This is a genomic window from Streptomyces oryzae (genome assembly GCF_017676365.1).
Classification (GTDB): Bacteria; Actinomycetota; Actinomycetes; order Streptomycetales; family Streptomycetaceae; genus Streptomyces; species Streptomyces oryzae.
The window spans coordinates 1-50,358 of record NZ_JADKMA010000026.1; the positions used below are offsets into that span (position 1 = coordinate 1).

Below are 50,358 nucleotides of genomic sequence, written 5' to 3' on the forward strand. Positions count from 1 at the left end.
GGCGGAGGGAGTGCGGGGTGAGGTGACTGGACGTCAGGCTGTTTTCGGGTGGCCATAGGGCAGCGGTGGGAGAATTTCGGCCTCGGCTCCGAGAGCTTTCAGGGGATATGTGATTCACTTTGAATAGGAGATAGGCTCTGGACTCGGGTAGCAGCACCATTGAGGGAGCGGGACCGGTTTCCGATCACCCCCCCCCCCCCCCCCCCCCGGTTATTGGTCCGGGGGGTGTGGCCGGTTCCGGCGAGGTTCGCCGTAGCTGATCGCATGCCCCTTTACGTGCAGGTTTCTCGTTTCCTGGCGCAGGATGGCCCATGCAGGACCTGTGGGAGAAGGCAGATTGGAATGGCAGTGAAGGAGCTTCGTCCCCACCAGCGTGAGGCCGTGGACGCGGCGCTGCGGGTGCTCGAGTTGCCTGCACGCTCTGCTGTGCCCGGGCGGGGGCTCCGCACTCAGGTGATCATGGCGACCGGAACGGGCAAGACGCTCGTGGCCACCCGCAGCGCTGAGGAGCTCCGCGCGGGGCGTGTGCTGGTGCTCGTTCCCTCCCTGGACCTGCTTGCCCAGACCGAGGCCGCGTGGCGCGAGGGGGGCCGTACAGGGCCGATGGTCGGGGTGTCCTCGCTGCGGGGTGAGGAGGTGTCCTTCCCCAACACCACTGATGTGGAGGAGCTTGTCGACTGGGTGCGGCCGTTCGGCAAGGTCACGGTGTTTGCCACGTACGCTTCGCTGGGGCTGGGCACGCTGGAGCGGGCACACCAGGCCGGCCTTCCGGGGTGGGACCTGATCGTGGTCGATGAGGCGCACCGGACCTCGGGGCAGATCGGGAAGCCCTGGGCGGTAGTCCACGACAACACCCGCATCCCCGCCCTGCGCCGCCTCTACATGACCGCCACGCCCCGGCTGTGGCAGCTGGACGAGGACACCGAGCAGGGCGCGCCGGGCGAGCTGGTGGCCTCGATGGAGGACGATCCGCAGGGGCCGTTCGGGGCCCGCTGCTACACACTGACGCTGTCCGAGGCGATCGACCGCGGGATCTGCGCCCCCTACCAGGTGGTGTGCGTGGACATCACCGACACCCAGCTCCAGGCCGCCCAACTGCTGGGCGCTGAGGGGCGCTCGAACGAGGTCCGCGGGGCCCGGCTCGCCGCGCTCCAGACCGCGCTGCTCAAGGCGTCGGCCGAGGAGGGCTTCGGGCGCACGCTCGTCTTCCACCACGTCGTCAAAGAGGCCGAAGCCTTCGCGGCCGGGCTCCTTGACGTCGCCGCCCAGCTGCACGACACCGACCCCGAGCTCTACCCGCGCACGGTCTGGGCCAACTGGCTGTGCGGCGACCACAAACCGGACCACCGGCAACAAATCCTGGCCGAGTTCACCGACGGGACCGCCACAGACGGCACCCTCGTGGAGAAGAGCTTCCTCAGCTCGGTGAAGGTGCTCGGCGAAGGGGTGGACACCCGGAATTGTGACTCTGTGTACTTCGCGGACGTGCGCGGCTCCATGCCCGACCTGGTCCAGGCCGTCGGGCGGGCGCTGCGGATGCAGCCAGGAGAGGGCAAGACGGCCCGCCTCGTGGTGCCCGTGCTGCTGGAGCCCGGGGAGACAGCGGACAACATGCTCACCAGCCGGGCATTCGACGGGCTCGCGAAACTCCTGGAAGCCCTCAGAGCACACGACACCCGGATAGTGGAGGCCTTGGCGCCCCAGCAGGCGCAAAGCCGCGTCAGAGGCGTCCAGACCCGCAGCGGGGGCCCCGAGGGCCCAGGCGAGGAGACCGCGGCTGGTGGCCCGTCGGCGCCCGCGCGGCAGCTGCTGAAATTCTCCACACCCCGCGACCCCGCACAGCTGGCCGCGTTCATCAACCTGCGCGTCCTCAACCCCGAACACCAACACTGGCGGCGCGGTGTAGAAGCCGCCGCCCTCTACGCCCGCGAGCACGGCCACCTCAAGGTGCCCTTCACCTACCGCGTGCCCAGTGGGGAGGACCAGGACGCGGAGACCGAGGAGTGGCCGGCCTCCCTCGCAGGCTTCCCCCTCGGCCAGTGGATCGCCGACGCCCGAAGGTTCTACGCCCGCGGGGACATGGACATCGACCGCGTCCAGCAGCTGGAGAAGCTCGGCATGGTGTGGTCGCACTTCGACGTCGCATGGGAAGAGGGCCTGGCCGCCGCGCGCGGATGGGCCGCCGAGCACGGGCACCTCCTGGCGCCGCTGGACGCCACCTACCAGGGCTACCGGGTGGGCATCTGGCTGAAGAACGCGCGGGCCGCCGCCCGGAAGACCCAACAGATCGAACAGCGGCGCGCCGAAGGCCTGCCCGTGAAGTCAGCGGCTGGCGCCATGCCGGAGGAGCGGCGCGAGCAGCTGGAAGACATCGACCCGGCCTGGTGCCCCACCTGGCCAGTCGAATGGCAACGCGCCTTCCACCTCGTCCGGCTCCACCTCGAGGCCGGCCGCACACTGCCCACGTCGCCGGGCGACGTCGTACACCAAGGCGAAGACCTCGGACGCTGGGTCCGCTCAGTCCGCCACGGCTGGGACAACCTCACCACCGTCCAGCAATGGATGTGCCAGCACATCCTCGACATCCAACCCGCGACCGACGACGAGAAACCCAAACCGCGCCGAAGCCAGGCCGACAAATGGGCCCTCAACTACGCCGCCGCCCGACAGTTCTACCAACGCGAAGGACACCTACGCGTACCGCGCAAGCACGTAGAGCGGATCGTCGTCGGTGGTGGCGACGGCGAGGACCAGGAAGAGCACCAACTCCGGCTCGGGGCATGGATCAACAACCAACGCAACAGAGCCACCACCCTGTCCCCGGAACGGACCCAGAAACTCTCCGCCATCGCCATGCACTGGACATAGCCGCGTACGGACCGACAGCGGGGTCAATCGAAGTCGAGTGTCCCCTGTGCCGGGGCGGCAGGACCCCGCGACCCACAGCCCAGCACCACACCCTCACCCCAACCCACACCAGAGACCCGATACTTGCCGGACTGGTCAAACTCGGGAGCACGTTGCCTGGCTGCTGTACGAGGGCTGCCGGGCGCTCAACACGCGCTGGTGCAAGCGCGGCTACTTCAAGCCCTGGTCATGAACGGTTGGGTCAGGTGGTGTTGCGCGTTCGCGGTAGACGGCTTCAGCGGCTTGATTTCGATCACTCGTTTGGGTGATACCTGTGATCCTGGGGATTTCCTCGGCTCCCTCGGGCAGCCACTGCACGAGTTGACTCGCCGTCACAGAGGAAGCGGCCTACGGAAGTGGCCCAGCACGCGGAGGTGTTCATGGCACTGCCGAAGATAGGCAACATCTACACATTCAGGACGCAGCAAGAAGAGACCGCGAAATACTGGTACGGAAACTACTGGGACACAGACTCGGAACTATCCGGAAAGTATGTCATCCACTGGGCTGATGAGGCTGATTCTTGTCTCATCCTCGCCTCCGTGCGGCCTGTCGGGGGTGGCGGTAACTTTGGTTCTCTCCCCGGTCATGTCCTGTGGGCCGACGTCGACAATGAGCAGGTCCAGGACGTCCCCGTCAGCGAAATCCCGGACGACAAAAGGGACGGCAGCATCTGGCGCATTGAGCGATCAACGGAGAACGACGGGTGGATTCTATGGAACCGCGCACAAGCGCAATACGCCCAGTCGCACAGCGACACAATTGAGTTCGTGGACGACCGCAAGGACGCGACCACCTACTACTTCGACGAACAGCCTGATGGCTTCCCCGAAGTGGCGAAACTGGGCCGGGTGGAGCCTCCCCAACTCGAAGCCCCCGAGTTGACCGACTACTCTGACCCGCCAGAAAACACCCCCTGGAAGATCGCTGGCGAAGTCGCCGTACCCTACTTCCTCGTCGCCAACGACCACGGCCACGCCGTGCAATGGCAAGGGGAACACAGCCCCTATTACATCATTCGCCGCTGGTCCAGCTGGCACAAGGTCAAATGGCAGGTATACCCCGCCCACACCACCCATACGCACACCTGGGCCACCACCGAGGGCACCACAAAGGAAGCCGCCTCAGAGGTGGACCGGACGCTGAATGCCAGCGTCACCGCGGAAGCAGGTTTCGGCATCAAGGGATTCAGCGCCAGCGTCAGCACCACAATCGAGAAGGGACTGAACGTGAAGACCAGCACGAAGTGGTCCCAGTCCTACAGCAAGGCGGCAAGCGGCAGCTACCAGGTGGGTCCCACAGACGGGGATCTTGCCATCGGCGACTGGTTCCGTCAGGACAGGTACCGCGTCTACCGTGCACAGGGTGGCGGGCACATTCTCGAATTCCCGGTGACCCTCCCAGGCCGAACACCGGTCTCCCGCACCTACATGCGCCCGGCAAAAAAGTAGAACACCAGCAGCCGGCCTGAATCCACCCGCCAGAGGCCGCGCGAGTCGGTCGAGCAGCGTAGAGCACAAGTCGACCACGCTGCGGTGCTTTGCGATGGTCATGCTGGACGGACAAGCCCTGGAACGAAGACCGCCCGCCCCCGGAAGCCGTGGGGGCGGGCGGATTGTCAGGGACCTCTCGGCGCCAGGGCCGGCGGCGGTTCGCCGGGGGTCTCGTCCGGAGTTTCAGTAGCCTCGCCGGCTTCCTGTGGACACCGGCGTGCCCAGCGCTGGTTCGCCAATTCGACGGCGTCCCACAAGCTCCCGCCCGAGTTGGAGCACAGCTCGTGCTCGGCGCGCTCCAGCCGGGCCTCGATGGCACCGATGCGTTCCATGGCTCCGGGTCGGCCGGGTCCCGGGCGCCCCTCTTCACCGGTCCAGTTGTCCATGAACTCGTTCACGCGGCCTGGCGGTGCAGGGCGCGGGGGCGGCGATCCCTTGGATGGTGCTGGAGGAGATGGCCGCGCAGAAGGCCCTTGAGGGGTACCCGGCGCTGTACCAAGCGGCCCAGAGTGTCCTGGCGAAGCTGCGCAAGCATGTTCCGTGAGAGCTGGAAAGTTCGTTGGAGCGGTTGGATCTCGAGCGGTTGAAGGAGCACTGGCGCAGGGACTACCGCGTCATCTTTGAGGTGATCGACACCAGTGGTGAAGCGGCGCGCCGTGCGCTGGCCCGGGAGACGCTGGCGCTCGCCCCCGCCCAGCTGACCCGGGAAGGAAAGGTGGGCGGTCGCGATGCGGCCATCTGGTTCTCCCTCCTGGGGTTCTTGGAGAATCACCCCGATGAGCATGTCCGCTTCGTGACGGACAACAGCAAGGACTTCGGGGGTGGGAATGTCTACCCGTCGCCGATGGACGAAGACGTCGCGGGCTTGAGGGCCGGTTGACCTATCTGCGCAACTTCGACCAGGTCATCGAGGAGTTCGCCGAGTTCTCTGGAGAGACGGCGAAGACGGCCGCGGAGGCACTGCCGTGCTCGACCGTGGCGCGCGAAGGCGTCGCACAAGCCGCGTTCACCCACATGAATCCCGAGATGGCGGCGTCCGTGAGCTACCCGGGCTGTGGCCCGGATGACGAGGCGGTGCGGTGGCGGGCATGGCTGAGCCCACCGAATGGGGTGGAGTTGCTGTCATTCAACAGCGTGACCGGGCATGTGATCGAGGGGGAGGTCTGGTATACCGCGCGGATACGGTGGCTGCTGCAGGGCCTTGCGCTCGCCGAAGACGGCGAGTCCGCGACGATGGTGGCGTGCGTATGGCCGGTGAAGATGCTCTTCTCCACCGACAACGGTGAGGACGGGCTGCGTCGCCGACGCTTCTGTCCGATCACGGGCCAACTGCGCCGAACACCTCCCAAGCAGCGATCCGAGAGCTGTTGGAGCAGATGCAGCAGGAGGACACCGCCGCGGCGCCGGAGTCGGGCGAGAGCAGCGGAGGGCTCGCTAAGTCCTCCTGGGCGGCTGCCATGCCGCACACGAGCGCGCTGCAGCGGTATCTGAGGTCCGTGGGGCCGGGACCCGAATCGAGCACAGTGCAGTCGACGGTCTACCCCCCCCCAGTCCAACATCCGGGGTCAAGGCCCGGCAGCCGACTCACCCACAAGAGCACGCACCTGCTCCAATGTGCATGGCTGGTCGAGCTGGGCCAACAAATGCACCTGAGGCCCGTCACCGGGATGAGGTAGCTGGGTTATCCAGTCCCTCACCGTTGCCCCCTTGACGGATTTCCCTAGCCAAAGCCTCTCGCCCTTGTTGGGGAATCGGAGGCCATCAGGCCATTCCATCTCCTCGCTGAATGTCGCTTCACCGAAATCGACTGTCAGGAGAATCCGCACTTACCTCTTCCTCTCTTTTTGACGGCTTTTGCCGTTCAGGATAAAGGCACCCTAAAGTTGAATTCCTGAAGCGCTTGTCATGCCATTCCCTGCCGACACTCATCAAACCCCCATGGGTGATCCGCTGCTCCTGTTCGGCGAGTTCAGCGGTGACGAGTTCGCTCGCAGGATGACGGACGAGGTCTGTGCGGCACCCCTCTTCGGTGGTCACGTTCGTGTTGAGGTCGGCATGAGGGAGCTGTCGTCGGGTGGCTTCTCCGGCGATACATCGCACTCGGAACTCGTACGTGATGTTCAGGACGCGGGCCCTTCGCTCGGTTCGATGAGATGGATTACCAGTGGCACCTGAATGTATGCACCCGGACCGCCGTCTCCTTCGCTGCCCTCCAGGTACCTCCGGCACCCGGCACTCTTCGTGATCAGCCTCTCCAGGAAGCCTGTTCTTCCAGGCGAGGTGAGCTGCGCGGTGCGTCCGGTGGCCAGAAACAGGCCCCCGTCGTAGCGTTCGGCATGGTCGGCCGACCCGCGACGCTTCCTCGTGCCGCAAGTCCCGCTGAACTGGGCACCGCGAAGACCACCGCTTCAGCACCACACCCCTCAAGGCGGTCGGAGCCGCCGGATAGCCACCGGTCGATGGCGGTTGCTGCGCGCACGGAGCACATGCAGTGGTGCGCCGATTCGCCCCCTCCGAGAACACAGCAGGGGCACTGTTTCGTGCGCTGCCGGGCGCGAGGCCTCGGCGTGCAGTAGCCCGGGTTGAGGGCGGTTCTCCGCCTCGGTGAAGGCATTCGTCATCGCCTGCGGTGCAGGGCGGCGAACGGGTGGCCAGGCATGGCCGGCCCTCCGGAGCGGTGCGGTTGTGCAGGGGCCTGGACGCCGGCTCGCCAGGGGCAGCACGCTGAGGAAATGAACGGCGAGAGTGGGGACGACGACGGGCTGGACCGGGTCGAGGCCATCTCCCTGTACATGAAGGCGCTCAAGGCGCGCAAAGACCCTGGGCAGTACGAGCGGCTGGCCCGGTTCGTGCACGAGTCGGCGCACCTGCTGGCAAGGGCCGGGAAGGCATCTTCGGCGACGAGGACGAGCAGGCGGAACTCACGCCGGAGATGCAGCGCGAGATGGCGACGCTCCTTGCCATGTTGATCATCGGCGGCGCGGACCACCGGGTGGTGGAGATGCCCGGCCCGGACGGCAGCACCGGCTTCGCCATCGTGGAAGCCTCCGCAGCCGACAACCCGGAAAAGCTGCGCGAGATCCGCGAAAGCCTCCACCGCTGGGCCGCCGAACGGGAAGCCATCGACGCCGAGTGGACGGTCTCGCCCGTGCCAGCGAGCTGGATGGAACGGACTGATGAGCTGAGCGCGGCCCGCGCATCGAGATAGTGCTTTCAGGCCGCGTCCAGGCAGACGGCTTCGCTCGCTGGAGTATCCACCGCGGCCTCCGTGGCGTTACACGGCGGGCACTACTACATCAGCGCATCGAGGAGTTGGGGGTCGGTACGGCCAGCGAGGAGCTGAACCTGTGGGTCATCACCCGCGGTGAGAACGGCAGTGTTGGTCTGACCTACCTCGCCCCGGCCCATCCCGAGGCTACGCTGCGCGCCGCTTTCACCGCTGCTGCGGCAGCCGAGCGCGCCCAGGGCCGCGAACCTGAACTCGACGACATCGCCCTGGTGCGGTCACCGGACGAACTATCCGGTCTGGCCGGCCCGCACGCGGACTACCTGGAGCCGATCGTCCGCCGCTTCGTAGGGTGCCGCTGAGGTCAGGCACCGGCGAAGACATCGCGTCCCCGTTCATCGAGCTCGGTCACGCACCGCAGGCCGCGGGCCCGGAAGCGTGCGAGGTCGCCGCGCATCCGGGAGACCGCCCTGCGGGTGCGGACGGAGCGGACACCACCCATGTGGTCGATGGCCTGGTGCCAGGTGGCGCATGCCTGCTCGATGCTGCCGCGCTTGAGGTGCATTTCCGCGCCCGCGACCAGGTCCAGGGCGACGATGCGCGCATAGGTGTCTGCCGGGCGGGCCGTGGCGGCCAGCGCGTAGTGCTCGGCGGCGGCCCGGTGATCTCCTATGGTTTCGTGGACCTTGGCGGTCCGGGAGTAGACCGAGGCGGCTGGTGGGCCCCAGGCCAGCGCCCAGAACGGCACGTCGTCGCCGGGGGCACCGGTCAGCAGGGTGCGGGCGTGTTCGGCCTCGGCCAGGGCCGCGCGGCGCTTGCCGCTCTTGGCCAGGGTGTGGGCGTGAACGACGCGGAAGAGTGCTTCGGTCTGGGCATCGACCCGTCCCTTGGCGCGGTTCAGGCCGGTCTCGGCCAGACCCTGGCAGTGCTCGGGGCGGTGGAGTTTGAGGCCCTGCATGGCCATGGTGCGCATCACGAATTCGGCGTGCCCACGAAGACCGGATTCGGCGGCCAGGGCGTAGGACTGGAGGTAGTAGCGCTGGGCGAGTCCTTGCTGGCCGGCGTCGTAGCTCTTCCAGCCCAGCAGGTGGACGCCGCGGCTGGCGGCGGAGAGCATCTGCTGGCGGACTTCGTCGGTATGGAACCGCGCCCGGCACAGCGGGGCGATGTCGTCGCGGAGGTAGGCGACCAGGGCGCTGCGGCCGTGTTGTCCGCCGTGGCGTTCGTCCATCTCGGAGAAGGCGTGGAGCATGTCGCGGACGGCTGCGACCTCGGCCATGCCGACGGTGTGGCCGGTGCGGGCGGCTGCGGTGCGGGCGGCGATGTCCTGAACGTGGCTGAGGGGTAAGGCCGCGGCTGCCACGGAGTAGGCGGAGGCCGTCAGAAGGCGGCGGCGGTCCAACTCGTACCTCCACATCGGCAGCAGGGCGTCCAGTGGGTCGCCTGTAAGGGACAGTCCGATGGTGTCACTCTCGGCCTGTGCTGGGGAGGGCAGGCCGAGGTCGGCGGGGGTCAGGAGGCGGCCCAGGCGCCGGGAGAGCACGATGGCGAGGTAGCGCGGTGTGTCGCCACGCGGCAGGGATCCGCTGAGCCAATGCTGCACGTTGGACTTGTTCGTGCGTAAGCGCGCGCCGCATTCGGCCGCAACCGCGCAGACTGCCTTGGCCAGAGCCTCATAGGTGAGGCCGGATTCAGCGACAAGGGCACTGAGCTGGATGTTGGGCGTGCGGGTGGTCATGAGCCCTCTGCCCCCGGATATACCCGATATACCGCTTGGCCTGTCCATCACCGTAGCGCTCCGAGGGGTCCACCGGTTGACTCTTCATCAGGCCCGAGCTTGGCGGTCGACCCCAGTGCCGCCCCCCGGATCTACTCCCGTGCCCAAGTCCGCGAACCGCATGTGATGCCCCATGCCCCGAGGAGGGATCGTCATGGAAGAGCAGGATGAGAGCTGGGTCGCCGCTACGGCCTCGGCTTTGCTGGCGGCGGAGTACGAGCGGGTCCCGATCAACGCGCTGACCTTCCGTTGGCCGGGGCTCTCGTTGGAGACCACCTACCGGGTCCAGGCCGCGGTGGTCGAGCGTCGGCTCGCGGCCGGCGCCCGGGTCGTCGGTCATAAGACCGGGGTGGCCGTCCTCGGTCTCCGTTCCCCCCGACGCCCGGGCTCCCCAGCAGCACCGCCCGTTGTCCCGGCTGCTACAGCGCCCGGGACTCCTCCGCCCCCTCCGGGCCCTCCCGCCGCCTGAACCAACTGTGCGTGATCGCCGTGGCCACGGCAGCAGCCGGGGGACACACCATGGCCCGGCCGGCCGGATGCCGCGGGCGCGGCCATGGCCCGCAGGGCCAGCCCGCCCAGGTCCACCTCGTTCCCGTCGGCGAGCGGGGTGCGGGGACGCTCAGCCCGGCGGCAGCGTGCACGGCGCGCAGGGCCCGGCCGGCGTCCACGGCCAGCGCACGGCCGCCCCGAGATCGACGAGGTACGCGCCCCCTGACCTGGTCGGACGGCGCTAGTGGCCGGAGGTGGCGGGCCGGTCGGCGAAGATGCCCTGGAGCATGCCGGTGGCCTGGCCGACTTCGATGAGGTAGCCGTCGGGGTCGCGCAGATAGCAGCGCAGCTCGGCCTTGCGGTCGAGGGGCTCGGTGAGGAACTCCGCGCCTTTGGCGACCGCGTCGGCATAGAAGGCGGCGATGTCGGCGACACGGACGTTCAGGAAGCTGGACACCGTGTCGCCGTCCTCCGGCGGTACCTGCCGGGCACTCGTTCGTCCGGAGCCAGGAACCTCCCTCAGTTTTCACAGACGTCACAGGCTCTGTGCAAGCCGCGTCTTCATACAATAATGATAAATACCCTTTCGCAACCAGTAATTCGAAGAATTACCTCAGGGCTGTTGTGGGCGGGCTGCGCGAATCCCAATTCCGAGGTACGAGGCGATGCCCAGGGTGACTCCTCGTATTCACCTCTTCCGGACAGATACTCAAGGATGTGCCATGCCTCCTCCTCAGCGAACGGCAATAGTTAGCACCGACTGCATCTCGGTCACCGGGACGGGCGACCCCAATACCCCTTACCAACCGGAGCCCGTCATCGAACAGGACCAGTGCAACGCACTCGCCTGTACGCAGAACGGACTCCGCGTCCCGCGGACGGAACTCACGGGGATCGACCGGGGCGCGAACATCGGACCCACCCGATCCGTGGACATCGACGTCATCGACAGCGGTGGGGAGAACTGCCCGGACACGTGGACCATCGGCGCCCGGCTCACCCCCGTGTACGGACGCGCCGGCGGCACGAACCGGGACGCTGCCGCTCAACGGTGAGTGGACGCCCACCGATTGCGTGGCGACGCTGCCGGAACCGGGCGTGTACCACGTGACGGCGATGGCGGTCGGTCAGATCTGTGCCACCGCCCGGTACAGCACCAATTTGTGGATCACGTTCGGTCTTGAGCGCGACGGCGTCGGCTTTCTGTTCGGCTCCGGAGTGGTCCAGCACCAGTACGGCTTTCCCCCCGCCGGGAATGGCTACCAGGCCTGCCACACTGGCCAGGGCTCCGTCACGGCATATGTGGTCGTGGGCAACCAGGCCAACGTCCGCGTGGTGGGGCGCGCCAACGGCCGCGTGGCCGCAGACAGCACGGTGCAGAGCATCGAGTTGCGAGCGCCTCGCATCTCGTGGCACAAGATCTCCGACTAGAGCGACATGAGTGACGACACCTCCGGGGCCCCGCCCCTGGCCACAGGTCCGCAGCCGCGTTACTTCGCCAAGGAGGGCGCAGGCGTCCAAGTGGTGTACAACCTGCGCGACGACAGCACGTACCGCACACTGGGCTACCGGGAAATCGACGAGCAGTCCTACCTTGCGAACCTTCCCGACCCCACTGACATCGGCTGTGCGGAGCACCTGACGGACTGACACGGGACTTCGCACCGGCTGAAGGAGCCGGCCCGAGCCGACGAGTGAGACTCCACCGGTCAGGGCCCTGTCCCCGCATTCGTCATCACGGCATGTCCCGGTGGGTCTGGTGGGCCTGATGGACGGGGGCGTGGGGATACCCGCGCACGGGGAGCCGAGGATGCGTGAGCGTACCGCCAGCGGCTCACCCTGCAGCCGGCCTTGGCGGTGGCGGAGGGCCGCGCAGGCCACGAGCTGGTGGGTCCGCAGCGGGAGCGCTGGGCCGGCCTCCTGGCCGCTGGCCCTCTGGCGGGCAGTGGGCGATGGGCAGGTGCTGGTGGACCGGGTGCCGCCGGGGTGGGTGCTGTGGTGGCTGGGCGGTGCCGGGTATGTCCGGCTGTACGAGGCGCCACTGGCGCCGTTGCTGAGCCGCTGGTCTTTGGTGGGGCACCGCGCGGTGGAGCTGAAGGAGTCCGCGCGGTGGGTGACCGTCTGGCACCTGCAGCCGGGGCCTGGCCGGGACCGGTGAGGCGGCTCCCGAGCTGCTGGTTCGCAGACCGCTGCCGCGCCATCGCTTCCGGCCTTGTGCCAGCTCCAGGAGGACAGCCTGATCATGCGCACCGCCTACGCCGAGGTGCCGCCGCGCGTGGCGTACGCGCTCGCCCCGCTCGGCCGCGACCAGCACGAGATCGTCATGCAGCTGTTCGGCTGGGTCGCCGACCATCACGACGAGATCAGGAACGTCGTGCCCGCGCTGCGGAGCGCGCCGCGGCCACGGCGCGCTGAGGGCAGGGAGCGGCTCCCTGGGGCACGGGGCCGGCGCGCCGGGGCTTCGGCGGCCGGAACCGAGCGTGAAGGACACCTGCGAGTGCCGAGGAAACACACCGAAACGAACGGCGTCGGCGACGGGAAGGGGCAGCGGCAAGGACCAAGAGGAGCGACAGCTGAAGCTCGGGGCATGGATCAACAACCAGCGCAGCAGAGCCACCACACTGTCGCCCCAACGGGCGGAGCAGCTGTCCGCCATCGGCATGCGCTGGGCGTGATGGGCGTAATCGTCACCAACGGCCGTCCCCGCGCTCGCGGCCGGCTACCTGCTCGGGCCCGGATCAACATGCACCGCAAGATGCTCACCATGGCGGCAGCCACCGGCCGTTACCCGGTCGCAGTCCTCGGACTGCGCCGTGTACGCAGCCACGGACCCAGCCCGCTTCACGCCCTCCCTCACGACGCCGGCGGCAAGACCGTGCCGGGCAGCTTCCGGCGGGGGTGTCACCCGGGATGGTCGAGCACGAGGGTGTGCTGCGGGGTGCGGACGTGCTCGAACAGCTCGTCGGCGACGGCAAGGTCGCCAACCTGGCCCGCTACATCAAGACCGGCGAGGTCAGTGCCAAGGACACCTGAGAGTAGGAGAGCAGGCGGCGATGGTCACCGTCGGAGAAGAACTCGACAAGGCGGTGCAGGGCGCGTTCACGCACCCTGCACCCACCTCGGCCGGGGCGCAGATGCGCTACCTGGTCCGCCAGCGCAGCACCCGGCGCGTGGCCGAACTGCTCGGCATCAGCCAGCGCACCGTCGAACGCTACGTGAAAGACCAGATCACAACCCCCCGGCCACAGCTCGCCGACCGGCTCGAGCGTGAGGTCCGTGCCCGCTGGCAGCCGCAGATCAAAGCCAGGGCCAAGCAGGCCGCGGCCACCACCGGCGGCATCATGATCGATGTGCAGGCGAGGTTCGGCTACACCGCCGCCCCCGGCAGCACCGACGATGCCCGCGTGCGTCACCTCACCCTCGCCCTGCCCCCACACCACGCCGCCCGCCTCCTCCAGGCACGAGAGGCTGGTCTCACCGACGACCAGCTCCGCCAGATCGCCGCCGAAGCCCTGGGCGAGGTCTACTTCCGCGACACCGGCCGCCGCGCCCACAGCCTCGAAGTGGAACTCACCGACCTCCTCAACCTCCACTTCGAGCTATAACCAGGCAGAGAGCTTCCGAGGAGCTGTCCCACACCCCCTGCACCGCGCCGGACGGCACACGCTCGCCCAGCAGTGCACAACTGGCAGCCAGGCCGCCCTGGCACAGGCACAGCGGCGGCCGCGGTAGCAGCACCGGCGGCGTCCATCTGCCGTCCGCGCACCGGGCTCAGTTGACTGCACCAACGTGGCGGTCAGCTCGACGGCCTCTTGGTCCTCGGATTGCCGACTCGGCTCGTCCGCGGCCGCCGTCACAGGCTCAGCAGCAGGTCCCTGACCGCGTCGGGCTGGGACAGGAACGGGTGGTGGCCGGCGTCGAGTTCGACGACACTGTCGGCTCGGCGGGCGAACTCGCGCTGTAGCCGCGGCGGGGTGCCCCGGTCCTGGGCGCAGACGAGGTACGTGGAGGGCAGCTGCTGCCATGCGGCCGCCCCGACCGGCTGGCCGGTCACGTGCACGCTCTGCCGGGCGAGGTGGTCCGCCGCCTGTGCCTGGACCTCGGGGTCGCAGTCCTGCAGGAAGGTGTCCACGAGCAGCTCGGGGCGGACCCCGAAGGTGCCGGCGTCGGGATCGACGTCGAGGAACGGGGCGGGGCCGCCGTCCCCGAACTCCGACAGGCTCTGCCCGACCTCGGGCAGGTAGCTGGAGACCAGCAGCAGGTGGCGTACCGAGGCGATTCCCGCGGCGGCTTCCGCGGTGATGATGCCGCCGTAGCTGTGGGCGACCACGACGGTCGGCTCGGCGCTGTCCTCCAGCACCTGCCGCACCGCGGCGACATCCTCGGGCAGCCCAGGTCCGCCGATGCCACCGGGCAGGCCCACTTCGCCGCAGCTCGGTAGCGCGGGGGCCACGCTCGGCACTCCTCGCTCCTGCAGCAGCTCGGCGGTGCGGTGCCACCACCACGACCCGTCCCGCACGCACGCCCCGTGCACGAACACGACCCTCATCGCCGCTTCCTATCCCCAGAGCACCAGTCCCTGATTGGACCACATGGGACCTCTTGGTGCAGAGAAGCAGGCGCTGCGGACAGTGCGGCACAGACCGGTGCGCGGCTGGCCCCTTACGAACGCGCCACAGCGTCCGCCCTCAGATGGGCGAACAAGGCCCGCACTTCCTCGGGATCGTCACCGTCCGTGGTGAAGGAAAGGAGCGCCTGATCCTGAGCTCGGATGACCGCATGGTCGGCCGCGCGGCGTAGCCGGTCAAGTTGTGGCTGTCGGGTTTGGAAACTCGGTATCGCTGTCACCAGTGATCAGTTGAAGATGGTGGCATGGACGTGCAGAAGGTGACCTTGCGGAAAATGACGCCCTCGGAATACGAGGTGGCGACTGAGCATCGTGAAGCCGAGACGGCTCGTGAACTCGGCAAGTTGATGCCCCAAGAGCTGGCGCGAGAGCGGGCTCATCAGGGCACGGCTCAGTACCTTCCGGACGGGCTCGACACAGCTGGTCATCATCTCGTGGTGGCGGAGAACGGTTCAGGCGAGGTTGTGGGGACCGCATGGATTGGCCCGGATCCGCACCAAGCTTCTACGGGTACTGCTAGCTCAGCCTGGCTGTACGACCTCCATGTCTTCGCGCAGTTTCGGCGCCGCGGATACGGCTCCGCCATCCTCGCCGCTGCCGAGGAGCTCGTTGCCCACGAGGGCAAGACCTCGCTCAATTTGAACGTCCTTGGGGACAACGAGGGGGCCATTGCCATGTATCAACGCAATGGCTATGGAGTGTCGTCGATGTACCTATCCAAGAGTGTGCAGCGATAGATCACCCGGTGGGTGTCTCGGAGACGGGCTTCTTCTGGGTCAGCCGCCTGGCCATGAGGGCGATGAGTGCCCAGTTCATCGGCGATCCCACGCGCTCCTGGGTAGCGACCTCGGCGGCGCGTAGCGATCGGTGCAGCTCCAGCGGAGTCATCCACCCCAGGGGACGCGCGCGAGAACAAGCCCGCGGACGTCGGCGGCGCGGGTTACCCGGAGCCAGCGCGCGACGTGCTGGAGCTGAGATCCGCTGGTGAAGACGTCGCCGATGAGGAGGATGGTGGCCCCTTTGATGTCGCGGGGGAGGGCTCCGGTCCAGGTCAGGGCGGCGACATGGGCTGCGGCGGCCGCGCGCTCCTCGGCAAGGGTGCGGTGGACCGGACCGTCTCGGCGTGCTTCACCAGCCGGTGACCGCCTGACAGGCTGAGAGGAATGGCTCGGGTCACGTCTTCTGTGTAGGCGGCGTCCATGATCGCCTCGATGTGCTGGATGGGCTGACGACCGCAGTGGGTTGGGTTGCCGACGACGTAGCCGACACCGTGCATCGCCTCGGGGTGGCTTTCCATCCAGCCGACGAGGAGCCGGCCGAAGATCATCGCCCAGCCGGTCCTCCCGTCGTACTTCAGCTTGTGGATCTTGTCGCGCAGAGCTCCGGAGTACATGGCCACGGCGTCGACGCGGGAGAAGCCTCGCTCGTCTTCCGGCAGGGCGCACACCTGGTTGCTGCACGCCCTGCCGGGTGCGAGGGCCTGGGAACAGACCGGGCAGTGAGGCTCGGCGACGGGCTGGAGGGTGCGACCGGCGCAGTCGGAGCACAGGCGGGCGGTGCCGGTGATGCGGTAGGCGCATGCCGGGCAGTCGGGGAAGCCTGCCGGATCCGGGAGACCTGCCGTCACAGGCCGGCCAGGGCGAGCTGCTGGCGCTGCTGGCCGGCGGCCTGGATGTCCGCGGCCTGGCCGAGGCGGTCGGTGATGTCGCTGGAGGCGGTGACCAGGATCGCCGGGCCCTCGTCCAGCATCTTCTTGGCCCAGGGCTGGGTGTCGGCGAGGGAGCGGAGCAGGAAGACGAGCTTGCCGTGCTCGGCGGCCAGGCGGGCCTGCATCTTGGCGCCCGATGTGCTGGAGGCCTCGATGACGACACTGCCCAGGGTGGTGCCGGACGTGACGACGTTGCGGCGTGGGAAGGTGTACTTCGCTGGCGGGCTCGTGGGCCAGAACTGGCTCAGTAGAGCCCCGCCCGCGCCCAGGATGGCCTGTGCGAGCGGCCGGTTCTCCGCCGGGTAGATGGCGGCGGCGATGCCGGTTCCCATGACGGCGAACGTCCGGCCGCCAGCCGTGCGGGTGGCCTGATGGGCGGTGGCGTCGACGCCTTTCGCGAGGCCGCTTGCGATCACGACGTCGTGCTCGACGAGTTCGCGGGCCATTCGGGCCGCCCGGCGCAGCCCGCCTCAGAGGCCCGGCGGGTGCCGACGACTGCGATGGAGCGGGCGTCGCGCTCATCGAGTTCGCCGCGGTAGAAGAGGAACGGCGGCAGGTTGCCGATCACCCTGAGGTTGCCTGGGTAGTCGTCGTCGAGGACCGTGACCAGGCGTGTGCCGACCTTGCTGGCCGCGGCCAGCTCGTCGTCGATGCGGGCACGGGCGTCGTCCAGACCTGCGGCCAGAGCCTGCTGCAGCAGGGGCCGGTTCTTGGTCGCGGCACGCGAGTCCTCGCGCACCTGCCCGTTCCAGATCCGGACGTCCGGCGCCTGCCCTGCACCGAGCCCGCGGGCAAGTCCGTCATGGGTTCCCGGTAGTTCTCGCGGAAAAACAACGCTAAGCGGCTGATTCCCTGGTCAGGCTGTCTGTGGTGGCGCTCGGCGCGGTACGTACCGCAGAAGGGATTAACTCCGTCCCAACCGTGGCGAACCTGCGTGATACGGGCTTTCCCCAGTGGCGGGGGCTGTGGGTGACGACCTTTGCCACGGCACAGGGGTTCGGCAGCAGAACGTCGGGGCCCGACTTCGTGCGCCGCCATCAACCGATCGGCTGATGCGCATTCGAGCGAGAAGGCTGATATCCGGCCCTGCCTGGCCACTGCATGCTCGGCACATGCCCGTCATTGAAGTCAGCGACCTGCGCAAGTCCTATGGGGACAAGAAGGCGGTCGACGGCGTGTCCTTCGGCGTCGAGGATGGAGAGATTTTCGGGATCCTCGGCCCCAACGGTGCCGGCAAGACCACGACCGTCGAGTGCGTGGAGGGACTGCGGCGTCCCGACGGCGGCAGTGTCCGCGTCGCCGGGTACGACCCCGTCGCCGACCGGGACGCCGTCACCCGCATCCTGGGCGCGCAGCTCCAGGAAAGCGAGCTGCAGCCCAAGATCACCGCGGGTGAGGCGCTCGAGCTGTACGCCGCCTGCTATCCGGACCCCGCCGACTGGCGCGACCTCGCCGAGCGGCTCGGGCTCACCGAGAAGCTCGGCACCCGGTTCGCGAAGCTTTCCGGCGGCCAGAAGCAGCGCCTGTCCATCGCCCTGGCCCTGGTCGGCAACCCCCGCATCGTCGTGCTCGACGAGCTGACCACCGGCCTCGACCCGCGCGCCCGCCGCGACACCTGGCGGATCGTCGAGGACATCCGCGACCGCGGCGTCACCGTGCTGCTCGTCACGCACTTCATGGAGGAAGCGCAGCACCTGTGCGACCGGATCGCCCTGATCGACCAGGGCCGGATCACCGCGCTGGACACCCCGGCCGGGCTGATCGGGCGCACCGCGAGCAGTACGGCGATCTCGTTCATGCCGTCAGTCCCGCTGGAGACGCGGCTGCTGGCGGACCTGCCCGCCGTCGGGTCCGTGGCGGAGCAGGACGGCCGGATCGTGGCGCACGGCACCGACGAGACCGTCCACGCCCTGCTCTCGCTGCTCACCGGGCAGGGCGTCACCGCCCACCAACTCCGCATCACCGAGGCCAGCTTGGACGACGCCTACCTTGACCTGACGGGAACGGACCGATGACCAGCCTTGCCCCACGCAGCCGTACGACGCCCGTCAAGGGCGGCGCCACCGCCGTCCTCAAGGCCGAGGCCTGCCTTATGCTGCGCGAGCCCGCATCCCTGTTCTGGGTCCTGGCCTTCCCCACGATCCTGCTGTGCATCCTGGGCGCCATCCCCTCCAACCGGGAGCACGACGACGACCTCGGTGGCCTGCGCGTGGTGGACTTGTACGTCCCCGTCGCCATCCTGCTCTCCGTGATCATGGCCGGCATCCAGGCCATGCCTCCCGTACTCACCGGCTACCGCGAGCGCGGCGTCCTCCGCCGCATGTCCACCACCCCCTTGCGGCCCGGCGCCCTCGTCGGCGCGCAGATCGCGCTGCACGGCGCCGCCATCGCGGTCTCCGCGCTGCTCGCGCTCGCCGTGGGCCGGATCGCGTTCGGCGTGGCGCTGCCCCGCCAGCTCTTCGGCTATCTCGTGGCGCTCGCGCTCGTCACCCTGGCCACGCTGGCGCTCGGCGCGACCGTCTCCGCCGTCTGCCGCACCACCAAAGTCACGCAAGCGGTGGGCTCGGCCGTGTTCTTCCCGGCGATGTTCACCGCCGGCGTCTGGCTGCCGGTCGCGGCCATGCCCGACATCCTCCAGCGCATCGTGCCCGTGACGCCGCTGGGCGCCGCCGCGCAGGCCCTCGACGAGGCGGCTGCGGGAGAATGGCCGAGCTGGACGCACCTGGGGGTCACGGCGCTGTGGGCGGTGCTGCTGATCGGTGCGGCCCGGCGCTGGTTCAAATGGGAGTAGCACATTGGCGAGGACGGTCGAGGGGCTCTGGACGCAGTTCTTCCGCTACGGCCCGTACGCCCTGCTGGGTCTCGCCACGCTCCTCGGCGCCGTGGCCGTTCCCCAACTGATGACCCGGCAGGAGCTGTACATCGCGGGGATCCTGCTCCCGCCCGCGCTGGCCCTGCAGACATGGTGGTCCCGGGCCTTGCCGCGGCTGGCGGCGAGCCGGGCCGAACACCCGGTCGCCGCGGCCGCGGCGCTGCCCGAGGGGACCACCGCCGGCGGCGTGTACTTCGCGCTGCGCACGGTCATCGCCTTCGCCCTTACCTGGCTCAACCCCTTCTTCGCCCTCTACGCGTGCCTCGGCTACTTCGACGCCGGCGTCCTGCTGCGGCCGCGCGCCGCCCGGGTGGGACTGCTGGTGACAGCCGTCCCCCTGGCGGGCTCCCAGTCCGGCGGCCTGCCGCCCGCCGCCCCCGCGCAGTGGATCGCCTTTGCCGTGCTACTCGGTTTCAACGCGACGCTCGCCCTCGGCCTCAACCACCTTGGCGTCAAGGAGGCCCAGCGGGCCGAGGAGCGGGCCCGGACGATCGCCGCTCTGGAACAGGCCCTCGCCGAGAACTCCGCCCTGCACGACCAGCTCGTCATCCAGGCGCGGGAGGCCGGCGTCGCCGACGAACGCCGCCGCCTGGCCGCCGAGATCCACGACACGATCGCCCAGGGGCTGACCGGCATCATCGCCCAGCTCCAGGTGGTCGCCGCCACGCCCGACCCGGGTCAGGCACGCGAGCATCTGGACCGTGCCCAGTCGCTGGCCCGCCGTTCGCTCGGGGAGGCCCGGCGCTCCGTGCACAACCTCGCCCCCGCCGCCCTGGAGCACGACACGCTCCCGGAGGCGCTGAAGAAGACCGTCGCCGAGTGGTCCGAGCGCACCGGCGTCCCAGCCCGGTTCACCGCCACCGGCACGGCGGAGCCGCTCCACGAAGAAGTGGCGGCGACGCTCCTGCGGATCGCCCAGGAGGCCCTCGCAAATACGGCCAAGCACGCCGCCGCCGACCGCGTCGGCGTCACGCTCTCGTACATGGGTGACGAGATCACCCTGGACGTACGGGACGACGGACGCGGCTTCGACCAGCCGGCCGCAGCGCCTCGCTCCGGCAGCGGCGGCTTCGGCCTCGACGGGATGCGCGCCCGCGCCGCGCGCATCGCCGGCAGCGTCGCGGTCGAGTCAGAGCCCGGCCAAGGCACCGCGATCAGCGCCCGGGTACCGTTGGTGCACCATGACTGACCGCACCATCAGCCTGCTGATCGTCGACGACCACCCGGTCGTCCGCGACGGCCTGCGCGGCATGCTCGCCTCCGAGCCGGGCTTCGACGTGCTCGGCGAGGCAGCCGGAGGCGTCGAGGGAGTCGAACTCGCCCTGCGCCTCGACCCGGATGTCGTCCTGATGGACCTGCGCATGCCCGCGGGCAGCGGCGTGGAGGCGATCACCGAACTCACCCGGCGCGGCGTCCGCGCCAAGGTACTCGTCCTCACCACGTACGACACCGACGCCGACACCATCCCCGCGATCGAGGCCGGCGCCACCGGCTACCTCCTCAAAGACGCGCCCCGCGACGAGCTGTTCACCGCCGTCCGCGCGGCCGCCGCGGGCCGCACGGTCCTGTCGCCCGCCGTCGCATCCCGCCTCGTCTCCGTAGTCAGAAAGCCAGCGGCACCAGCGAACGAGGCACTCTCGGCCCGCGAGCACGAGGTGCTCGAACTGGTCGCCAGGGGCACGTCCAACCGCGAGATCGCCCGGGAACTCTTCATCAGCGAGGCAACGGTCAAGACCCACCTGACCCACTTGTACGGCAAGTTGGGAGTCAAAGACCGGGCGGCCGCGGTCGCGGCGGCGTACGACTGCGGCATCTTGGGCTGAGCCTGAATCCTCCACGCCGCAGACGTGTGCACTGGCATCCTCCGCAATGCCCCGTTCCCCGGGGCCTCCACCTGGGCCCCGGGTCGGATCCCCGCCTGTCGTGCCATCGTTTGCCGACAGCATTATCACATTGGAAGACCTGGGTGAGAATCTGCCCGACCCCGGCTGGAGCAGCTTCACCCGAGCCCGCTGGCATTGGCGGGCGTTATGCGAGCACTGGCACTGCCACCACCGCACTGAGAAGTGACGCCATCGGCTTCGACGTACAGTTCGGCCCGCCGCTCTCCGCAGCTGCAGCCTCCCCCCGGGAACTGCTTGAGCTGTTCGGATGAGCGGCGATCTCAACTCGGGCCAAGCACAATTCTTCGACCATGTACTCGCCTTACCGCGCGGGCATCCCGGCCGTGCTCCCATGGGCCGGTCTTCTTCACACCAACTGGTGCGCCGCCAGGAAGTCGACGCCGCGCTCGCCCAGCTCGGCCGCGCACCGCAACCCGCGCGTACGGAACCGGCCCAGATCCCGCCGCATGCCCCGCACCGCCGTGACGGCGCGCATCCGCACGCCACCGGTCTTCGCGGTGTCCAGAATGTGGGCTTCGTGAGCGGTCGGGGACGTAAGCGGGCACGTCCTGGCCCATCCGCTGCGGGCCGATGTCGAGCTCGGAGCGGTCCGCTCTGGTGACGAGTTGGAAGCGCTGGCGTTCGCGGCGTACTCGCCACGGAACCGTGCGGGGCTTCGCCTGCACGAGGGCCTCGCCGCCGTGCGAACGGATGCGCCTGGGTCGAGAGAAGCGGTGCCGCGTACCGGGTGGTTGCGGTGAGGGCTTCCAGACGTCTGCGGTCCGCTTACCGGCTCAGGAATGAGCCGCAGGACCGGCAATGTTGGCGCTCAGTGCGATTGTCCACCATTGCCGCCGGTGGAAACCTGACGCTCATGCAAACCAGGACTGGGGCTCTAGTGATGATCTCGGCAGTGCTCGCGGTTGGAGCTTGCTCAGGCGAGGACAACAAGCCCGACCCTGAGCCCTCGGCCACACCGCGCACGAAGGCACCCGCAAGCTCGCCGAGTGCAGGTCCGAAAGTGCGGTACAAAGACGCGCCCCTCACGCTGACCCATCAAGACGGGGCTCTCCGATGTCACTCCACCAGCGCCTCCTTTGACAGCAGCTCTCCCGAAATCTTGAAGGGAGGATTCGCCATGGAATCGGAACCGGACGTGTCACTTGAACCGTGCGGGAGCAATGACAAACCCGCGGTGGACTTCTCGCCCACATCTACCGATCTGGCATTCCGGGCCACCGACCAGCGGGACGGCCCCAGTTGCAACGCCACCATGAAGAGCGGACGCGCTCAGGACATCAATCAATCCCTCCCGCTCGCCAAGCTCGCGGTTGGGGACAAATTCTGCATCACCCACCCCTACGACCAGACCGAGCGTGTCGAGCTACTACGCGTGCAAGACATTTCACCAGAGGACGCGAAGGTGACCTTCACAGTAAATGCCTGGAAGGAGAAGGAATAGCCCTGGTTCCCGGTAAGGGCTCCGCGATTCGCGGGGAAGCCCTCGGCCGACTGCCGGGGGCATGAAGACGGAGCGGTAGGGCCTTTGTGCCGCAGTCAGGCCAGTGGGCCGGGTTCGTGCCCTCGTCGGCCTGTCCGACATCAGCACGATGGCCAGACCGTTCCCGCCGGGCGGGGCAAGACGAGCAGCGCCCAGTTGTCGGATCTGGTGACCAAGGGCGCGCGCGGCACACTGTGGAGTGCGATCCGGAACGGCACTGCGGTCCGCACCGCTCCGGGCCAAGGGGGTCTCCAGCGGTCCCGGAGCGGTTCCTGTCACGCTCGTTTCGCCCAGCGATGTCACCGACCTCACCGAGTTCAGGAGCCGGCTGCGAGCGTGCGCGGATCTCTGCAAGGCCACACCGCAGCCGCTCCAGTGGGAGTTCACCGCCCGCCGCCTCCGGCCTGGGCGGTCTGCCGCAGGCTCGACCGGCACATCACCGATCACCAGGAAGAAACCGACCGCCAAGGCACCGATCATTGCTCGGTGGCCTTGATCTTCTTCATGGTCAGGTGGGATTCGAGGCGCAGGACGGCGGGCAGGCCGCTGAGCTTCTCGGTGAGGAACGCTTCGTAGGCGGCGTGGTCGGCGACCGCGACGCGGATGAAGTAGTCAGGGCGCCCGTACATGCGGCGGAATTCGATGACCTCCTCGTAGGAGGCCACGGTGTCCTCGAACTCCTGGAAACTCTTACGGTCCTGGGCGTAGATCTCGACGTCGATCAGGACCTCCAGGCCGCGGCCCAGGGCCTGGGGGTTGATGACGGCCCGGTACCCAGTGATGACGCCGGCCTCTTCCAGTCGCTTGACCCGGCGCAGGCACGGCGGCGGGGTCAGGCCGACCCGCCTCGCCAACTCGACGTTGGTCAGCCGACCGTCCTGACGAAGGTGAAACAGAATTTCGCGATCAACGGTATCGAGAGTGGCATCATTGCTCATACCTTGATCATAGGGCGGGAGATGGCAACCATATGAGGCGGAATTGTTTCTAACATTTCCCTCATGGACACAACGCCTGTCGTCGCTGAGGGCCGGCCTCGGCCCGTACCCATCCCTCCGCCCCCGACACGGTCCGAGGCGCGCGCGGCGTTGAAGGACTCCGCCGGCGTGGGGCTGGGATTTCTTCCGCTCGGTCTCGCCTTCGGGGCGCTGGTGACGCAGTCGGGCCTGGACTGGTGGTGGGCAGGGCTGTCCGCGGCGCTCATCTTCGGCGGATCGTTCGAGTTTCTGCTCATCGGCATGGTCACCGCCTCCGCCCCGCTCGCGGCGATCGCGGTCTCCGCGCTCCTGGTGAACGTCCGGCACGTCTTCTACGCGTTGTCCTTCCCCCTGCACCGCGTGAGCGGCCATCTCGGCAAGGCGTACAGCACGTACACGATGTGCGACGAGGTGTACGCGCTGGCCACCGGCCAGCAATCCCGCACCTGGTCCAGCCGCCGCATCCTGTGGCTGCAGTTCCTCCTGCACCTGTACTGGGCAGGCAGCTCGACCGCCGGAGCTCTGCTCGGCTCCCTTATCCCCCACTACGTCACCGGCCTGGACTTCGCTCTGACCGCCCTGTTCACCGTCCTGGCCCTCGATGCCGTCCGAAATCTGCGCGGCGACGTCCTCACCCCCGTCCTGGCCGTGCTCAGCGCCCTGGCCGCCCGTCTCCTCTTCCCCGGCCAGATACTCCTGGCCGCCTTCACCCTGTTCACCGCCGCCCTCCTGGCCCGCCGCCTCACCACCTCCCGAAAGCCCCGCCATGCCTGACACCGGCTACGCCATCGCCGCCGTACTCGTCACCGCCGCCGTCACCTGGGGCCTGCGCGCCCTGCCCTTCGCCGCCCTCATACCCTTGCGCGAAAGCAGCACCGTCCAGTACCTCAGCACCCGCATGCCCGCCGGCGTCATGGTGATCCTAGTCGTCTACTGCCTGCACGACCTGCCGGTGACCGAAGCCCGCGCCGCGGCCCCGCTCGTGGCCCTCGCCGTCACCCTCGGCCTGCACCTGTGGCGCCGCAACGCACTGCTGAGCATCTTCAGCGGCACCGCCACCCACGTGGTCCTGGCCAGCACGGTCTTCACCCACTGACGGGCGCATCGCCGGGATCAGTACGGGCCGACATGTTCAGCCGCGGCAAGGCGGGCGCTCGGGACGACCTCGCCGTGTCGCTCGGCATTCTGCCGGCGGCGAAGTCGGCGTGGGCCTGAGCGACGGCTTGGGGTACGCCTCCCGCTCGGGTCGGGCAACAGCGGCGTCCCCAGCCGTGGTCCGGCACGGCGGCCGGCCCACGGCCCGCCCCAGACGGCTCCGAAGTGTCGCCTGGCAACTGTCTTGACCGCGTGCCCGGCCGGGCCCTGCGGAACGATACCGGCGAAGAGTGACGCGGCGTGCTCATCATCTGCTGCCGCGTTCGTTTCCTTCGAGGCGGGTTCTGATGAAGACAGCGACATTTGCGCGCAGGCCCAACGGGGCGAAAAGCTCGGCGAGGTGGTCGACCGCGCCGGCGGTTGGCACTGGGCGAACATCTGCGGTGGATAATCGCCGTATGAGGATTTTGATCGTCACTGCCGGTTCACGTGGGGACGTTGCTCCGTTCACGGGTCTGGGCCGACGGTTATTGGATGCCGGGCACGAGGTTGCGGTGGCCGCCCACCCTCCGTTCGCGACGCTGGTCCAGGCGTGCGGTCTCGACTACCGCCCGCTGCCGGGAGACCCGCAGGAGCTCATCCGCTCCAGGGGCCGGGCGGCATCTCCGGAGGAGGCCCGGACGGTGATGACAGCGTTTCTGGACGGACTCGCCGATGGAGTGGCCGAGGCCGTGGCGGGGGGAACCGACCTGCTGCTCACTGCTTTCGGCCCGTCGCCGCTCAGCCAGGCGGCAGGGGGCGCGTTCGGCATCCCCGTCCTCGGCACGTATCTCGCACCCGCCTTCCCTACCAGGGAGTTCCCGCTACCGGGCGCCCCGCGCGACGACGACCCGGGAGCGGACGGCAATTTCGCAGCCGGCCAATCAGTGCTCTGGCAGGGAGAAGCGCTCTCCGCAGAGGCTGCGACCCGGCTGCGCGATCGCCTCGGCCTGCGCGCCGGAACGCCGTCGGCACCGCTCGGTCACAGTGGGCCGGTCTTCCATGGCTTCAGTCCGCTCGTGGTACCGCGCCCGGCGGACTGGCCGTCACAGGTCGACGTGGCAGGCTACTGGTGGCCGGCTCGCCCGCAGGGCTGGCAGCCTCCAGCCGAACTGGTCGACTTCCTCCATGCCGGTCCGGCTCCGGTGTTCATCGGCTTCGGCAGCATGGCGCCAGGAGAGGGCGAACGGCTCAGCGAGTTGGCGGTCGCCGCGGCGAAGCGAGCGGGTGTGCGCGCGATAGTGCAGGCGGGGTGGGCCGGAATGAGCGGAGCGGCTGACGACGTCCTTGCCATTGGCGACCTGCCCCACGACTGGCTCTTCCCCCGCACAGCCGCCGTCGTCCACCATGCCGGAGCCGGCACCACCGGAGCCGGATTGCTGGCAGGGGTCCCCGCCGTGCCGGTCCCGGTGATGGCCGACCAGCCGTTCTGGGCGGCACGTCTGAACCAGCTCGGTGTCGCCCCTCAGCCGTTGCCGTTCCCTGACCTCACCGCCGACAACCTTGCCGCCGCCATCACGGCTGCCCTGGTCGAGCCGGTCCGCCACCGCGCGGCCGACATCGCGCGGCGCATGGCAGCAGAGGACGGCGCCGGCGCCGTTCTTTCCCTCATCGGCGAAGAATTCGGCGACTGACCTACAGGGCTCCTCACGGTGGGCTTGGCGGGGGGGGCCGGCTGTCCGCTTCTGCGGGACGTCCTGCGGGTGATGCGGCGGGTCATCAGCGTGATGGCGACGATCGTGATGTGGAGAGCCCTGGTGACGGTGAGCCTGTAGTGGGACTTCACATGCACCCACGCCTTGGCGTACGTGCAGTGGTAGGCCAGGCGCGGCGGCATCCACTCCTCGGACGCCTTGTCGCCCTTGGAGCGGTTGCTGACGGCGGAGACGGCCAGCAGCTGAGGGCGGCCCATGTCGTTGTGGAACTGCTTGCGCTTATCCGGGGTCCATGTGTGGGTGCTGGAGAACGCTTAGTCAGCCGCAGTACGGGCTGCGCCAGTTTGTGGGCCTGGAGTCTGACGGCATGCATTCCTGCGTGAGTCCGCAGACTGACGCGGGTCCCACTCCAGGGCGGATGTGGCGGACGACGGTGCGTGACAACCTCCGAGATCGGTACAACCCAGCACCCAGGAGGCTGTTTCGTGTCCACCAGCGCGCTGCCACCCGCCCCCTCGCCTCTGGTGACCGCGTCGCCTGTCCCACTGTGGGCCCGGCGCGCTGCCGCCGCGACCCTATGGATGTCTCTGCCTTCCGCCCTGTGGCGTCTCGCTGTGGTGCTCGATGTCCCGCTCGGTCTCGGAGAGGCCGAGTACGACGCGATGCAGATACCTGGATGGGGCTATCTGGTCATTCCGCTGCTGTCGGCGTTCCAGGAGGCACTTGCCTGGCTGACCATGGGTCTGGTCCGGCCGTGGGGCGAGGTGTGGCCTCGTTGGATACCAGGGCTGCGAGGACGCCGCGTCCCCGTGCTTGCCGCCGTTGTTCCCGCGGCGCTGGGTTCCCTCGCCTGTACGGCCTACGGCGTGCTCTTCGTCTGGACGACGCTGCACGCCGACATGGAGATCACGGCCTGGGGGGAGTGGCTCATGAATATCTGCTATATCCCGCTGGCGGCATGGGGACCTCTGCTGGGCATCGTCACCATCCACTACTACCGGCGCCGCGCCCAGGGCTGATCGCCAGGACCATTCCGGTGGGCCTGGTGATCAGTCAGGGGCGCCGCGCCGTGCCCTGCTCCCGTGTGCTGCGCACCACCGGCTCCAGTTGGGTCCCGGTGCGGTCGGTGAGAACGTAGCGGACCCCAGGTCGGCCAACCGGGAGTGCGGGTGGCGTTCGATGACGCCGTCAACGTCTCGCCGGTGCCGGGGCCACAGGTCACCTTTGAAGGTGACGTCCCAGAGGTCGCCTTCAAAGGAGAGGGCCTTCAGGCGGCCGGCAGGGCCATGTCCCAGTCGGTCGTGGTGCGGGGCGTTCGTGTAGGCGTCGGGGGCGAGTGGCGCTGGGATGCGGGGTAGGAGCCAGCCCTCTTACGGAGTGTCTGCGCTCGTACGATGCACCATCGGCTGCAGTAGTCACGCAGTGGCGGCACAGCCCCCGACAGGGGCTGCGTGCACAGGCGGCGGTGTCCGTGCGCGAGGACCGTCTACAGCTGGGCGAGGAGCCGTTGAGAAGTTCGGACAGGAGGTGGCGCACCGCAGGGCGGTGAGGTCGCGGCAGCATGTTCCGAGGAGGTCGAGGAAGTCTTCGACGGGCCGGCTGGCGAGGACGCCGGAGCGGATGAGGTGGAGGCCGAGGGTTGTCGATGCGGTACCGGCCGGTGGTGTCGAGCAGGAGGTAGCCCAGGAGCTGTCAGGCTGCGTGGATGGGCGCGGCGTTGAGACTCGCTGAAACGGCCACCCCCGCTCACCACATGGTCGAGCATCCCGGCCCGCTGGCTTGAAGGTATGGGCCGCATAAGACCGTGCTGACGATGGATGGAACGATTTCCAGTGCGTTCCTGGAAGGCACCTGAATCTGGGTACCGTGCCCGCAAGCTGCTGGTGTCTCGCTGCGCCGATTCTGGTACTCATCCGTGGCTTATCGCCCGTGCAACAGGACCTTGCGTCCGCGAAGCGGAGGACTTCCCGCGTGGAGTCGGGGCAGACCGCCGCATCGGACAGTCGTCAGGTTTCCCCTACATGCTGCGGTACGTCACGAACAGGAACCAGGGCACCGGTATCAACGCCCTAAGACGTCATTTCATTTGGAGTCGTCGGTGAAAGATGAGGGTTGAGGCTATGGCGGTGAAGGCGAGGAAGTGCTCGGGCTTGCGTTCGTAGCGGCGGTGAGTCGGCGGCAGCCCGATAGCCAGGAGACTGTGCGCTCAACGACCCAGCGGTGTCGGCCCAGCCGTTGCGTGGACTCGGTGCCTTTGCGGGCCAGACGGTGGCAGATACCGCGGGCGGTTGGCCATCGTCGCAGGTGGCGGTAGTCGTAGCCCTTGTCGCCGTGGAGCTTGCCGGGCTTGCGGCGGCGAGGCCCGCGGCGGGATCGGATTGGCGGGATCCCGCGCACGAGCGGGATCAGCGCCTGGCTGTCGTGGAGGTTGGCGGCGGAGATCCCGATCGAGACAGGGAGGCCGTTGCGGTCCACAATGAGGTCTTCTCGGCAACGTGAGTTGCGCTACGTGACGTGCCGTCAGTGCGCCCGGTGGAGGGTGACCTGACGGCACAAACGCGAGAAGCCCCTGGTAGGAACTGGTCTGCCGTCACGCTCCCGGCAAGAGGCTTCATGTGTTGACGAGTATCACCTACACCGCCGTGCTCGATGTCAGCAGGGCCACCGCCGAGCACCTCGCGAAGCTGCTCGGCGAACACCGCGAGCGACTCGGCACCCGCAAGGGCACCCGGGCACTGGGCCCCTTCAAGCAGGCGGTGCTGGTGCTGCGCTGGTTCATCGACGGTACGCGCCTGGTCCAACTCGCCCGGGACAACGGCATATCGGCCCCGACCGCGTACCGCTACCTGCACGAGGGGCTGACCGTGCTCGCCGACCACGCACCCGACCTGTCCACCGCGCTGGAGCGTGCGGCGGCGGCCGGGTACACCCACCTCAACCTGGACGGCACGGTCATCCGCACCGACCGCGTGGCCGCCGCCGGCCCCAACGGCGCGGACCTGTGGTGATCCGGGAAACACCAGCACCACGGCGGGAACGTGCAGGTCATCGCCGCCCCGGACGGCTGGCCGATCTGGGTCTCCCCGGTCCGCCCCGGACGCGAGCACGACACCACCTGCGCCCGCACGCACGGCCTGGTCGACGCGCTGAACCGGCTCGCCGCCACCTGGGGCATCCCCACGCTCACCGATCTCGGCTACCAGAACGCCGGGCCGGGCATCCGCCATCCGGTCAAAAAGCCCAAGGGCGCCGAACTCACCGAAGACCAACGGACCTTCAACGCCGTCATCCGCGGCATCCATGGCGTCGCGGAACGCGCCAACGCCCTGCTCAAGGTGACCTTCAAGGCTCTGCGCCGGGTCAGCCTCGACCCCACCGCGATCACCCGCATCGCCCGCGCCGCCCTCGTCCTGCTCCAGCTCGAACACGGCCGAACCACCTGAAAGAAGATCACCAACCGTGACGAGCCGTTACCGAGAAGAGCTCAATGAGGTGGGTTTTCGATCCGCTCTTGCCACGGTCGGTCGGATTCGGTCCCGTCAGCTGCCCCCTTTGAGAGCCCGGACGCTGACCGAGTCGATCGCGCATCGCGACCAGTCCAGCTCTCCGCGGGAGCCGAGTTCGTCCAGGACCAGACGGTGCCGCTTCGCCCACACCCGCGCCTGGGACCACTCGGTGAACCGGCGGAACGCGGTCACGCCCGACAGGCCAAAGCCGGGCGGCAGTTGATTCCACGTGCATCCCGAGGTAGCCACGAAGATGATTGCGGCCAGCACCTCCCGGTCCCCGCGCCGGCGTCGGCCACCGCCCTGCGGGCGTTCCGGCGCCGGCGGCACCACACGCTCGAACAGCTCCCACAGGCCGTCCGGCACCATCCGCTCAACAAGAGAGGCAGTCACCACCCCAGACTGCCGCAAGACCACACCAAACGAAATGGCCACTCAGGAGGCGCTCATGCAGGTTGAGCCCGATATGTAGCTCTCGTCCTTGCCCTGCTCCGTGGCTTTCATCCCGCAGCCGGCGAATGACCTTCTCCCCAAGCGAGGACATCACACTCCTGGAGCGCCGTCCCATCGGCCTGCCGAGCTGAGGCGTTGGGGAAAGCCGGTGTATGCCCGTGTTAATCTCTCCAACTCCCTTCCACAGACGGCCAGTAGGCGATACCTGTGGATCAACTTCCCCCAAGGAGCGTTCAGTTGCGTGCAACCACTCAAGGCCCGAATCCCTCTCCGCAGATGAGTCGTGGGCGTGCCATAGGCTGCCTGGCCGTTGTCATTCTTGGTTTTGGTGCTCTGTTTGTCTTGGCCTGGAACGACTTCATGGGTTCCCCGGACAGGGCCGAGAAGGGGGATTGCGTGAAGAAGGAGGGCTCGGACTCGATCGAGGTTGTGGCGTGCGACTCGTCCGACGCCGAGTTCCGGGTGTCCGAACGGATCGACAAGAGCGTCACCGTCGATATCGCTGCCCAGGCCGCATGCTCGAAGAAGACGGATGACTTTACGAGCGTCTACTCCAAGTCCGAAGGAGATGACGGCTTCGTCCTCTGTCTGGCACGCAAGTGACCAGGCTTCGGCCGCAGGCCCAGCCCCTCGGCTGAGCACCTCGGCGCTGCTGCGGAACCGTACGCCGTTCGCCGTGAGGGTGCGCCACACGAGCCCGCGCGGGATAGGCTCTTCGTCTTCGGGCGCCCAGATCAGCTCGAGCGATCAGCGGCTCGCCGGGTTTCGAAAAGTGCCGTCGACGGTTGCTGACTGTGCGCTGGTTACGCTCCCGCAGCGGCGCGTTGTCGCAGGTGACTGCTGGCGACGTTCCGGTTCAATGTGTAGCATGCACGAATAACTGATCGTCCGCGATTAGTCAAACCCGCAGGTCAGGTGGGGTGGACCCGTTTTCGGGTCCACCCTGTTGGGTTCCGGTCGCTGGTTGGTCGCTGGTGAACCTGAGGCAGCGCCGCCCGCCGCCGCGCCACCCCATCACAACGGGTGGGCCCCCCGGGGGACACAGGCGGTCGGCCGCTGGCGGGGCCAAGTGCGCTGTGATGGCCCGTTTCCCCGGCCAGCAGCCCTCAGAACCGTCCGTGGCGCGTTCGCAAGCCTTCTCCATGGCGCCATTGCAGGCACCGGTTCAGCCACCCGTCGGTGCGTCCCTCTCTCCGGCCGCCGCTGGGCGCGGCAGCCGGGGGGTGGGCCAGGCCCGGTTCCACCGCCAGGCCGTCCACGCCGCGGTGTCGGCGAAGGGGCCGGTGCGCTCGGTGAGCATCGCGAGGGCCTGGTCGCGGGCGGCGTCCACGGCCTGGTGCTCGGTGTCGGTGACGATGCCGAGCCGCCGTACGTGCGCGTACTCGCAGAGTAAGCCCGGGGCGCGGTGGCAAGGTCGCCCCTGCTCCGTTTCCCCGGACTTCTCTCCGAACCCGCCGTGCGCCTCTCGGCGCAACGGGCTCTCCGCGGCATCTACCGTCAGGCCGGTTGTGTCCATGGGTCGCACATCAAGGTGGTCTCGATGTCGAGACATCGGTTGTGCTGACAGGCGCCGATGACGATCGGGGACTGCCGGCATCCACATCCGCTCATGACCGGACTCCTGGAGAAGGTTGGCGGCCCGGGAGGGCCGCGTTCAGTTGGTTGCGAGGATTGACAGCCGCGGCGTCACCGGCTGTGGGACTGTCGGCGCAATTGCCGCAGATGTGCGGATGTGCCCGGCCATGGGGGAGGGGCAGGCAGGACTGACGTCATGCATGGATGTGCACGGGGCGATGCCTGCGCGGGGAACCACTGGGCAGCGGCGGTCAACGCCGAAGGAAGCAGGCGATTCCCGCGGAGAGTCTCACGGCAAGGCAGGGCCCCTGGGGCTCCGCGCTACGGCTGGTAAGGCGCGGCGGGTGATGGGCGTCTGCGGCTGTGCTCGCGCACGCAGGCAACGGATGCCAGAGAAGACGTGCAGCCGGCCCGGATTCCGGACATCGACCGGCTCATGCGCGCCGGCATCCCAGAAGCGGCCGACTCGTACTCTCACCCGCGTGATGCCCTGGTACTGCTCCAGCCGGGGGCTGCCTACCCCCACCAGTCATGTCGCAGATTCTCAATCGAGGTGACCGCAAGGGGAAGTTGGGACACCACCCTGTCGTGACCAGACGACTGTCACTATCGATTCACGAATTCAGACCAGATGCCCGAGGTCTCGGTCATCACCATGGCAATGCCTCCTTCAGATCTGCTGCTCGGCAAACCTGCATTGGGTGCTTGCGACATGGGCGGATCTCAAGCTTGCTCACATTGAATTTTATTCCCGCAACTGATTGTAGTGGTATCTGAGAGAGGGGCGGGATACTGCATTCGGGTGAACGGCACTCGGTCGTCCAGCAGGACCGTCTCGGCCTTGAAGACCGCGCGGGCCGCTCGAAGGAGGACTGGCGCGCGTTCTGTGAGTGGTCGCGGCCTGCAGCCAGCGGGCGTCGTCCCAGGTAGGTGCGGCTTCCCGGAGGCCGGGGGCGATGCGGATAGAGGCGTGGGTCGACCAGAGAGACCGGCACCTCCCCCGGGGCGGGGCGGGCCTGGCCAGGACGGTCGTAGAGGGCCGCAGCGGTCGGCGAACGCGACGCTGGCCCAGGGGGCCGTCGGCCCGGGCTGCGGCCGGTTTCGGGATGCTGTACCGGCTGGGCCCCACCGAGGCACACCGAGCCTGGTGGTCGGGGTGGCGGCGATCACGTCCACCGCATTGATGTTCAATGTCACGGCCCAGCTCGGCGACAAAGGACTCTGACAAAGGGAGGACACATGAAGAGGGTTGGGCGCGCGCTGATCGCGGTTCCTGCTGCGATACTCATCACCTTGGGGACGGCGACTGTGGCAGCGGCCGCGAGCGGCACCCCGAGTGGCGCGCCTCCGTCGAGCGTGGAGTGCGTATCGGCATCCGGTGCAAAGGCGTGTTTCGTCGCGAATGGGGACCAGGTCTACGTCAAGGACACGAAGGCGAACGGCGACTCGGCCACAGGCACACTCAAGTCGAGACTTCCCGCGAAGTGGGGCCGCGAGTGCTTCAACAACCGTGGCGCCACCGCCGGCTGGGTGAAGTGCAGCTTCGACGTGCCGGAACACCAGTATGCCGATCTGTGGGCCGTCAACAAGCCCTTCATCGGCAGTCAGGCGTCCACTGAGGTCTACACCAGCCCCATCATCTGAGTCGCGCCCGGCCGACTGGCCGGGACGGAAAGGCCGGCGGGCGGCCGCGCCCGGCTTCATCCTGCCGGGCGCGGCGAAGACGATGAAGCGGTTGTTATGCAACTCAGCCCCGGCCTTCGGGGCGCTGTCCCAGTTGTTGATGACCACGTCGGCGTGTCCGTCGCCGTTGATGTCGTCCCGGTTGACCGGGCCGCGGTCCCGTTCGGAGTGGGCCGGCGGCGCGTCCTCGCCGCCGCCCGAACAGCCCGTGAGCATCAGGGCGGCCACGCAGAGAAGGGCCGGGACGGCGGCAAGGCAGTGGGGGAAGCTGCATGTGACAAAAGCCTGCCGTTGCGGCGCTTACGGGCCAGCAACGGCAGGGTCAATATCGCGGCTCAATCGAGATGAGCGCTTCAGTTGGCGAGTCCCGCCAAGGGCAGCGCCCAGTCTCAGCCGTACCGGCTGCCACTGATGATCAATCCCCGGCCGCAGTTGCCCGCGCCGACGCGCTGCTCAGCTCTCGTCCGGATCCTTGCCGACCAGGGCAGTCAGCAGCCCCACGATCTGGGCCTGATTACGGTCGATCTTGTCGTTCAGCCCGCGCACCTCTTCGGCGAGCTGGTCCACCTTCTCAGCCAGACCGCTCACCTTCTGAGCCAGGTTCCCCACCTGGAGCCGTACCGCCGTCAGATCAGACTTGACGATCCCGAACTCACGTTCCGTCGTCTCATGCCCCTGCTCAAAGCGACGAGTCAGAACAGCGAGCTCACTCTGCGCGATGGGGTCATCGGCCACGCTGGGCACTCCTGCCGGATCGAAATCAGCGGTCATCAGGCGCTCCACACTATCGCGCCGGCCGAGCGCCGTACTCCCCCATTCGACCCAGCAGCCCGTCGAAGACCGCCCCACCCGACGGCGGTCACCCCTCGAGATGAGGGCGACATAGAAGTCGCGCGGATAGGTGTGGGTTCACGACTCGGCCCTTGCTCTACGGGCTGGAGGGTCGCATCGCCGAGCGGGCGAGGCGCATGAGGCCGACTCGGATCCGTTGTTCGCCGAGTTCGGGCAGGAGGGCGGCCACGTGTTCGGCGGCCAGCGCGGCGAGCAGGGCGTGAGCGGTGTATTCGGGGTCGGGTGTGGTGCCCAGCAGGATCGCTGTGTGGCGGTGCCAGAACCGGTAGGCCCCGATCCGGTACCGCGCGCCGACCGCGGCGGTCTCCGAGGTACGAATGAGAGCCAGGTTCTCCAGCAGGTAGTCGACATAGGCGTTGACGAACGCGGTGAGCCGCTCCTCGGCGGCGGCTCCGGGGCCGAGCGGTGGCGGTCCATTCAAGATCGCCTCTTGCAGTACGCGTTCCCGGGCGTCAAGGAGTGCGGCGGCCAGCCCGGACTTATCGCCGAAGCGGCGGTACAGGGTGCCTTTGCCGACACCGGCGGCCTCGGCCACCTGGTCCATGGAGACCGCTTCCACCCCGTGCTCGGCGAACAGCCGCGCGGCCGCCTCCAGCACGGCGGCACGGTTGCGTGCCGAGCGCGCTTGCTCCCTTGGCGGCGGAGTGCGCAGGAGTTCCAGCCGCATTGCAGAATCGGACTGCGGTCCGTTATTGTCGTGAGCCACAACCGGACTATAGTCCGATTCTTGAAAGGCAGGGGCATGACCGCACTCATCACACGAGACGAGCTGAAGGCAGCCATAGACGCGGGCAGCGTGACCGTCGTCGACACTCTGGGCGGCGAGTACTACGCCAAGCAGCACCTTCCTGGCGCACTCGAACTGGTCTTGGCCGACGTGGAGGCCCAGGCATCCGCCCTGCTCCCCGACCGCGACGCAGCGGTCGTCACCTACTGCTCCAACCCGGCGTGCCCCAACAGTGGACAGGTCGCCGACCGGCTCACCGCTCTCGGATACACCAACGTCCGCAAGTACCGTGAGGGCATCCAGGACTGGGTGGATGCGGGCCTTCCCACCGAGTCCGCTTGACCCCACCCCCGGGGGGAGGGCAGCCCGAAAAGCCCTGCCCTCCCCCGGCGCAGTCACGCATCCATGCACCATGCCGCGTCGACAAGCCGTCGAGCACCCCAGTGAGGCACACACAGCGTGGACGGCATGGGCCGAGTTCGAAGCAGTCTGTCAACGGCCTCCGTCCATGAGCACACGCCTATCTGCGCGGCCTCTAAACGGTCGCTCGTGTTGTCGCGACCGCTTCCTTCAGCGTCCAGCGAGGGCCGGTGTCCGGGTTCCGCGCCCAGGCGTACTGGTCGTGTTCAGTGACGGTCAGCCCGTACTCGTACAGGTCCGGGGACCCGTTGGCCAGCCAGGTATCCCAGGCCTCGAGAAGTTCACCGGCCAGGCGGCGGGAGCCGCCTTCCCGCACCAGCAGCGTGCCGGACCCGGTGGCGGACAGCGACGCCCACGCGCGGCCGGTCTCGTCATGCAGCCAGGCGTTGCACTCGTCCGCGTCGACGGCGATGTGCAGCCGCAGCTCGGGCAAGGCGACGCGGAGCGCGAACTTCAGGTGCCAGTCCCGGTGCAGCGGCAGCAGATCACGCGCGAGGTGGTACTCGTGGGCGAGTTCGTGGCGTTCGCGCAGCTGCCGGAAATCGGGGCGATGCGCCGCGTGGGCGCGGGCGGGCATGAACTGCGCCAGGCCCCGTACGTGTCCGCTGGCGGTCCGGCCGTCGTCGGAGACGGTGAGCGCCACGTGCCCCAGACGGCCCCAGGGGGTGACGATCCGCCCGCCGGGCCGGGTCTGGACCACCCAAGCGAAGGGGATGGTCTCGACCGCATAGGTGGACAGGACCCGGTCGTACGGGCCCGAGCCTGGGCAGCCGGTCGCACCGTCGCCCCGGCACACCGACACCTGGGCCCCGGCCCGTGCGAGGGATTGCTCGGCGCCGACGGCGAGTTCGTCATCGAGCTCGACGCTGACCACGCACCCGGGCCCTGCCCGGTAGACGAGCAGGGCAGCGTTCCAGCCGGTTCCGATGCCCAGCTCCAGCACACGCAGCGTGGACGGCATGTCCGCCACCACGGCGGTGCACGAGAGACTCGAGACCGGAACACCACCGTGCAGGCGGGTGATGGCCGCGGTGTGCGGGTCGCCGTACACCAGCCCCGAGCTGGCATCGCACTGGTGTACGTGTAGGCCCTGGGATCTTGGGCCGCTCCCCCGGCGAACTACGTTGCAGCGGGGGCGGGATCGGTGAACGAAACCGGCTTGCCGGTGGCGTGGGCATAGTCGATTTCCCTGCTCGTGGACTCGCCGATGTACCCGCCCGGGTTGATGACCAGAACCCGGTCTGCCAGGTCGATCTTGCGCAGGTGGAGGGCGTCCAGGGCCTTCTTCTGCTTGTCGGTGATCAACTCGTCTGCTTCGCCTGGCGCGACAACAATGACCCCGGCCAGGGTCAGATCGCGATTCACCGCACGCATCTCGTCCACGAACCGGGTAGAGCCGCAGATGCAGACGATTTCAGGTCGGTCGGGCACAGCTCAGCCCTTCGCTCGAACGGAACACGCCGGCGTGCACGTTGGTACTGCAGTTGTGCAGTTGAACATCTCCTTGGCCCGCCGGCCGTCCGTGTTCCCCGGTCGCCCTGGCCAAGTGTTCGTTGCCCAGATCGCGGTCACGATGGGCGTTGACCGGCCGGTCAGCCGTCGGCTCGTTCCTTCTCGATCGCATTCATCCTGCGGACCATGTCGATCTGCGCGCGGATCATCGTGTCGAACAGGGCCTCCGGATCGCCGTCGGGTCCGGAGTTCGCAGCCAGCAGCGAGGCGACTTGGCTGGCGAGGACAGTGACCACGTCGGCCGTCCCCACCGGGCCGCGGACCTCGATCAGTTTGCGCACGGCGTCGTCGATGCGGTCCATGGCCTCCTCGCCCTGGAGGAACAACCCGAGCCGGTCGGCGAGGAACATCCGGACGACCGCCACACCGTCAGCCAGGGCGGTGTCCACGTTGTAGTCGGCGCGGGCCTTCTCCGACTCCTTGAGCACGGCCGGAATCGTGTACGTCCGCTGCTCCGGAATGAGGCCCTCCTTTCGCCACTTCGCGTACGGGACAGGGCCGACGGCGTCACGGCGTGCACGGTGTTCGTTGGTCGGACGGCCGCCCGCGGTGCGGCAGGCCCGCCCTGCGGCTGCCTTGCAGGTCGGGCATTCGACACGGCGCATCCACGAGCGCACGAGATCCATCTCGGCATCGGAGCGGAGGTGACGTCGCCACTCGCCGCCCCACGGGATGCTCTGCGATCCGTTCTCCACGCCCATTGCCCCCTGGGTCCGGTGGTGTGTGCCGTCGTCGGTGCCGTGATGATGACCGTACCTGCGGTGGCGCCCCCTCAGCGGTCGATCGGGAGAATGCCGTCCAGGCCGCTCTCGGAGAGGATCTTTTGGACCGTGTCGTCCAGGGTGCTGGCCGCGTCGATAACGGTCTCCAGGCCGTTGGGGAGCATGTCCTTCTCTCGGTACCAGTCGCGTAGGTGACCCTCGTTGACGTGCGCGAGGTACTCGGCGTCCGGTTTCGTCGCGTGCCGGAGCACTGTCTCCTCGAAGGGCACGTGGAGGTAGTAGCACCGTGTGACGCCCTGGTGGGCGCGCACCAGGTCCTGGAGCATCGTGCCGTAGCGGTCGGCGTACAGGATGCCTTCGACGACGACGTGGAAGCCGTGGTCCAGGGCGTAGCGGGCCGTGAGGTCGATCAGGCCGATGTTGGCGCCGCCGGGCCGGTCGCGTTCGCGCAGCAAGTTCCGGCGGAGGTTGTCCTGGGCGACGATGGCGAGGTTGCGCCCGAACTTTTCGCGCAGGCCGGCCGCGACGGACGACTTGCCCGAGGCGCTGTTGCCTCGGAGCACGATCAGGCGCGTGTCGCTGGTCCCCACGGTGCCGTGCGCGGCCTCAGTCACCGCGGCTGACGTGGATGCGGTTCTCGTGGAAGTGCTCCCAGTCCATGACCGGACGGAAGCGGCGGTGGGCCTCCAGGCGCTCCGCGTCGGCCGGCTCCTCGCCGCGCCGGACAGGGGCGTCGCCGGATTTCACGAGTTCCGAGAGAGCGAGCCGGACGTCGTCGACGTCCTGGCCTGTGGCTGCCGCAAGCCGGTCCAGGGAGGTGAGGGTCTCTGTCGGTTCACCCAGATCGTCGACCAAGTGGTCGATGAGGGTGTCGAGGAGCGGGCCGGTGCGCATCGTCCAGCGGATCCCGTCGAGGCGCTCGGTGAGTTCGGGGTCCAAGGGCAGCAGGTCGCCGGGCAGCGGCAGCGCGGCGGGCATCGACCACCGGGTGCCGTCCGGCGTCTCCTCGCGGCGGGCCAGGCCCCACGTCAAGTAGAGCTCGGACAGGTCCCGCACGGTGGTGGGCACCGGGAAGCCGGCTGTCGTCAGCATGGCGCTGAACTGCTCCCAGCGGGCGGCCTCGCATGCCTCGCGGCCCTCCGGCGCGGCCTCGTAGTCCCATTCCTCATCCGGCCAGGAGAAGGTGAGGGGACCGTCGAGGTCACCGCCGATCATGTCCCAGTGCCCGCCGAAGATCTCGTGCACCAGGTCCTCCAGGGAGCCGGTGAAACCGGGCTGGCACGCCGTCCCGATCAGCATGGTCAGCGGAAAGCCCTGACGGGGCAGGACGTGCTCCCAGCCCGACACCCACCAGTCGCTGTGCATGGCCATGTCCCGGCGCGGCCCGGGGACAGACGCCTTCTCAGCCATCGTCAGCTCTTCCCCGAAAACACCTCGATGCTCGCAGCGTACGCAGCGAAGACGCGGCACGTTCTCACGGACGTCCCACCCACGCCTGGTGGTGCGGGACCGCGGTCCGCTGTCAGCGGTGGCCTGACCACCCAACCCAGCATCACCAGGAGTCGGCGGCCTCCGCCAGGACGCGGGCGAGTTCGCGGGGCCGGGTAGCCATCGGCCAGTGGCCCGACTCGAGGTTCACGTACTCTAGGTGGGTAGCGCGGGCGAGCTCAGGACTCTCACCAGCGGCGATCCACTCCTCGGCCTGGGCAGGGGTGAACTCGGGGCAGACAACCACAACGGGGACGTCGAAGCGGCGCTCGTTGGTCAGGCGTACTACTCCCCTGGCGACCGCCTCAGGAACAGGAACCGCGGCGGACGCGAAACGGTCCCGGGTCTGCTGGTCCAGGTCGGCGGCGTCCGCGCCCTCGAAGGGATCCCAGCCCGGGAAGGGCATAGCGCCGCCCTCGATCGCGAAGTGATCGGCATAGGCCCGCCCGTCGGCGGCGGGGAAGCCGCCGATCAAGGCGATCTTGGCCACCTTCTCCGGTCGCCCGTCGGCGGCCAGCCAGGCCAGGGTCGATGCTGCGGAGTGCCCTACCACCAGCGGCTTTCCGGGCGCCGCGTCGACCGCGGCAAGCACTGCTTCCAGCTGATCGTCAAGCGTCGCGGAGGCAACGCCGTCGCCCTGGCCCGGGAGGGTGAGCGGCACGGGATGGTGGCCGAGCGCGGTGAGTTCCGGCACGACGTCATCCCAGGCGGATCCGCCGAGCCACAAGCCAGCGATGAGCAGGATGTCCACGGTGGTTCTCCCGAGGAGGAGTCGGATCTGGTTGCCGGCACATTATCGGGAGGCTCTGACACCGGGCTCTGGCCAGAGCCCGATCATTGAAGACGGCTCGATCCAACCCAACCCGGCGCACCTACGTGGTCACAGCACCAGTTGTAGGAGGGCTGGACGTTGGTGACGCCGCTCCGGTGACGTTGGTGACGCCGCTCCGGAGCCGTGATGCGGGTGGCTGACCGCCTGCTCCGCTGTGCGGTCGGTGATAGTCGTAGTGGATGTTCCACACGCTGAGCGCGGCAGTCCGCTCGTCCTCGCTGGCGAACTCGCGGGCGTAGAGGAGCTCTTCGACCAGGATGCGTTGGTAGCGCTCGGCCTTCCCGTTGTGTCGGGGAGGTAGGGCTTGGTCTTCTGGCGGCGGGTCTCGTTACCGACGATGCGGGCGAAGTCGCCGGACCGGTAGCAGGCGCCGTTGTCGGTCACGACACGGTGGATGTGAGTGATGCCGTGGGCGGCGAACCAGACTTTCGCCCGAACGAGGAACGCCGCAGCGGTGGCCCCCTTCTCGTCGGATTGTGGTTCGGTGTAAGCGAGTCGGGAGAATCCGTCGACGATGGAGTGCAGATAGATGTAGCCGCGTCTTGCACCTGCGGTCTTGGCACGGTTGACGGCTCGATTTTCGTCGCTGTCGCGGCCGTGGATGCGCCAGCCACCGCCCTCGGGGATTCGGCCGACCTTCTTCACATCGAGGTGGGCCATGTGGCCGGGCCAGCGGGCAATGATCCTGCGCGGCTTGCGGCTGTTCTCGCCGTCGGGGTCGAGGAATCGGCGGCTTGCCCAGCACCAACCGCGTGAGGTGTCCGGTGACGGTGCGGCGGTTGATCACGTAGCCGAGGTCGGCCGGCTCGTCGGTGATCCGTTGGGCGGACCGCTTGTGGTCCCGCCGCCAGCTCTCGATCTGTTCGACGACCCAGTGCGGGGTGGCCTTCGGGCTGCTCGCCGGCCGGGGCCCCTTCTGACGGGCCCCGGCGGCGTGCTGGTGCGCGCGCACGATCGTGGAGTCGACCGCGACGATCCAGTCGAGGTCGCCTTCCTCGTCTGCCTGGGCGAGCAGCGCGGTGAACACCTTCTCCCACGTGCCGTCGGCGGCCCACTGCCGCAGCCAGTTGTGGACGCCCTTCCACGAGCCGAAACGCTCGGGCAGGTCCATCCACGGTGTTCCGGTGCGGTACTTGAACGCGATCGCGTCGATCACCTGCCGGTGATCCCGCCACCGCCCACCCCGCTTCGGCATCCGATCCGGCAGCAACGGCTCGATCCGCGCCCACTGCGCATCAGTCAACGCGCATCAGTCAACGACACACCCAGACCAACGATCAGATGATCTGAAAGAAATGCCCTAGCCGCGCATAGGCTCGAGCACTCCTCGTACCAATGCCGTCGCCCGCTCGCGGGGGGCCGCCGGCGCTCCCGGGCCCTGCGTGTAATAGCGCAGGAATGCCTCGTAGAAGCACCCTCCGATGAGCAGCGTTGCCATGGTTTCGGGGTTGGCGCCCGCGTCGATCCGGCCGAGCTCCTGCTCCGCTCGCAGATAGGCGGCAAAGGCGGCCACCGGCCGGTCGGGTCCCGCGTTCAGGCGTGACATTGCCTCCTGGTGCGCGGCCATCCGCTGCGGATCGGCCAGCATCGCTCCCATCATGGGGATCGCCTGCTGGTAGAAGTCCAGTGCCGCATGCGTCAGCTCGGTGAGGTTCGCCTCCACGGTGGCCTCGCCCGGGTGCGCCGAGACGCGGGACAGCCCAGGGACCCGCTCCTGCAGTACGGCCAGCAGCAACCGCTCCTTGTCGCCGAAGTACTTGTACAGCGTCGGCTCCGACACCTTCGATGCCAGCGCGATCTCCTTCGTGGTCGCGTAGGAAACCCCGCGTGTCCGCAGGATCTCCGCAGCCGCGTCCAGGATCTGCTCTCGCGTGCTCATACCTTCTCTCACCTGCCGATTTGACGGGTTAGTGAATACTAGCGCACACTCGGGCTAGTAAACACTAACCCCCTAGCCCCCCCACGGATCTGGAGCATCCCATGCGCATCACCGTCCTCGGCGCCACCGGCCGCGTAGGCCGCCAGGTCGTCCAGCAGGCCCTGGACGCCGGCCACGCCGTCACCGCCGTCGTACGCAACCCGGAGCGGCTGCCAATAGCCCCGCATCCCCGCCTCGACGTCGCCACCGTCGCCGACGTCACCGACCCCGAAGCCCTGTTCCCAGCCATGAGCGGGTGCGACGCCGTGGTGTCCGCTCTCGGTCCGGCCGGGAACAAGGGCGCCAAGTCCGCGCCGATCGCAGGCCCCGCCTTGCGGGCCACCGTCGAGGCCATGGGGCAGGCGGGCGTTCGCCGGCTGTCCGCTCTGAGTGCCGCCCCCGTTGGGCCGGAGGCGGAGGGTGAGGCGATCTTCACTCGAAAGGTCGTGCTGCCGATGCTTCGCTCCCTGCAGAAGGACCTCTATGCCGACCTGGCGTCAATGGAGCAAGCGATCGCCGAGGCGCCCGTGGAGTGGACGGTTGTGCGGCCGCCCATGCTGCTGAACCGCCCCTACACCGGCACTTATCGCCGCGTCGTCGGCGGCAACGTCCCCGGGGCCAGGACCGTGAGCCGCGCCGATGTGGCACACGCGCTGCTGACCTGCCTTGACGAGCCGGAGACCGTAGGGCAGGGGGTGGGCGTCGCCGCCTGAACCTTTCGGTCATAGACATCGAACTGCAGGGCAGTCCTACCCGCCTGAGCGGCCGTCCGCGCACACCGCGCACCGCAACGAACTGAGGATCACGGAATGACTCACATTGTCTGCCTCGGCGACAGCCACACCCGCGCCCAGGTCGGCGCGGACTACATCAAAATGCTCCGCAAACGCCTGGGCGCCGCATACAGCTTCACCAACGCCGGTGTGAACGGCGATCTCGCCTGCAACGCCCTCCAGCGCCTGGACTCGGTGATCGACGCCCGCCCGGACATCGTGACGGTCCTCATCGGTACGAATGACGCCAACGCGAGTCTGTCCGAAACGAACGTCCAGATGATGACCAAAATGAAAAAGCTGCAGGTCAGACCCACCATCGACGGGTACGAGGAGAACCTGCGGGCGCTCACCGAGCGGCTGGTGAAGGAGACCGACGCGAGGATCGCCCTGCTCTCTCTGCCGGTACTCGGACAGGACCCCGGCACCCTCCCGGTGCGACGGGCCGCCGAGTACAGCAAGGTGGTGGAGCGGACGGCAGCGGAATACGGTGCCGCGTATCTTCCGCTCTACGAACGCCAGCTGGCGCACCTGGAGTCGACGGGCGCGAAGGACGGCATCCCCTTCCAGGACGGTAAGAAGCTCTCCTCCAGGGCCGCGATGCAGCACTTCATGCTGTTCCGATCCTTCGACGCGATCTCGCGCAGCCGCGGCCTGGAACTGACAACGGACTTCATCCACCAGAACACCCGGGGTGCGACGATGATCGCCGACCTGATCGAGGACTTCGTCAGGGACTGATCAGTCGGCCGGTGCTGTCGACAGGGGACGCCGCGCCACCTCGCTCGCGGTCGGGTCCTCGATGTCGGCCGCGGCATCGTCCTCGCCACCGCCGTAGAGCCCGAACGGGCCCGGGGCGGCTTCGCCGGGGCGGATGCCGACCAACGCGGCACCGCCCTTCATCCGAGGGAAGTCGGGGATCATGGGGGATCGCCGAGGTAAGCCCAAAAGGGCCACGGGATGATCTTGGAGTCTTGAGCGCCCGGCCCATCACCCGTTCGTCTCGGCTTCGCTGGTGTGATGTTGGGCTTGTCGTCTGGGGCCGGGGCGGGATTGTGACCTCGATCGAGCGGACCGCGTACCCGCGGTTCAAGCGCCTGATCACCGCGCATGAGCTGCATCTGTTCTTCTCGCCGACACGCGATGAGGTCGCGTGGGTGTCGGAGGTCACGGACTGCGACGAGCATCTGCTGGCCCTGTTGCTGATGCTGATGCTGATGCTGAAGTCCTACCAGCGGATGGGGTGTTTCCGGGGCTGGAGGACGTCCCGGAGATGGTGGTGGACTTCGTGCGGCGGGCGGTGGAGCTGCTGGCGTTCTCCACCCTGGACGCGCTGGGCGAGGCTGCTGCGGCTCCCGGAGGAGCGCGACACGGACGGCACCACCCAGTACAACCGGCTGACAAAGTTCGCGCAGAGTCCAACTTGGTCGCACTTCAACCGGCTGATCGCGCAGCTGGAGTGGCTCGATGCCCTGGGCGACACAGGGGCATGGATGGAGGGTGTGGCCCCTCGTAACTGCATCCGGTGACATCGAGCAGCAGCCGTCGAGCGGTCCGCCCACCAGCTCCCGGTAAGAGCGGCCGGGGAGGGCATAGGGATACGGGTCGTCGTGGTCGCTGCCGTAGGCCCGCCGGCGCGGCTCGCTCATGCACCACAGCCTCCCATCCGGCAGTGACAGCACCGAACAGGCTCCGCTGACGCTGGTGCTGTCGCCGTGCCGTGCGCCGCCAGTGGGCCCGGCGACGGGAGAGGACCATCTCTGTGCCCCGACGATGCGCCCGGCGCCCGCTGGCAGTCGCAGATCAGAGCCAGAGCGAAGCGGGCTGCGGCCACCACCGGCGGCATCGTGATCGATGTCCAGGCAAGGTTCGGCTACACCGCCGCCCCCGGCAGCACCGACGACGCCCGCGTGCGTCACCTCACCCTCGCGCTGCCCCCACACCATGCCGTCCGGCTCCTCGAAGCCCAGGAGGCCGGTGTCGGCGAGGGCGATCTCCGCGAGATCGCCGCCGAAGCACTGGGCGAGATGTACTTCCGCGACAACGGCAGCCGCGCCCACGGCCTCGAAGTGGAGCTCACCGACGTCCTCCACCTCCAATTCGAGCTGTAGCCGGGCAGAGCTTCTGCGGAGCTGTGCCACATCCCTTGATCCGCACCGGACGGCACGCACTCGCCGAGCAGTGCACAACTGGCAGCCAGGCCGCCCTGGCACAGGCGCAGTGGCGGGCGGCCGGGCGCGGTGGCAGCACCGGCGGCGTCCGGCTGCCGTTCGCACCGGGCAGGCACTGCGGGCAGTGCGGCACAGACCGGTGCGCGGTTGGCCACTTACGAATGCGCCACGGCGTCCGCCGCAGATGGGCAAACAAGGCCCGCCCTTCCACTGGGTCGTCACCGTCCGTGGAGAAGGAAAGGAGTGCCTGCACGATGCGGCGGGCAAGGTCGCCGGTCACCTGGACACTCCGGCCGGCAGTCAGAGCCCAACCAGACATCATGCTCAAGCCACCGAGGTCATGTGCGAGATGAGACTCTCCCGCAACACCGCCAGCGCCTCCTGCTGCTCAACCCCCTCCAGGCCGGCGATGCCGGACACGACAGATGACATGAGCCACACCGTAGCCACCCAGCACACCCCCGGGACCGAGCTCCGACCGGAAGCCCCCTGGAAGAGCCAGAAAACCGGACCAGCAGCGGGGCCACGACACCGAGCGCCGCAGTCGGCCCTCTACCGCTGCCCGTTGATTCCCCGATGCCGTGCCCGGGATCGACGGTCAACTACCGGCCGGCGGGCGCGGCCGCCGTCAGCCGGTCGCCGAGATGGCTGGCGATTGCGAACCGGGCTGGGTCGGCGCTGCGCTCAAGTCCTTGCGCTGAAAATTCCTGGTCAGGTCAGTTCTGCGAAGCTTCCAGGGACTGGAGGGAGCCAACTTCTCCGTTATGAGTCAGCTCGCTGTTCCATCAAGTTGATGTGTTCGGACCGTTCGGGTGGCGCTCCGTCAGCGCTGGCGGTCGGCTGCTGCTGTTGCCAGCTCGGCGAGTTGGGGGGAGTCTGGCAGGCCGGTGAGTTCGGCGCGTGCTTGTTCGGCGCAGGAGGACGCCATCCGGGCTGCCTTGGCGAGAGCGCCGGTGCGTGTCAGCACGGCGAGGATGTCTCGGTGTGCGGTGACGGGGTCGGTTCCGCCGCGGAACAGGGCAGAGAGGCGGTTGCGGTCGGCTTCGTCGGCGGCTTCGTGGGCGAGTAGGACGGGCAGGGTGGGTTGGAGGTTGGCGACGTCGCTGGTGGCTGTCTTGCCGGTGACCTGGTCCTCGGCGATGTAAGGGAGCAGGTCGTCACGGATCTGGAAGGCCATGCCGAGCTGCTCTCCGTACTGGCGCAGGGCCTGGTGCTGCTGTGGGGTTGCTCCGGCCAGGATCGCCCCGGCCTGGCAGGCGGCGCCGGTCAGCGCGGCAGTCTTGGCTTGCATGATGTTCAGGACGGTCGGCACTGAGCAGGTCAGGTCGCCGCGGATTTGGGTTTCGCGCATGAGGCCCTGGCACATGTGTCGCAGAGCCTCAACCGTGATCCGTGCCGCGTGCAGCACGTGCTCGGCAGGTCCGCCGCTGAGCAGGGCGGCGATTCCGGCCATCGACAGTCCGTCACCTGCCACCAGGGCTTCGCTGAGGCCGTACTGCTCGGCGGTGGAGGCTCGCCCGCGGCGTACCGGGTCCTGGTCGACGATGTCGTCGTGGACGAGGCTGGCGACGTGCAGGCATTCGATGCCGGCCGCGAAAGCCAGCACCTGGTCGGTGGTGCCGCCGACGGCTTTGGCCGACTCCACGCACAGGACTGGGCGCAGGAGCTTGCCCGGGGGAAACAGCGCATCCAAGCAGGCCAGCTCCAGCAGGCTGTCACCGCTGCCCACCCAGCGCAGCAGCTCGGACTCGAGGAGCGGCATGTACGTGTCGCCAGTGGAGGTCACAGCAAGAGACATGACGTGTCCTTTCACGGTCAGCAGGGGATCACCGCGCGCATGCGGGAGCGCCACACGTTGAGCAGCGTGCCCAGGGGCGGCTGTACCGGTTGGTGGAGGACGTCCGGGCCTGCGGCCAGCACTGCGGCGATGAGCAGGGCCGCGTGTTCACAGTGGGTGTGCCAGAGGGCGCTTAGGGGGCCGTGGACCGCTGCAGCGGTCTGGTGTAGTTGCTCGGTGACACGCTCAGCCTCGAATGCGACGAGGTCGGCCATGGCCGGAGTCCAGCGTTTGGCCTTGAGGTCCTCGGCGCGCACGTTGAACCGGTCGAGGTCCTCCAGCGGCAGGTAGAGGCGCCCGTCATCGAGGTCTTCCGACAGGTCGCGCAGTACATCCGTCAACTGCGCGAAAACGGAGAACTCGCGTACCAGCAGCTCATCCGCGGGTTCGGTCGCTGCGCCCATCACCCGGTAGATCATGGCCATCGAGCCACCGGTCATCTGCATGCACCACTGGCGCAGTTCCTCGAAGGTGGCGAAGTCACGGAAGTCAAGGTCCCGCTGCATCGCCGTGAACATGTCCTCGACCACCGACAGCGGGATACCGAAAGCCTGATAGGTGTGGACCGTGGCGTGCAGAACGGGGTCGTGGGAGCCGCCGGCAGCGAAGGCTGCCCAGGTGGCCTCAACAAACTGGGTGAAGCGCCGCTGACGGTCGTCGACCGGGCCGCTGTCCACACACAGATCGGCGCGGCACCCGTGCGCCAGTAGTGCCGCGGTGTGAGGCCGCGCGGCTGCGGGAGCGCTGCGCAAGCCCTGCCAGCGGGCGGTCCCTCCGTCGGCGCCGGCCAGTTCTCGCACACACTCCGTGTAGCCGTGCCGAAGGACGGGATCGGTGATACCCGCCGCGTCCAGCCATCGCCTTGCCAGCATCTGGGAGCCCTTTCTGCTCGACCGGCTCCCTTCCGGGGCCAGAACTTCGCTCTGCGACGCGGGCGCGTGCGACCCAGTGGGGCGCCTTGTGAGCCGTCGCACCGGGACAGTTGTTCAGCGCGGCGTCGAAGTGGCCCGGGCCGGCCGCGCAGGTGGCCGGTGCCTGGGCAGCCAAGGCAGACGGAAGGGCGGCCTCGCGGTCAGGGTGTCTTTGGTGCGGCGGTGGAAGGCGAGCAAGCCCACGAGCGCGGCGCCGGTAAACCACAGGATCTGGACGGCCAGATCGCCGGGCAGGGGTTTGTGGGTGAAGCCCGCGGCGGTGGCGGCCTGCATGGTGCCGTAGGTGGGCAGGAGTTGCACGGCCGCGCTTTTGGTGCCGCCGCTGGCCAGAGGGCTTTGCAGGCCGACATCGACGAGGCTGGTCATGACCAGGGCGAACATGCCCTCCACTTCCCGGCGCAGCAGGGAGCCGAAGACGACGCCGAGCACCCCGTAGGTCATGGCTCCGCAGAACAGGGCCGCGGCGAGCTGCACGGGCTGGCGCGGGCTCCAGGCCGTGCAGATCACCGCGGTGGCATAGACGGCGATGCTGCCGGAGGCCAGGGTGAGAGAGGTGGTCTTGGCCAGGACGAGATGGATGCGGGGGTAGCCGGCCATGGCCAGGCGGCGGTCGAAGCGTCCGCCGCTGAACGTGACGGCGAACATCATGAACCCGGTGATCAGAGTGACGGCGTTGATGGCACCGGTGATCTGCGTGATCTGGTCACCCGCGGGTTCCAGGAGCCGGCCGGTCGCGCGCAGCCTGAACGTCACGGGCCTGCTGGGGATGACGACGTAGGCCAGGCTGATCCAGGAGGGGATGAACAGGGCGACCAGGACCATGGCGAACCTGTTACGGGCGTGCTCGACCAGGTCGAAGCGGGCTGCTGTGACGTACGGACGCAGGTGTCGCCTCACGCCGGCACCCCCGTTGCGGGGTGCAGGACGCCGCCCTGGAGCCGCCACAACTCATCCAGGCGTTCGGCGTCATAGGCCAGGTGGGAGACGACAAGGACGGAGCGGCCCGCACCACGCAACCGTGCCGCCAAGTCCCAGAAGCGCTGGTAGGTATCCCAGTCGAAACCCTGGTAGGGCTCGTCCAGCAGCAGCACCTGCGGATCGTGCATCAGCGCCAGGGTCAGGTTCAGCTTCTGACGGGTCCCGCCACTGAGCAGGCCGGCACGTTCATCGGCGTACTCCGTCAACCGCAGCGCCTCCATGACCTCGCGGGCGTGTCGCAGGTCCGGCAGCCCTCGCGCGACGCGGAAGAACTCCAGATGCTGCCCCACGGTCAGAACATCATTGAGCACCACGTCCTGTGGGCAGTAGCCGAAACGGCATCCATGACAAACCGTGCCACGCTGCGGACGCAGCTCGCCGGACAAGATCTTCAGCAGCGTGGACTTGCCCGCACCGTTCTCCCCGACGATCCCGGCCAGCACACCAGGTCGCAGATCGAAGTCCAAGCCCCGCAAGACCTCACGATGACCGTACGCGTGCCACACATCCCGAACCTCCACCGCACCCCCAAGCCCGAAGGCTGTGGCACACACCCACTGCTGGCCACACGCCGTCACAGCAACGCTAGGCATCACGCACGGTCAAAAACGGGGCATGCTCGATGGTTAGCCCGCATGAGTGAAGACCGCGCTGTGAACAAGGCTCGGTCAGGGCAGGTGATTGCCTGCATTCGATCCGCAAACTCGCCGCCTACCTACGGAAGGTGCACGGCCGCGTCATCCGGATCGGCTGTGAAGCCTTACGGTGCCTGCTCCGGCGCCCGCGGCATCACCTTCCAGCATCCTGGACAACCTCTCCGCCCACACCGGCGCGGACATCCCCCGCTGGGCGAACAAGAACAAGGTCGAGCTGTGCTTCACCCCGGCCTACGCTTCCTGGGCCGACCCGATCGAGGCTCACTTCGGCCCGCTGCGGCAGTTCACCCTGGCCAACTCGCACCACCGCAGCCACCCCGCGCAAACCCAGGCACTGCACCGCTATCTGCGCTGGCGCAATACCAACGCCCGCCACCCCGACGTACTCACCGCCCAACGCAAGGAACGCGCCCGCGTCCGCAGCGAAAAAGGCGTCCGCTGGGGCGGACGCCCCCTCAACACCGCGGCCCGACCAACCGCGAGCAGCAGCCCCCGAGCGCCGAAGGGGGCGAGTTCAGGAGAAGGACAGCGACAGAAGGGTGACTCAGGACAGAAGGATGACTCAGGAGGCGGACGGTTCGATCTCCCCCGCGAAGACGATGACCTGGTCGATGAGGTTCCGTCGCAGATGGACGACGTCCGTTCCCGCCAGGCGGGGGCCTCCATCCGGCGTGGTGAAGACCCACTGGTACCGGGCCCATTCGTCAGGCATGTCCACCGCTGAGCAGCGCACCATCGTGCCGGTCCCCGCCGGGTGGCGCCGGATGTCCAGCACGAACCGCTCGACCGCTGCGATTCCTTCGCTGCGACCCAACGGCCCCCAGAAGACCACGTCTGAGGTCAGGGCCTGGGAGAGCAGGGCAGTCACATAGCTGTCGTCCGAGGCGTTGAACGCGGAGATGAACATGTCGATCGCGGAGCGTGCAATCTCTTCCTGCATGCCCTAGCCTCGCGCTTTCACGCGGCGGGGCGTCCGGTGGGTGATCAGAAACGCGAAGAGTGCTCCTGACCTGCAACGATGGGACTTGTCTAGGGTCCAGGTCGTCGCGTGAAAGAAGCACTCTCCAGGTGAAG

55 protein-coding genes and 10 pseudogenes are annotated in these 50,358 nt (G+C 68.2%); 36 read left to right on the top strand and 29 right to left on the bottom strand.

What is annotated here, in order from left to right; all coding sequences use genetic code 11:
• The first annotated feature begins 342 nt into the window (after positions 1–342).
• Together ITI46_RS07730 and ITI46_RS07735 are read left to right on the top strand one after the other, a co-directional pair.
• A complete protein-coding gene (locus ITI46_RS07730; protein WP_209238681.1) occupies positions 343–2,868 on the top strand; it encodes a DEAD/DEAH box helicase in 2,526 nt (841 codons plus the stop codon).
• Between the two features lie 419 nt (positions 2,869–3,287).
• Positions 3,288–4,358 (top strand): hypothetical protein, encoded by a 1,071-nt coding sequence (locus tag ITI46_RS07735; protein WP_209238682.1) that lies wholly within the window; start codon positions 3,288–3,290, stop codon positions 4,356–4,358.
• Between the two features lie 167 nt (positions 4,359–4,525).
• Here the strand turns inward: ITI46_RS07735 and ITI46_RS07740 are convergent, their stop codons facing one another.
• A complete protein-coding gene (locus ITI46_RS07740; RefSeq protein ID WP_209238683.1) occupies positions 4,526–4,732 on the bottom strand; it encodes a hypothetical protein in 207 nt (68 codons plus the stop codon).
• 236 nt (positions 4,733–4,968) lie between these two features.
• On the opposite strand from ITI46_RS07740, the gene ITI46_RS07745 reads away from it, so the two are divergent.
• The 5 genes from ITI46_RS07745 to ITI46_RS07765 all read left to right on the top strand — a co-directional run bounded on the left by ITI46_RS07745 (position 4,969) and on the right by ITI46_RS07765 (position 7,988).
• Complete coding sequence (locus ITI46_RS07745) at positions 4,969–5,280, top strand: PIN domain-containing protein (RefSeq protein WP_209238684.1); 312 nt, start codon at positions 4,969–4,971, stop codon at positions 5,278–5,280.
• The gene (locus ITI46_RS07750) at positions 5,277–5,891 is read left to right on the top strand and encodes a hypothetical protein (RefSeq protein WP_209238685.1); all 615 of its coding nucleotides are present in this window, start codon (positions 5,277–5,279) and stop codon (positions 5,889–5,891) included. The genes ITI46_RS07745 and ITI46_RS07750 overlap by 4 nt, the downstream gene beginning before the upstream one ends.
• A 447-nt stretch (positions 5,892–6,338) precedes the next feature.
• Positions 6,339–6,575, top strand: a complete 237-nt coding sequence (locus ITI46_RS07755) for a hypothetical protein (RefSeq protein ID WP_209238686.1) — start codon at positions 6,339–6,341, stop codon at positions 6,573–6,575.
• A 769-nt stretch (positions 6,576–7,344) separates the two neighbouring features.
• Entirely contained in the window at positions 7,345–7,608 is a 264-nt protein-coding gene (locus ITI46_RS07760; protein ID WP_209238687.1) for a hypothetical protein, read from the top strand.
• A gap of 104 nt (positions 7,609–7,712) precedes the next feature.
• A complete protein-coding gene (locus tag ITI46_RS07765) occupies positions 7,713–7,988 on the top strand; it encodes a hypothetical protein (protein ID WP_209238688.1) in 276 nt (91 codons plus the stop codon).
• Positions 7,989–7,990: 2 nt separating this feature from the next.
• Here the strand turns inward: ITI46_RS07765 and ITI46_RS07770 are convergent, their stop codons facing one another.
• Positions 7,991–9,364: an NsdA family TPR-like regulatory protein gene (locus ITI46_RS07770; protein WP_209238689.1), complete on the bottom strand. Its 1,374-nt coding sequence runs from the start codon at positions 9,362–9,364 to the stop codon at positions 7,991–7,993.
• 193 nt (positions 9,365–9,557) lie between these two features.
• Between ITI46_RS07770 and ITI46_RS07775 the strand changes: the two genes are divergently transcribed.
• Positions 9,558–9,872, top strand: a complete 315-nt coding sequence (locus ITI46_RS07775) for a hypothetical protein (RefSeq protein ID WP_209238690.1) — start codon at positions 9,558–9,560, stop codon at positions 9,870–9,872.
• A gap of 261 nt (positions 9,873–10,133) precedes the next feature.
• Here ITI46_RS07775 and ITI46_RS07780 read toward each other — a convergent pair.
• Positions 10,134–10,403, bottom strand: a pseudogene (locus ITI46_RS07780) (VOC family protein); the annotation flags it as partial.
• Positions 10,404–10,614: 211 nt separating this feature from the next.
• Between ITI46_RS07780 and ITI46_RS07785 the strand changes: the two are divergent.
• The 8 genes and pseudogenes from ITI46_RS07785 to tpg (ITI46_RS07815) all read left to right on the top strand — a co-directional run bounded on the left by ITI46_RS07785 (position 10,615) and on the right by tpg (ITI46_RS07815) (position 13,497).
• Positions 10,615–10,947, top strand: a complete 333-nt coding sequence (locus ITI46_RS07785; RefSeq protein ID WP_209238691.1) for a hypothetical protein — start codon at positions 10,615–10,617, stop codon at positions 10,945–10,947.
• Between the two features lie 19 nt (positions 10,948–10,966).
• On the top strand, positions 10,967–11,323 hold the full coding sequence (locus ITI46_RS07790; protein WP_209238692.1) for a hypothetical protein: 357 nt from the start codon (positions 10,967–10,969) through the stop codon (positions 11,321–11,323).
• 6 nt (positions 11,324–11,329) lie between these two features.
• Positions 11,330–11,542 carry a hypothetical protein gene (locus ITI46_RS07795; RefSeq protein WP_209238693.1) on the top strand — a complete coding sequence of 71 codons (213 nt, stop codon included), beginning with the start codon at positions 11,330–11,332 and terminating at the stop codon, positions 11,540–11,542.
• Positions 11,543–11,837: 295 nt separating this feature from the next.
• Entirely contained in the window at positions 11,838–12,050 is a 213-nt protein-coding gene (locus tag ITI46_RS07800; RefSeq protein WP_209238694.1) for a hypothetical protein, read from the top strand.
• Positions 12,051–12,134: 84 nt separating this feature from the next.
• A pseudogene (locus ITI46_RS35995) lies at positions 12,135–12,194 on the top strand (winged helix-turn-helix transcriptional regulator); the annotation flags it as partial.
• A gap of 178 nt (positions 12,195–12,372) precedes the next feature.
• Entirely contained in the window at positions 12,373–12,567 is a 195-nt protein-coding gene (locus ITI46_RS35740; RefSeq protein WP_307808092.1) for a helicase associated domain-containing protein, read from the top strand.
• A 235-nt stretch (positions 12,568–12,802) separates the two neighbouring features.
• Positions 12,803–12,925 carry a hypothetical protein gene (locus tag ITI46_RS36210; protein ID WP_307808093.1) on the top strand — a complete coding sequence of 41 codons (123 nt, stop codon included), beginning with the start codon at positions 12,803–12,805 and terminating at the stop codon, positions 12,923–12,925.
• Between the two features lie 20 nt (positions 12,926–12,945).
• Positions 12,946–13,497 (top strand): telomere-protecting terminal protein Tpg, encoded by a 552-nt coding sequence (tpg, locus tag ITI46_RS07815; RefSeq protein ID WP_209238695.1) that lies wholly within the window; start codon positions 12,946–12,948, stop codon positions 13,495–13,497.
• 248 nt (positions 13,498–13,745) lie between these two features.
• Here the strand turns inward: tpg (ITI46_RS07815) and ITI46_RS07820 are convergent, their stop codons facing one another.
• The gene (locus tag ITI46_RS07820) at positions 13,746–14,441 is read right to left on the bottom strand and encodes an alpha/beta hydrolase (RefSeq protein ID WP_209238696.1); all 696 of its coding nucleotides are present in this window, start codon (positions 14,439–14,441) and stop codon (positions 13,746–13,748) included.
• A 323-nt stretch (positions 14,442–14,764) separates the two neighbouring features.
• Between ITI46_RS07820 and ITI46_RS07825 the strand changes: the two genes are divergently transcribed.
• The gene (locus ITI46_RS07825; protein WP_209238697.1) at positions 14,765–15,256 is read left to right on the top strand and encodes a GNAT family N-acetyltransferase; all 492 of its coding nucleotides are present in this window, start codon (positions 14,765–14,767) and stop codon (positions 15,254–15,256) included.
• Position 15,257: 1 nt separating this feature from the next.
• On the opposite strand, the gene ITI46_RS07830 is transcribed toward ITI46_RS07825, so the two are convergent.
• The 3 genes and pseudogenes from ITI46_RS07830 to ITI46_RS36005 form a co-directional block, all read right to left on the bottom strand.
• The gene (locus tag ITI46_RS07830) at positions 15,258–15,407 is read right to left on the bottom strand and encodes a hypothetical protein (RefSeq protein WP_209238698.1); all 150 of its coding nucleotides are present in this window, start codon (positions 15,405–15,407) and stop codon (positions 15,258–15,260) included.
• A 163-nt stretch (positions 15,408–15,570) separates the two neighbouring features.
• Positions 15,571–16,146 carry a hypothetical protein gene (locus ITI46_RS34655; protein ID WP_247745632.1) on the bottom strand — a complete coding sequence of 192 codons (576 nt, stop codon included), beginning with the start codon at positions 16,144–16,146 and terminating at the stop codon, positions 15,571–15,573.
• Positions 16,143–16,966 (bottom strand): annotated as a pseudogene (locus tag ITI46_RS36005) (DNA-processing protein DprA). Before ITI46_RS36005 ends, ITI46_RS34655 begins: the two are co-directional and overlap by 4 nt.
• A gap of 373 nt (positions 16,967–17,339) precedes the next feature.
• Between ITI46_RS36005 and ITI46_RS07845 the strand changes: the two are divergent.
• From ITI46_RS07845 to ITI46_RS07860, 4 genes are read left to right on the top strand one after another with little or no spacing between them, the layout of a single operon-like run.
• Positions 17,340–18,242, top strand: coding sequence for an ABC transporter ATP-binding protein (locus tag ITI46_RS07845; RefSeq protein ID WP_209238699.1), 903 nt, complete (start codon positions 17,340–17,342; stop codon positions 18,240–18,242).
• A complete protein-coding gene (locus tag ITI46_RS07850) occupies positions 18,239–19,018 on the top strand; it encodes an ABC transporter permease (protein ID WP_209238700.1) in 780 nt (259 codons plus the stop codon). Before ITI46_RS07845 ends, ITI46_RS07850 begins: the two co-directional genes overlap by 4 nt.
• A gap of 4 nt (positions 19,019–19,022) precedes the next feature.
• A complete protein-coding gene (locus ITI46_RS07855) occupies positions 19,023–20,288 on the top strand; it encodes a sensor histidine kinase (protein WP_209238701.1) in 1,266 nt (421 codons plus the stop codon).
• Positions 20,281–20,922, top strand: coding sequence for a response regulator (locus tag ITI46_RS07860; protein WP_209238702.1), 642 nt, complete (start codon positions 20,281–20,283; stop codon positions 20,920–20,922). Before ITI46_RS07855 ends, ITI46_RS07860 begins: the two co-directional genes overlap by 8 nt.
• 427 nt (positions 20,923–21,349) lie before the next feature.
• Here the strand turns inward: ITI46_RS07860 and ITI46_RS35435 are convergent, their stop codons facing one another.
• Positions 21,350–21,478 (bottom strand): hypothetical protein, encoded by a 129-nt coding sequence (locus ITI46_RS35435; RefSeq protein ID WP_280634736.1) that lies wholly within the window; start codon positions 21,476–21,478, stop codon positions 21,350–21,352.
• 642 nt (positions 21,479–22,120) lie between these two features.
• Here ITI46_RS35435 and ITI46_RS07865 point away from each other — a divergent pair.
• On the top strand, positions 22,121–22,444 hold the full coding sequence (locus ITI46_RS07865) for a hypothetical protein (protein ID WP_209238703.1): 324 nt from the start codon (positions 22,121–22,123) through the stop codon (positions 22,442–22,444).
• Between the two features lie 515 nt (positions 22,445–22,959).
• On the opposite strand, the gene ITI46_RS07870 is transcribed toward ITI46_RS07865, so the two are convergent.
• Positions 22,960–23,421 (bottom strand): Lrp/AsnC family transcriptional regulator, encoded by a 462-nt coding sequence (locus ITI46_RS07870; RefSeq protein WP_209238704.1) that lies wholly within the window; start codon positions 23,419–23,421, stop codon positions 22,960–22,962.
• Positions 23,422–23,484: 63 nt separating this feature from the next.
• Here ITI46_RS07870 and ITI46_RS07875 point away from each other — a divergent pair, with 63 nt between their 5' ends.
• From ITI46_RS07875 to ITI46_RS07895, 5 genes are all read left to right on the top strand, one after another.
• Positions 23,485–24,234: an AzlC family ABC transporter permease gene (locus ITI46_RS07875; RefSeq protein ID WP_209238705.1), complete on the top strand. Its 750-nt coding sequence runs from the start codon at positions 23,485–23,487 to the stop codon at positions 24,232–24,234.
• Entirely contained in the window at positions 24,227–24,556 is a 330-nt protein-coding gene (locus ITI46_RS07880) for a branched-chain amino acid transporter permease (RefSeq protein ID WP_209238706.1), read from the top strand. The genes ITI46_RS07875 and ITI46_RS07880 overlap by 8 nt, the downstream gene beginning before the upstream one ends.
• A 457-nt stretch (positions 24,557–25,013) precedes the next feature.
• Positions 25,014–26,228 (top strand): glycosyltransferase, encoded by a 1,215-nt coding sequence (locus tag ITI46_RS07885; RefSeq protein ID WP_209238707.1) that lies wholly within the window; start codon positions 25,014–25,016, stop codon positions 26,226–26,228.
• A 602-nt stretch (positions 26,229–26,830) separates the two neighbouring features.
• Entirely contained in the window at positions 26,831–27,268 is a 438-nt protein-coding gene (locus ITI46_RS07890) for a hypothetical protein (protein WP_247745634.1), read from the top strand.
• A gap of 150 nt (positions 27,269–27,418) precedes the next feature.
• Positions 27,419–27,607 carry a hypothetical protein gene (locus tag ITI46_RS07895; protein ID WP_209238709.1) on the top strand — a complete coding sequence of 63 codons (189 nt, stop codon included), beginning with the start codon at positions 27,419–27,421 and terminating at the stop codon, positions 27,605–27,607.
• 719 nt (positions 27,608–28,326) lie between these two features.
• Here the strand turns inward: ITI46_RS07895 and ITI46_RS07900 are convergent.
• Positions 28,327–28,730 (bottom strand): annotated as a pseudogene (locus ITI46_RS07900) (IS5 family transposase); the annotation flags it as partial.
• Between the two features lie 134 nt (positions 28,731–28,864).
• Here ITI46_RS07900 and ITI46_RS07905 point away from each other — a divergent pair.
• Positions 28,865–29,692: pseudogene (locus ITI46_RS07905) on the top strand (HARBI1 family protein).
• 43 nt (positions 29,693–29,735) lie between these two features.
• On the opposite strand, the pseudogene ITI46_RS07910 reads toward ITI46_RS07905, so the two are convergent.
• A pseudogene (locus ITI46_RS07910) lies at positions 29,736–30,148 on the bottom strand (transposase); the annotation flags it as partial.
• Positions 30,149–30,445: 297 nt separating this feature from the next.
• Here ITI46_RS07910 and ITI46_RS07915 point away from each other — a divergent pair.
• A complete protein-coding gene (locus ITI46_RS07915) occupies positions 30,446–30,811 on the top strand; it encodes an LppU/SCO3897 family protein (protein WP_209238710.1) in 366 nt (121 codons plus the stop codon).
• A 562-nt stretch (positions 30,812–31,373) separates the two neighbouring features.
• Here ITI46_RS07915 and ITI46_RS34670 read toward each other — a convergent pair.
• Positions 31,374–31,724, bottom strand: a complete 351-nt coding sequence (locus ITI46_RS34670) for a hypothetical protein (RefSeq protein ID WP_247745635.1) — start codon at positions 31,722–31,724, stop codon at positions 31,374–31,376.
• 1,298 nt (positions 31,725–33,022) lie between these two features.
• Here ITI46_RS34670 and ITI46_RS07925 point away from each other — a divergent pair.
• Complete coding sequence (locus ITI46_RS07925; RefSeq protein WP_209238711.1) at positions 33,023–33,427, top strand: hypothetical protein; 405 nt, start codon at positions 33,023–33,025, stop codon at positions 33,425–33,427.
• Positions 33,428–33,919: 492 nt separating this feature from the next.
• On the opposite strand, the gene ITI46_RS07930 is transcribed toward ITI46_RS07925, so the two are convergent.
• Positions 33,920–34,237, bottom strand: coding sequence for a hypothetical protein (locus ITI46_RS07930; RefSeq protein ID WP_209238712.1), 318 nt, complete (start codon positions 34,235–34,237; stop codon positions 33,920–33,922).
• A 157-nt stretch (positions 34,238–34,394) separates the two neighbouring features.
• The gene (locus ITI46_RS07935) at positions 34,395–34,985 is read right to left on the bottom strand and encodes a TetR/AcrR family transcriptional regulator (protein WP_247745636.1); all 591 of its coding nucleotides are present in this window, start codon (positions 34,983–34,985) and stop codon (positions 34,395–34,397) included.
• A 75-nt stretch (positions 34,986–35,060) separates the two neighbouring features.
• Between ITI46_RS07935 and ITI46_RS07940 the strand changes: the two genes are divergently transcribed.
• Positions 35,061–35,387 (top strand): rhodanese-like domain-containing protein, encoded by a 327-nt coding sequence (locus tag ITI46_RS07940; protein WP_209238714.1) that lies wholly within the window; start codon positions 35,061–35,063, stop codon positions 35,385–35,387.
• A gap of 193 nt (positions 35,388–35,580) precedes the next feature.
• Here ITI46_RS07940 and ITI46_RS07945 read toward each other — a convergent pair whose 3' ends face one another.
• The 9 genes and pseudogenes from ITI46_RS07945 to ITI46_RS07985 form a co-directional block, all read right to left on the bottom strand.
• Complete coding sequence (locus ITI46_RS07945) at positions 35,581–36,426, bottom strand: methyltransferase domain-containing protein (RefSeq protein WP_209238715.1); 846 nt, start codon at positions 36,424–36,426, stop codon at positions 35,581–35,583.
• Positions 36,427–36,584: 158 nt separating this feature from the next.
• Positions 36,585–36,839 carry a hypothetical protein gene (locus ITI46_RS07950; RefSeq protein ID WP_247745641.1) on the bottom strand — a complete coding sequence of 85 codons (255 nt, stop codon included), beginning with the start codon at positions 36,837–36,839 and terminating at the stop codon, positions 36,585–36,587.
• A gap of 218 nt (positions 36,840–37,057) precedes the next feature.
• Complete coding sequence (locus ITI46_RS07955; RefSeq protein ID WP_247745637.1) at positions 37,058–37,603, bottom strand: zinc finger domain-containing protein; 546 nt, start codon at positions 37,601–37,603, stop codon at positions 37,058–37,060.
• 146 nt (positions 37,604–37,749) lie between these two features.
• Positions 37,750–38,313, bottom strand: a complete 564-nt coding sequence (locus ITI46_RS07960) for an AAA family ATPase (protein WP_209238718.1) — start codon at positions 38,311–38,313, stop codon at positions 37,750–37,752.
• Positions 38,306–39,109 carry a DUF6042 family protein gene (locus ITI46_RS07965; protein WP_209238719.1) on the bottom strand — a complete coding sequence of 268 codons (804 nt, stop codon included), beginning with the start codon at positions 39,107–39,109 and terminating at the stop codon, positions 38,306–38,308. Before ITI46_RS07965 ends, ITI46_RS07960 begins: the two co-directional genes overlap by 8 nt.
• A 142-nt stretch (positions 39,110–39,251) precedes the next feature.
• Positions 39,252–39,938: an alpha/beta fold hydrolase gene (locus tag ITI46_RS07970; RefSeq protein WP_209238720.1), complete on the bottom strand. Its 687-nt coding sequence runs from the start codon at positions 39,936–39,938 to the stop codon at positions 39,252–39,254.
• Between the two features lie 121 nt (positions 39,939–40,059).
• A pseudogene (locus tag ITI46_RS07975) lies at positions 40,060–40,923 on the bottom strand (integrase core domain-containing protein); the annotation flags it as partial.
• 6 nt (positions 40,924–40,929) lie between these two features.
• Positions 40,930–41,262 (bottom strand): annotated as a pseudogene (locus ITI46_RS07980) (IS5 family transposase); the annotation flags it as partial.
• A 57-nt stretch (positions 41,263–41,319) separates the two neighbouring features.
• A complete protein-coding gene (locus ITI46_RS07985) occupies positions 41,320–41,898 on the bottom strand; it encodes a TetR/AcrR family transcriptional regulator (protein ID WP_209238722.1) in 579 nt (192 codons plus the stop codon).
• Between the two features lie 101 nt (positions 41,899–41,999).
• On the opposite strand from ITI46_RS07985, the gene ITI46_RS07990 reads away from it, so the two are divergent.
• Both ITI46_RS07990 and ITI46_RS07995 read left to right on the top strand, forming a co-directional pair.
• Positions 42,000–42,650, top strand: a complete 651-nt coding sequence (locus ITI46_RS07990; RefSeq protein ID WP_209238723.1) for an NAD(P)-dependent oxidoreductase — start codon at positions 42,000–42,002, stop codon at positions 42,648–42,650.
• Between the two features lie 96 nt (positions 42,651–42,746).
• Entirely contained in the window at positions 42,747–43,451 is a 705-nt protein-coding gene (locus ITI46_RS07995) for an SGNH/GDSL hydrolase family protein (protein ID WP_209238724.1), read from the top strand.
• Here ITI46_RS07995 and ITI46_RS08000 read toward each other — a convergent pair whose 3' ends face one another.
• Entirely contained in the window at positions 43,452–43,634 is a 183-nt protein-coding gene (locus ITI46_RS08000) for a hypothetical protein (RefSeq protein ID WP_209238725.1), read from the bottom strand.
• Between the two features lie 131 nt (positions 43,635–43,765).
• Between ITI46_RS08000 and ITI46_RS34675 the strand changes: the two genes are divergently transcribed.
• On the top strand, positions 43,766–44,239 hold the full coding sequence (locus ITI46_RS34675) for a DUF4158 domain-containing protein (RefSeq protein ID WP_247745645.1): 474 nt from the start codon (positions 43,766–43,768) through the stop codon (positions 44,237–44,239).
• 258 nt (positions 44,240–44,497) lie between these two features.
• Positions 44,498–44,821 (top strand): annotated as a pseudogene (gene tpg / locus ITI46_RS08010) (telomere-protecting terminal protein Tpg); the annotation flags it as partial.
• An 883-nt stretch (positions 44,822–45,704) separates the two neighbouring features.
• Here tpg (ITI46_RS08010) and ITI46_RS08015 read toward each other — a convergent pair.
• The 4 genes from ITI46_RS08015 to ITI46_RS08030 all read right to left on the bottom strand — a co-directional run bounded on the left by ITI46_RS08015 (position 45,705) and on the right by ITI46_RS08030 (position 49,149).
• A complete protein-coding gene (locus ITI46_RS08015; RefSeq protein ID WP_209238726.1) occupies positions 45,705–46,679 on the bottom strand; it encodes a polyprenyl synthetase family protein in 975 nt (324 codons plus the stop codon).
• A gap of 17 nt (positions 46,680–46,696) precedes the next feature.
• The gene (locus ITI46_RS08020) at positions 46,697–47,590 is read right to left on the bottom strand and encodes a phytoene/squalene synthase family protein (RefSeq protein ID WP_209238727.1); all 894 of its coding nucleotides are present in this window, start codon (positions 47,588–47,590) and stop codon (positions 46,697–46,699) included.
• 114 nt (positions 47,591–47,704) lie between these two features.
• The gene (locus ITI46_RS08025) at positions 47,705–48,547 is read right to left on the bottom strand and encodes an ABC transporter permease (protein WP_209238728.1); all 843 of its coding nucleotides are present in this window, start codon (positions 48,545–48,547) and stop codon (positions 47,705–47,707) included.
• On the bottom strand, positions 48,544–49,149 hold the full coding sequence (locus ITI46_RS08030) for an ABC transporter ATP-binding protein (RefSeq protein ID WP_209238729.1): 606 nt from the start codon (positions 49,147–49,149) through the stop codon (positions 48,544–48,546). The genes ITI46_RS08025 and ITI46_RS08030 overlap by 4 nt, the downstream gene beginning before the upstream one ends.
• Positions 49,150–49,423: 274 nt before the next feature.
• On the opposite strand from ITI46_RS08030, the pseudogene ITI46_RS08035 reads away from it, so the two are divergent.
• Positions 49,424–49,753: pseudogene (locus ITI46_RS08035) on the top strand (transposase); the annotation flags it as partial.
• A 93-nt stretch (positions 49,754–49,846) separates the two neighbouring features.
• Here ITI46_RS08035 and ITI46_RS08040 read toward each other — a convergent pair.
• On the bottom strand, positions 49,847–50,224 hold the full coding sequence (locus ITI46_RS08040; RefSeq protein ID WP_209238730.1) for a nuclear transport factor 2 family protein: 378 nt from the start codon (positions 50,222–50,224) through the stop codon (positions 49,847–49,849).
• Positions 50,225–50,358 lie beyond the last annotated feature (134 nt).

What these genes read in the sequence shown, in the direction of transcription:
- ITI46_RS07985 (WP_209238722.1), bottom strand. Translation starts at nt 41,898, where the DNA reads ATGAGCACGCGAGAGCAGATCCTGGACGCGGCTGCGGAGATCCTGCGG.
- ITI46_RS07950 (WP_247745641.1), bottom strand. Translation starts at nt 36,839, where the DNA reads ATGCGTGCGGTGAATCGCGATCTGACCCTGGCCGGGGTCATTGTTGTC.
- ITI46_RS08020 (WP_209238727.1), bottom strand. Translation starts at nt 47,590, where the DNA reads ATGCTGGCAAGGCGATGGCTGGACGCGGCGGGTATCACCGATCCCGTC.
- ITI46_RS07830 (WP_209238698.1), bottom strand. Translation starts at nt 15,407, where the DNA reads ATGACTCCGCTGGAGCTGCACCGATCGCTACGCGCCGCCGAGGTCGCT.
- ITI46_RS07755 (WP_209238686.1), top strand. Translation starts at nt 6,339, where the DNA reads ATGGGTGATCCGCTGCTCCTGTTCGGCGAGTTCAGCGGTGACGAGTTC.
- ITI46_RS07885 (WP_209238707.1), top strand. Translation starts at nt 25,014, where the DNA reads ATGAGGATTTTGATCGTCACTGCCGGTTCACGTGGGGACGTTGCTCCG.
- ITI46_RS07875 (WP_209238705.1), top strand. Translation starts at nt 23,485, where the DNA reads ATGGACACAACGCCTGTCGTCGCTGAGGGCCGGCCTCGGCCCGTACCC.
- ITI46_RS07865 (WP_209238703.1), top strand. Translation starts at nt 22,121, where the DNA reads ATGGAATCGGAACCGGACGTGTCACTTGAACCGTGCGGGAGCAATGAC.
- ITI46_RS07845 (WP_209238699.1), top strand. Translation starts at nt 17,340, where the DNA reads ATGCCCGTCATTGAAGTCAGCGACCTGCGCAAGTCCTATGGGGACAAG.
- ITI46_RS34670 (WP_247745635.1), bottom strand. Translation starts at nt 31,724, where the DNA reads ATGGACACAACCGGCCTGACGGTAGATGCCGCGGAGAGCCCGTTGCGC.
- ITI46_RS08000 (WP_209238725.1), bottom strand. Translation starts at nt 43,634, where the DNA reads ATGATCCCCGACTTCCCTCGGATGAAGGGCGGTGCCGCGTTGGTCGGC.
- ITI46_RS07735 (WP_209238682.1), top strand. Translation starts at nt 3,288, where the DNA reads ATGGCACTGCCGAAGATAGGCAACATCTACACATTCAGGACGCAGCAA.
- ITI46_RS36210 (WP_307808093.1), top strand. Translation starts at nt 12,803, where the DNA reads ATGGTCGAGCACGAGGGTGTGCTGCGGGGTGCGGACGTGCTCGAACAG.
- ITI46_RS07995 (WP_209238724.1), top strand. Translation starts at nt 42,747, where the DNA reads ATGACTCACATTGTCTGCCTCGGCGACAGCCACACCCGCGCCCAGGTC.
- ITI46_RS07935 (WP_247745636.1), bottom strand. Translation starts at nt 34,985, where the DNA reads ATGCGGCTGGAACTCCTGCGCACTCCGCCGCCAAGGGAGCAAGCGCGC.
- ITI46_RS35435 (WP_280634736.1), bottom strand. Translation starts at nt 21,478, where the DNA reads ATGCGCGCCGTCACGGCGGTGCGGGGCATGCGGCGGGATCTGGGCCGG.
- ITI46_RS07775 (WP_209238690.1), top strand. Translation starts at nt 9,558, where the DNA reads ATGGAAGAGCAGGATGAGAGCTGGGTCGCCGCTACGGCCTCGGCTTTG.
- ITI46_RS07740 (WP_209238683.1), bottom strand. Translation starts at nt 4,732, where the DNA reads ATGGAACGCATCGGTGCCATCGAGGCCCGGCTGGAGCGCGCCGAGCAC.
- ITI46_RS07880 (WP_209238706.1), top strand. Translation starts at nt 24,227, where the DNA reads ATGCCTGACACCGGCTACGCCATCGCCGCCGTACTCGTCACCGCCGCC.
- ITI46_RS07730 (WP_209238681.1), top strand. Translation starts at nt 343, where the DNA reads ATGGCAGTGAAGGAGCTTCGTCCCCACCAGCGTGAGGCCGTGGACGCG.
- ITI46_RS07785 (WP_209238691.1), top strand. Translation starts at nt 10,615, where the DNA reads ATGCCTCCTCCTCAGCGAACGGCAATAGTTAGCACCGACTGCATCTCG.
- ITI46_RS07870 (WP_209238704.1), bottom strand. Translation starts at nt 23,421, where the DNA reads ATGAGCAATGATGCCACTCTCGATACCGTTGATCGCGAAATTCTGTTT.
- ITI46_RS07945 (WP_209238715.1), bottom strand. Translation starts at nt 36,426, where the DNA reads ATGCCGTCCACGCTGCGTGTGCTGGAGCTGGGCATCGGAACCGGCTGG.
- ITI46_RS07770 (WP_209238689.1), bottom strand. Translation starts at nt 9,364, where the DNA reads ATGACCACCCGCACGCCCAACATCCAGCTCAGTGCCCTTGTCGCTGAA.
- ITI46_RS07955 (WP_247745637.1), bottom strand. Translation starts at nt 37,603, where the DNA reads ATGGATCTCGTGCGCTCGTGGATGCGCCGTGTCGAATGCCCGACCTGC.
- ITI46_RS07760 (WP_209238687.1), top strand. Translation starts at nt 7,345, where the DNA reads ATGGCGACGCTCCTTGCCATGTTGATCATCGGCGGCGCGGACCACCGG.
- ITI46_RS07850 (WP_209238700.1), top strand. Translation starts at nt 18,239, where the DNA reads ATGACCAGCCTTGCCCCACGCAGCCGTACGACGCCCGTCAAGGGCGGC.
- tpg (WP_209238695.1), top strand. Translation starts at nt 12,946, where the DNA reads ATGGTCACCGTCGGAGAAGAACTCGACAAGGCGGTGCAGGGCGCGTTC.
- ITI46_RS07965 (WP_209238719.1), bottom strand. Translation starts at nt 39,109, where the DNA reads ATGGCTGAGAAGGCGTCTGTCCCCGGGCCGCGCCGGGACATGGCCATG.
- ITI46_RS07795 (WP_209238693.1), top strand. Translation starts at nt 11,330, where the DNA reads ATGAGTGACGACACCTCCGGGGCCCCGCCCCTGGCCACAGGTCCGCAG.
- ITI46_RS07820 (WP_209238696.1), bottom strand. Translation starts at nt 14,441, where the DNA reads ATGAGGGTCGTGTTCGTGCACGGGGCGTGCGTGCGGGACGGGTCGTGG.
- ITI46_RS07860 (WP_209238702.1), top strand. Translation starts at nt 20,281, where the DNA reads ATGACTGACCGCACCATCAGCCTGCTGATCGTCGACGACCACCCGGTC.
- ITI46_RS07990 (WP_209238723.1), top strand. Translation starts at nt 42,000, where the DNA reads ATGCGCATCACCGTCCTCGGCGCCACCGGCCGCGTAGGCCGCCAGGTC.
- ITI46_RS07940 (WP_209238714.1), top strand. Translation starts at nt 35,061, where the DNA reads ATGACCGCACTCATCACACGAGACGAGCTGAAGGCAGCCATAGACGCG.
- ITI46_RS07930 (WP_209238712.1), bottom strand. Translation starts at nt 34,237, where the DNA reads ATGACCGCTGATTTCGATCCGGCAGGAGTGCCCAGCGTGGCCGATGAC.
- ITI46_RS07890 (WP_247745634.1), top strand. Translation starts at nt 26,831, where the DNA reads ATGTCTCTGCCTTCCGCCCTGTGGCGTCTCGCTGTGGTGCTCGATGTC.
- ITI46_RS07925 (WP_209238711.1), top strand. Translation starts at nt 33,023, where the DNA reads ATGAAGAGGGTTGGGCGCGCGCTGATCGCGGTTCCTGCTGCGATACTC.
- ITI46_RS07825 (WP_209238697.1), top strand. Translation starts at nt 14,765, where the DNA reads ATGGACGTGCAGAAGGTGACCTTGCGGAAAATGACGCCCTCGGAATAC.
- ITI46_RS08040 (WP_209238730.1), bottom strand. Translation starts at nt 50,224, where the DNA reads ATGCAGGAAGAGATTGCACGCTCCGCGATCGACATGTTCATCTCCGCG.
- ITI46_RS08015 (WP_209238726.1), bottom strand. Translation starts at nt 46,679, where the DNA reads ATGTCTCTTGCTGTGACCTCCACTGGCGACACGTACATGCCGCTCCTC.